Origin of the sequence: Nocardioides sp. NPDC087217 (genome assembly GCF_044744805.1) — a bacterium.
Classification (GTDB): Bacteria; Actinomycetota; Actinomycetes; order Propionibacteriales; family Nocardioidaceae; genus Nocardioides.
Genome location: NZ_JBIUZB010000008.1, coordinates 57,486 through 115,156 on the forward strand (window position 1 = coordinate 57,486; position 57,671 = coordinate 115,156).

Sequence of the window (57,671 nt, forward strand, 5' to 3'; positions counted from 1 at the left end):
TCGAAGATGTCGCTGTCGTTCTACGGCAAGCGCCCCGGGCCCGGCATGAAGCTGGAGAAGCTCTCCATGCAGTTCGCCACCCAGGAGACGAGCTCCTCGACCGGCGTCCTCGAGGCGTACGAACGCCTCATCCACGACGCCATGCGTGGCGACCACACGCTCTTCACCACCGCCGAGGGCATCGAGACGCTCTGGGAGATCTCCCAGCCGCTCCTCGACAACCCGCCGCCAGTGCGCCTCTACGCGCCCGGCTCCTGGGGTCCCAACTCGATCCACCAGCTGATCGCCCCCCACGCCTGGCGTCTCCCCTTCGAGCGCTCCTGGCGCGAGACGAAGAAGCACTAGCCGAGACGACCGGAGCGAGGCCGAGCGGCGAGCTTGCTCGTCCGTTCGCGCCGAGCGAGGGAGTAACCGCGCGAAGCGCGGAAACGGCGCGTACGTCGGCAGAGAAGGCACTCCGGTCGACCGAGTCGGCACGAGCGTGACGTGTCGGTCGACGCGGGTGACGTCTCGGTTATGGGGCGTTCGCGCTGAGCTGCTCGAGGAGGGCCTGGGCGGCGCGGTCCATGGCGTCGCCGTCGTAGGGCTCCAGGTCGACGGAGTTGAAGCTCTGGATCAGGGTGCCGTTCTGGACGAAGCCGGTGACGGCGTACGAGCTGACGCCCTGCTGCTTGACCAGCCGGGCGTCCTCAGCGCCCGCGATCGCGGGCTCGCTGACGTCCCCTGACTTCACGTCCATGGTCTTCCACGCCTCCGCGAGGGTGCCCTTGAAGGGCAGGTAGTTCAGCTCGTACGCTGTCCCGCCCGACTCCTCGGGAAGCAACGCGCAGCGGGGTGCTTTCGACGTGCCCTTCTCGACGCGGAGCTGGGCGCCGAGAGCCTTCTCCACGGGGGAGATGTCGAGCCCGTCGCACGGGTTGAACGTCTCCTTGGAGGCATGCTCCGGAGATGATGCGGAGGCGGAGGCCGACGGATCGGCGGGCTCCTCGGCTCCGCAGGCAGCGACGGAGAGCAGCGCCACCAGACTGGGCGCCAGGACGGCGTATCTCAATGCTTCAACCCTCAATTGTTCAGCACCGCCGTGGGCGGTTCGGTCGGCCGGGGAGAGGTCGAGCCGGGCAGGCGCATGGTCATCCGTGCGCCGCCGTGCGGCGAGCGGGCCGCGGAGACCGACCCGCCGGTACGCTCGGCGACCTGCCGGACGATGGCGAGGCCGAGCCCCGACCCAGGCATCGAGCGGGCCTCGGTGGAGCGGTAGAACCGGTCGAAGACGTACGGGATGTCGTCCTCGGCGATCCCCGGCCCCTCGTCGTCGACGTTGAGCACGCCGTCGCGGAGCGAGATGTGGACCGTGCCCGACTCCGGCGACCACTTGGCGGCATTGTCGAGCAGGTTGGTGACCGCGCGCTCCAACGAGCTGGCGTCGCCCATGACCCACCACGGCGTCATCTCCTCGGTGAAGGTCACCGACGGCGCGCGCAGACGCACCCGGGCGAGCGCCCGGTCCGCCACCTCGGAGAGGTCCACGGTCTCCAGCGTCGGCTCAGCCGGGGCATCGCGGGCCAGCTCGACGAGGTCGCCGATCAGGTTGGTGAGCTCCTCGATCTGGGCGCGGATGTCGCCCAGCAGCTCGGCCCGCTGCTCGCCGGAGATCGAGGCGTCTGCCTGGGTGAGGAGCTCGACGTTGGTGCGGAGCGAGGTCAGCGGCGTACGCAGCTCGTGCGAGGCGTCCGCCACCAGCTGTCGCTGCCGATCCCGGGACGCGGAGACGGCGGACAGCATCCGGTTGAACGACGTGGCCAGCCGCGCGATCTCGTCGTCGCCCTCGACCGGGAGCGGGGTGAGGTCCTCGGTCGTCGCGATCCGGTCGACCGACGCGGTCAGCCGCCTCACCGGCCGCAGCCCGCCTGCCGCCACCACCCAACCGGCGAACGCCGCGGCAACGACGCCGGCCGCGCCGAAGAAGAGCACCACGAGCCCGAGCCGCTTGTACATCGCCTGCTGTGGCTCCAGCGACTGCGCCAGCATCAGCGCGGAGTCGCTGTCCGGGATCGGCACGCTCACCACCCGGAACACACCGCTCTGGGTGTGGATCGTCCGGACTGCCTGCTTCGCATCGCCCTTCGCTACCGCCTCTTCAGGCTCCCCGGGCAGCGGGAACGTGCCAAATGTCGGCGACCAGTAGTTGTGTGCGTCGACGACCTCGGCGATCTGGATGTCGCCGGCGTTCAGCACCCAGGTCGGGAAGGCTGCACCTGTCCGGGTGTCCTGAATGGATGCGGTGTTCGCCGCGGCGACGCTGGCTCGCTTGAGCAGCGACTCGTCCATGTTGGCCTGCAGCTGGATGCGTACGACGAAGTAGAGCCCGATCGCGATCAGCGCGATCGAGCCGGCGACCGCGAGGGTCGTCAGCATGGTGACCCGGCCCGCCAGAGAGCCGCGGTAGCGCGAGCTGGTTGCCGGCGTGGTCACGGTGCTGCTCACGGCTCCTTCAGGACGTAGCCGATGCCGCGGACGGTGTGGATCAACCGGGCCTCACCCTCGGCCTCCGTCTTGCGCCGCAGATAGCCGACGTAGACCTCCAGCGAGTTGGCCGTCGTCGGGAAGTCGTAGCCCCACACCTCTTCGAGGATGAAGGACCGATCGAGTACGCGGCGGGGCCGGCGCAGGAACATCTCCAGGAGCGTGAACTCGGTGCGGGTGAGCTCGATCGCGCGCTCGCCCCGGGTCACCTCGCGGGTGGTGGTGTTCATGGTCAGGTCGGCGAAGTGCAGCGTCTCCTCGTCGTCCTCGCCGACCGGGGCCGCCCGGCGCAGCAGCGCGCGCAGCCGGGCCAGCAGCTCCTCGAGCGCGAACGGCTTGGTGAGGTAGTCGTCGGCCCCGGCGTCGAGGCCGTCGACCCGGTCGCCGACGGCGTCGCGGGCGGTCAGCACCAGGATCGGCACGTCGTTGCCGGCGGCGCGGAGGGCCTTGGTGGCCTCGATGCCGTCGAGGCGGGGCATCATCACGTCCATCACGACCACGTCGGGGTCGTGGTTGGCGATGCCGGCCAGCGCCTCGGCGCCGTCGCCGGCCAGGGCGACCACGTAGCCGTTGAACTCCAACGACCGGCGCAGCGACTCACGCACGGCCTTGTCGTCGTCGACGACCAGCACGTGCGGCTTGTCGCCGGTGCTGTCGCTCGGGGTGGCAGGGCTGTTCACACTCCTACCTTGCCACCCCTCGCTGAGTCACCGCTGAGAGGACGCTGGTGTTTCCGCTAGATCGGCCGGGATGCAGGAATACCCGGTTAACCGGGTATTCCTGCACTTCTCAGGCAATGCAACACCCGAGAAGTGCAGGAAACACCGGAGAAGTCAGGCGTTCTCCTTGCGGAACGTGGAGATGCCCCACCAGACCGCGAGACCGAACAGGGCGACGGTCCAGCCGAGGCCCCAGCCGATGTCGGCCATCCCGAGGTCACCGAAGAACGAGGCTCGCACCGCGTCGACGACGTGCTTGGTCGGGATGACGTCGGCCAGCGCCTCGAGCCACTGGGCACCGAAGCTCATCGGCAGGAAGATGCCCGAGAGCAGCAGGATCGGCATCAGCAGCATGTTGGTCACCGGCGCCATCACGTCCTCGCTCTTCACGAGCAGTGCGAACGCGTTGGAGGCGGCGGCTCCGGCGCCACCGATCATGACGGTGATCGCGATCCCGACGAGGATCCCCACCGGCCTGAAGTCCATGCCCATCACCAGGCCGAGAGCGACCAGGATGATCGCCTGCACCAGGATCTGCAGCAGGTCACGGTAGAGGCGGCCGAACAGCAGCGCGCCGCGCGAGGCCGGGGTGACCCGCTCCGCCTCGATGACGCCCTCGCGCCACTCGCCGATCAGCGAGAAGCCGGCGAACATGGCACCGAAGATGCCGAGCTGGACGAGCATGCCGGGGACGAACCAGTTGTAGGCGTTGCCGCCGAGCTCCTCGATGAGCGGCTCGAGCAGTGGGCCGAAGAGCACGAGGTAGAGGATCGGCTGCATCACGCCGATCAGCACCCAGGCCGGGTTGCGGAGGTTCATCCGCAGCTGGCGGTTGAAGACGACCATCGACTCCCGGAAGAAGCCGGACTTGAGGACGGGCTGCTGGAACTCGGTCATCACTTGGCCTCCTGGTTCTCTTCTTCGCCCTCAGGTGCACCTGCGTCGGCGTCGCGCAGCGATCGTCCGGTCAGCGTCAGGAAGACGTCGTCCAGGGTGGGGCGGGCGACCTCGATCGACTCGAGCGAGACGCCGTTGGACTCCAGGTCGCGCAGCAGGCCGGGGACGGCCTTCCCGGCCCGCGGCACTCGGCCGCTGACCAGTCGCTCGTCGACCTCGATGGTCTCCGAGATCGAGCTGAGCTTGTCGCGGGCGATCCCCACCTGCTCGTCAGTGGCGACCTCCAGGGAGACCAGGTCGCCGGAGACGGCGGCCTTGAGGTTCTCCGGGGTGTCGTTGGCGACGATGCGGCCCTGGTCGATGACCATGACCCGGTCGGCGAGGGTGTCGGCCTCGTCGAGGTAGTGGGTGGTCAGGAAGACCGTGGCCCCATGGTCCGTACGCAGCGAGGCGATGTGGTCCCACAGGTTGGCCCGCGCCTGCGGGTCGAGGCCGGTGGTCGGCTCGTCGAGGAAGACCAGCTTGGGGGCGTGGATCAGCGCCATCGCGATGTCGAGGCGGCGCTTCTGCCCGCCGGACATGTTGCGGGGCTTGCGGCGCCACAGCCCTTCGAGCTGAAGCCTCTCGAAGAGCGCCTGGCCGTGCGCGACCGCGTCCTTCTTGGACATCCCGTAGAGCATCCCGTGGTCGACGACCTCGTCACCGGCGTACGCACCCGAGAAGGTCGACCCGACCTGGGAGCAGTAGCCGATGCTCCGCCGGACGTCGACGGACTGCTTGGCCACGTCGAAGCCCGCCACCGTGGCGGTGCCTGCCGTGGGCTTGAGGAGGGTGGTGAGGATGCGCAGGGTGGTCGTCTTGCCGGCGCCGTTCGGGCCCAGGAAGCCGACCACCTCGCCCTCTTCGACGTCGAGGTCGACTCCGTCGACCGCGACGACTTCTTTCTTCTGCTTGCCATGGCCGGAGGCGAAGGTGTGCCTCAGGCCGCGTGCGTGAATCATGTGTCACTCCCTTATGCGTGCAAGTCCCAGACAAGCACGGACGACCGACGACAATCACCCGATTTACCCGGGTGTTCAAACTTGAATATCATGAGTGTTCAATTTTGATCTCGAGATGTCAAACCGATTCGTGCGAGACCTGCGTCGGCTCAGCCGCGCAGCATCTCCCGGTAGCGCTTCCGGTCGGCGTCCATCTGCCAACCCGGGTCGTCCTCGGCCGGCGTCCAGCCGGGAGCCTCGCCGGCGAAGGCGAGCTTGCCGCTGCGTACGTCGTCCAGGAGCTCCACCAGCCACGCCCGCTCGGAGCGGAGCTTGTCGAGCTGGAGGCGCAGCGCGGCACCGGTGTGGGGCGGCGCGACGTGGGTGTTGGCCCGGATCGCGGCGTCGAGCTCCTTGTCGGTGCGCTCCAGGGCCTGCAGCCGGACGCTCAGCTGCTGGATGACGGCGGGGCGCTCCAGCAGAGGCGCCAGCGAGAACGCGGCGTAGAAGGAGACGCCGTTGTAGACGTCGACGACCTGCAGCGAGCGGGTGATCAGGCGCTCCAGCTCGGCCCGGCCGCTGGCGCTGATCTCGTAGACCGCGACAGTACGGCCGTTGTCGACCAGATCGTGCCTGGTCAGGTGGCCCTTCTCGGTCAGCGAGCTCAGCGCGTGGTAGATCGAGCCCGGGTTGATGTTGGCCCACAGGTCGACCTGCCACGACATCAGCTCGCGCCGGATCTGGTAGCCGTTGACGGGCTCGAACAGCGCCACTGCTCCCAGCAGCAGCATCCGTGTGTCGTCTCCGGCCATGGGGAGATTCTAGGGGCGGCACGACCGGGCCTCAGCGGGACGTCAGCTGCCACAGGTGTCCGTCGGGGTCCGCGACGACCGCACGGTATTCACCCCACGGCGCCGACTCCGGCTCGATCATGCCGCGGCCGAGAGCCGTGGCGGCCGCATAGCGCGCGTCGACATCGTCGCGCGAGCCGAGCTCGATGGTGACCAGGCACTGCCTCGGGCCCTCCGGGAGGCTCGCCGCGTCCATCGGCTCGTCCGCGAGCTGGCCGGTGACCCACTTGAACCCGCCGGTGGGGATCATCATCACCTCGCAGGAGTCCGACAGCGTCGCACGAAGCGGTTCGGGGACCCCGTCGTCGGCGAGCTCGCCGGGAGTCTCGAGGCCGAGGCCGTCGCGCAGGAAGGCATGGGACCGCGGGCGGTCTCGGGTGGGCAGGGCGATCGTCGTACGCATCCGGAGCTCCTCAGTGACAGCAGTGGTCGGCGGTGGTGGCGGTGTCGGATCCGAGATCGTCGTCGCGTCCGGCGGCGAGCCGTGACCACTGCGCCGTCGGGCGACCGCTCACGCCGGCGCGGTGGTTGGTCGTCGGCGACTCCTCGCTGCGGAACTGGCTGCCGTCGATGCCGGTGCGCCGCGGCCAGCCCTCGGGTGAGTCCTCCCAGGTCTCCTGTCGTCCGTAGACGGTCATGTCCAGGATCCCGTACGACGCCGACATCGGCTCCACGCCACGACCGGTGGTGCGGTACGTCTCGAAGGCCCGGTCGCCGTCGCGCAGATAGCAGACCTTGCCGCCGAAGAACCCGCGGGCGTCGAGGACGTCCCACGACTCCTCGGGCACGGAGTACCACGGCATCTCCCACCCCATGAAGTCCCGGTAGCGCGAGCTCTCCGGGTAGGGCCCCTGGCAGAAGACCGCGTACGTCACCCCGCGCGAGTGCAGGTAGCCGAGCTCGCTCACGCCGCCGCTGAAGAACGTGCACCCCTCGCACTGGTCGGCGGCGGCATGGCCGGTGTGCCACATGTGGTAGCTCGCGAAGAGCTGCGTACGCCCCTCGAAGGCATCCAGCAGGCTCACCCGCCCGGCGCTGCCGACGAGCGGTGCGGCCGCGTCGACCTCGGTCATCGGGAGCCTTCGGCGGGCCGCGGCGAGGGCATCGCCCGCGCGGGTGTGCTCCTTCTCGCGGTCGAGGAGCGCGTCGCGCTCGTGCAGATAGGTCGTCCGGTCGACGACGGGTGGCAGTGGGGTCGTGGTCATAATGACTACGTTAAACATAGTTGATACTCTTGTGAAGAGAGTTTGGAGGATCGATGCCGAAGAAGCAGACGTACGCCGACCTGGGTGATGCCTGCGCGACCGCGCACGCCATGGACGTCATCGGTGACCGGTGGAGCATGGTGATCGCGCGCGAGCTGGTGCTCGGTCCGCGCCGGTTCGCCGACCTGGCCTCGGCCGTCGTCGGGATCACGCCCGCTGTGCTCACCTCCAGGCTGAAGGCGCTGCGGGACAGCGGCGTCGTCGAGCAGGCCCAGCTCGACGACCTCGGACGGACCCGCGTCTACCGGCTCACCGAGTGGGGTCAGGGGCTGGAGGACGTGATGCGGTCGCTCGGTCACTGGGCGCAGCGCTCACCCGGCTTCCCGGTGGCGGAGGGGAGCATGACCCCCGACGGGGTGATCGTGGCGATGCGCACCATGGCCCCCTACGCGACGATGGCCGACTGGGGCGACGGCCCCGTCCGGATCGCGATCGAGCTGCACGACGAGCGGCGTCCCGCCGCGGGCGTCCGCCGCTACCGGCTGCACTGGGACGAGGACCGTTTCGAGCTGACCGAAGGTGCGGACGAGGCGCCCGCGGTGACCGTCTCCGGCGACTCGTCGGCCTGGGCGGACGTCGTCTTCGCCGGGAGTCCGGTCGGCTCGATGGCCGTCGCAGGCGACCGGCGAGCGGTGGAGCGGGTGGCTGCTGCGTACGCCGCGATCGGGTAGCGCCCCGTCGGGTTCAGCATTTCGCCGGCGCGCCGGGACCTCTGGCACTGACGACCCGTAGTTCGGGCTCACTACGCTCGATGGGATCGAATGACTCGGAGAGGATCGACGTGACCCTGAACCTGACATACGGGGACCTGGGAGACGCGTGCGCGGCCGCGCACGCACTGGACCTGATCGGCGACCGGTGGAGCCTGATCGTGGTGCGCGAGCTGATGTTCGGACCGCGTACGGCACGTGATCTGGAGTCCTCCGTGATCGGGGTCAGCACCGACGAGCTCAAGGACCGGCTGCAGTTCCTCGAGCACGCCGGCGTGGTGGTCGAGACCGAGCTCGGCTACATCACCAAGACGACGGCCTACGCCCTCACCCCGTGGGGTCGCGAGCTCGAGACGATCCTCGGGGCGCTCGGACGTTGGGCCCACGGCTCGACCCGCTTCCCGATCATGTCCGCCGGGATGACGCCCAGCGGCGTGATGGTGGCGATGCGCACCATGGTGCCCGCCGGCAGCGCGACGACCCCCGAGCCGATCAGCGTCGCCTGGGAGCTGACCGACGCCCGCCGTCCGGACGCCGACCCGCAGCAGTTCCGGCTCGTGTGGAAGGGCAACCAGTTCGACCTCGCCGAGGGCACGCTCGAGGATGCCGACGTGACCATCGCGGGCGACTCGACGGCCTGGACCGGTGTCGTGTTCATGGGCTTTCCCGTGGACGCCGCGATCGCCGAGGCCGGGCTCAAGGTCGAGGGTGATCGGACCGCGCTGGACCGCGTGCTCGGGCTCTTCGCGAGCACGCTCGCCGAGGCCAGCTGAGGTACGTCGCTCGGCTCCGCCTCCGCTAGGAGGCGGGGTCGGCGCAGAAGGCGATCAGCTCGCCGCGGGCCTTGCCCTGCTCGATCAGCTGGCCGACGTCGAGCGGGACGTGCTTCAGCTCGCCGAGCGGGGAGCGGATGATGGCGCTCTGCCGGCGCCACGGCGCGATCGTCGGAGGAGCCACGCAGTGGTGCTGCTCGAGCATCGCGGCGAGCTCGGGCTGCTCCCTCTTCGCCAGCGACCGGGGCTCGGACGGCGTGGTGACGGCAACCAGACAGAAGGCCGCCAGCGCGGTCAGCGCGCATACCTTCATGGCGACGACGACCAGCGTCAGATGTCGCGGAGTGTCCGAGTGCACGTCCTTCACAACGACGGATGGGGCCGACGGTGACGGCTGCGCCGGGCGATATGACGAATGTCCCACCCGGACACCGGGAGCAGACCAGGACCAGAGTCGCTAGTGTCGCGTCATGCCTTCGCGTACGTCTTCCTGGTTCTCCTCGCCCGCCGAGGCCGTCACCCGTATGGGAGACGCCGGCTACCTCGCGGACGACTCGACCGCGCTGACGACCTACCTCGCGGGGGCGCTGGAGAAGCCGGTGCTCGTCGAAGGACCGGCCGGTGTGGGCAAGACCGAGCTGGCCAAGGCGATCACCCGCGCGACCGGGGCCGAGCTGGTCAGGCTGCAGTGCTACGAGGGCCTGGACGAGGCCCGGGCGCTGTACGAGTGGAACTACAAGAAGCAGCTGCTCCGCATCCAGGCCGCCAACGACGGCCAGGCGTGGGAGGAGACCCACGATGACATCTTCTCCGAAGAGTTCCTGCTGACCCGGCCGCTGCTGACCGCGATCCGCCGTGAGGAGCCGACGGTGCTGCTCATCGACGAGGTCGACAAGACCGACGTCGAGGTCGAGGGGCTGCTGCTCGAGGTGCTCTCCGACTTCCAGGTGACCATCCCCGAGCTCGGCACGATGGCCTCGACCCGCCGTCCGCTGGTCGTGCTCACCTCCAACGCCACCCGCGAGCTCTCCGAGGCTCTCAAGCGACGCTGCCTCTACCTCCACCTCGACTACCCCGACGCCGACCGGGAGCGCGAGATCGTGCTCTCCCAGGTGCCCGGTCTCGACGGCAAGGTGGCGCGTCAGCTCGTCTCCGTGGTCGGCCGGCTGCGCGAGCTGGAGCTCAAGAAGTCGCCCTCGATCGCCGAGTCGGTCGACTGGGCGCGCACCCTGATCGCGCTGGAGATCACCGACCTCTCCGACAAAGCCGTCTCCGACACCCTCGGTGTCGTCCTCAAGCACTCCTCCGACGTCGACCGTGCCGTCCGAGAGCTGCGGTTGAAGAGGTGACTCTTCTCGACCGGCACATCGAGTTCCTCGAAGCGCTTCGGGGAGCCGGGCTGCCGGTGTCGCTCTCCGAAGGCCTCGACGCGGTCACCGCCCTCGGCCTGATCGGCTGGAACGACCGGACCCAGGTCAAGGAGGCGTACGCCGCGACTCTGGTCAAGCGCGCCAACCAGCGAGCCACCTTCGACGGGCTCTTCGAGCTCTACTTTCCGCGGATGGTCGGCTCAGGGATGGACGCTGAGGCCGAGGCTGCCGGGGTGGCGAAGGACGGGCCCGAGGCGCTCTCCGAGTTCACCTCGCGGCTGAGCGAGGCGCTGGAGGCCGACGACGTCGAGATGCTCCGTCAGCTGGCCGCCGAGGCGGTGGCGCGCTTCGGCGCGATGCCCGGTCGCGGCCCCGGGCTGAGCTCGTGGTCGTCCTACACCGCGCTACGCCGCCTCTCCACCGACGAGCTCACCTCGCGGCTCATCGAGGGACTCCAGCAGGGCGGCTGGACCGAGGAGGAGGCGGCGCGCGTCGGGACCCGGCGCGTGGATCGGTTCAGCGGGCTCGTCGAGGCCGACGCCCGCCGCCGGATCGCGGAGGAGAAGGGCCCCGAGCAGATCGCCAAGATCGCGGTACGCCCCACCATCGAGAAGCTCGACTTCCTGCACGCGCGCCGGGCCGACCTGGAGGCGCTCCGACGCGAGATCTACCCGCTGGCGCGCCGGCTGGCGACCCGGCTCACCCAGGAGCATCACGCGCGCCGGCGAGGATCGGTGGATCTGCGGCGTACGCTCCGGTCCTCGATGTCCACCGGCGGCGTCCCCGTCGACCTGCGCTTCAGGCCCAAGCGGCCGCACCGCACCGAGCTGGTGATCCTGTGCGACGTGTCGGGCTCGGTGTCCAACTTCGCGACCTTCACGCTGATGCTCGTCTTCGCGCTGCGCGAGCAGTTCGGGAAGGTGCGGGCGTTCACCTTCGTCGACGAGATCCACGAGGTCACGTCCTACTTCAAGCCCGGCGCCGACCTGGTCGACACGATGACCGAGCTGACGAAGGCGACCGAGCACGCGGCCCGGATGGGGCGCACCAACTACGGCCGGGCGTTCTCCCTGTTCCAGGAGCGTCACGCAGACGCGCTCAACCCCAAGTCGTCGCTGCTGATCCTCGGCGACGCCCGGTCCAACTACTCCGACCTCGCCGTCGACTCGCTGCGCGCGATGGCCGAGGCGAGCAGGCACGCCCACTGGCTCAACCCCGAGGTCCGTACGCAGTGGGACACCGGTGACTCCGAGGCGACGCGCTACGGCTCGATCATCGAGATGCGGGAGTGCCGCAACCTCACCCAGCTCTCCGAGTTCGTCCACGACCTGGCCTGAGGCCGGGCGGGCTCACTGCAGCTTGAGGTCGAGCCCGTAGACGATCCGGTCGGCGACGCCGACGGAGTCGGTCACGCACACGACCCGGTCGTCGGCGAGGAACCGGCGCCGGTCGGAGAGGACCGGGGTGCCGTCGGGGATCTGCAGGTCGAAGGTCTCCTGCGGCGTCGGCATCCGCGACTCGATGTCCATCGCCACCGTGGTGACCTTCACGCCGACCGTGGCCAGCAGGTCCTTGATCGGCGGCTGCGGCCACTCGTCGGAGGGGGTGGCCAGCGGGGTGTCGATGACCAGCGGATAGGGAATGTAGGCCGTGGTGCGGTATTCGGCGGTGTCGTCACCGCTGATGTAGAAGGTGAAGGTGGTGCTGAGCAGCTCGCTCCGGGGATCGATCTCGAAGGCCGCTCCCAGTTTCTCGCCGGCCGCGATCACCTCGTAGCTGTGCTCGACCGCGAGGCCGTCGTCCGGGCCGCGCGGAGGCTGGTTGTAGGCCGCGTCCGGCTTCGCCGGGTGGCTCCGGTCGGTGATCAGCATGCTCATCAGGTCGTAGCGGGTCTTGGTGGCGTCGCGTACGAAGACACCACGGCCCTGCTCGCTGGTGATCAGGCCTTCGTTGCGCAGCACCGCCAGACCTCGCCGGATCGTGGCGCGGTCGTAGGGGAAGGTGTCCATCAGCTCGGGCTCGGTCGGTAGACGCTCGCCGGGCTGGTAGGTGCCGTCGTCGATCTGGGCCCGCAGATAGTCGGCCACGTGGAGGTATTTCGGCAGGCCGCGCGGACGGGGGTTACTCATGGGAGAACACGTTACTGAGGCGTACAGATCCCGAATAGCCGCATAGCCCCACCCTTTCCGCCTTGACCCGTTGCAATGAGTGGACATATGGTCGAACGCGTCTCGGGGCGTTGGGCGGCACGGCCCAGCTGTGACACCGGCGTCTCGAGGCACTCAACGACGAGAACCATCGACATTCCTTGGGGGGAATTCGTGTTCGTAGACGACAGACTCAGCATGGGGCCCAGCGAGAGGCCGCCGGTCCTGTCCAAGGACCCGCTGGTCTACCGGACCGACCGTGGGAGCTTCTGGCACCTTCGCTCGGGCAAGAGGAGCAACGGGTACGTCATGACCGTGTGTGGCCGGCGGCTGGGGACGTGGCACGTGCTGCCGCCACGCAGGCTCAGCAAGGTCGCGCCCAACCAGGTCTGCGTCGGGTGCCTGCGCAAGACGCCGATCGGTGAGGTGAAGCGCCCGAGCGGGTCAGGCGACCTCGAGCAGGCTGAGGTCGGTGAGCCACTCGACCGGCGCGACGTCATCGGTGTAGACCGTCCCGCCCCGGATGCCCGGCTCGAGCCGGGCGGCGGAGTCGGTGAGGGTGTCGGCGAGGTCGGCGGGCTGCGACTCGGCGGTGGCGGTGAGGTTGGCGGCCGGATCGGCTTCCGGATCGACGGTCGCGATCAGGTGGGTGTTGGTCGGGCCGGAGTCCGACCGCCACACGGCCTCGCCGAACGAGGTTCGCAGCGTTGCGGTGAGGACCTTCTCCAGCGCTGTCGAGCCCTCCGGGTGGGCTGAGTTCACGACGAGCACCCCGCCCGGGTTCAGGTGGGACTTCGCCAGCGCGAAGAACTCCTTCGTGGTCAGGTAGAACGGGATGTAGGGCTGGTGGTAGGCGTCGACCATGATCGCGTCGTACTTCCGGGTCTGCTTCTGCAGCCACGGGCGGGCGTCGGCGGTGTGGAGGTGGAGGTTCGGCTGGTCCTCGAGGTCGAAGAGCTTCTGGCCGACCTCGGTGATGTCCTCGTCGATCTCGACGGCGTCCACCCGGGTCTCGGGGGCGAAGTGACCGAACTGGCGCGCGGTCGTCCCGGCGGCCGAGCCCAGGATCGCCACCGACTTCGGGGCCTCCGCGCCGGCGTACGACAGCGAGAGCATCTCGTCCCAGTAGGCGCCGGTGAGCCACTCGCCCTTGTTGTAGACGGAGTGCACAGCGTGGCCCTCGTTGAGCTCGAGGTAGCGGCTGCCGTCGTCGTACTCGACCACGCGGGCGTACTGGTATTCCGTCTCCTTCTCCCAGATCACCTCGCCGCCGTTGCTGGTCAGCGTCTTGATCGAACCGGTCGGCAGGGCGATCAGGGCGAGGATCACCGCCGGCACGACCGCGGCCGGCAGTCGGCGCTTGACCAGGTGCGGGATCGCGCAGATCGCCATCAGGAGAGCGAAGATCAGGAACGTACGCCGCGTCCCGACGACCGGAATGAGGAGCAGCGAGGCGGCGAAGGTGCCGACCAGGGAGCCGACCGTCGAGATCGCGTAGAGGCGCCCGGCCGCGTGGCCGGCATCCTCGACGGCTTCGACGGTCAGCCGGACGGCGTAGGGGCTGACGATGCCGAGCAGGAAGAGCGGGATCGCGAGCAGCACGCCGACCCCGACCAGCGAGCCGGCGAACGTCGCGATGCTGAGCTGGTCGACCGCCTTGACCGCGAGCGGGAGGAACGGGTCGGCGATGAACGGCACCGCGGCCAGCAGGGCGGCGGCCACCAGCACGATCTTGGCCAAGCCGGAGGGGTGCGGGTTCCGGTCGGCGATCCGGCCGCCGACGGAGTAGCCGATCGCGAGCGCCACCAGCACCGTGGCGATCGTGTTGGCCCATACGATGGTCGAGTCGCCGAACCACGGAGCGAGCAGCCGAGCCGCGGCCATCTCAGACCCCAAGGTGCCGGCACCGACGGTGAAGACGAGAAGCTCAAGCGCACGCGCACGCAGTTTCATGGAGGTGAACCTATCCGGCTGCTCCAACGTCTGCACACGAGGCCGGTTCTGGCCCGCGTCGGGCCTTGATCCGGTCGAGCACCGCGGGCTGTCCGAGGAGAATGCCGCCGAGCACCAACGCCATCCCGAGCCCGCTGATCGGGGTGAGGTGTTCGCCCGCGAAGGCGAGTCCGATGAGGATCCCGGCGACCGGGTTGAGCAGGCCGACCAGCGACACCGCGGCGGCGGGAAGACGCCGGGCGCCGCGGAACCAGACCGCGTAGGCGACGACGGTGCCGACGATGCCGATGTAGGCGTAACCGCCGATCGCGGGCAGGTCGATCGGCGGGGGCGGGCCTTCGAGGAGGAGGGCCACCGGGGCGAGCGCGAGGCCACCCAGGACGAGCTGCCAGGCGGTGAAGGTGAGCAGTCCGACCGGCGGCTGCCAGACCTTGACGAGGATGAAGCCGGTGGAGAAGACGGCGACCGAGGCGAAGGCGGCCAGGACGCCGATCAGGTCGAGGCTCGCGCCGCCACGGAGCACCAGCAGGGCCACGCCGATGGCGCCGACGACGCCGGCCGCGAGCGATCCGGCCCGCGGCCGCTCTCCGGCGAAGGCCCAGGCCAGCAGCATCACCACGATCGGCGAGACCGCGGTCAGGGTGGCGGCGAGGCCGCCGGGAAGCCGGTAGGCGGCGACGAAGACGAGGGCGAAGAACGCCCCGAAGTTGAGCAGCCCGAGTGCTGCCGTACGCCACCACCAGGAGCCGTGGAGCAGGCCCGGCCGGAGCGCCAGGAGCAGCAGGCCGAAGGGAAGGGCCCGGACCACGGCGCCGAACAGCGGCCGGTCCGGCGGCAGGAACGTCGCGGTGACGAAGTAGCCCGACCCCCATGCCACCGGGGCGATCGCGGTCAGCGCGAGGGTTACGAATCTACTTTCCATGGAAGGAATAATGTCTTCCTCGTCAGATATATTCCACTGTCATGGCAGACCACGTCTCGACCGTGATGGCACAGTGGGAGCAGGAGCGCCCCGACCTCGACGTCGCCCCGCAGGCCGTCATCGCCCGGATGCACCGCCTCGCGCTGCGTCTCACCGACGAGCTCGTCAGCGTCTATGCCCAGCACGGACTGGGCGAGGGCGAGTTCGACGTCCTGGCGACGCTGAGACGGCAAGGCGCTCCGTACGCCCTGACTCCGAAGGAGCTCGGCGAGCAGACGATGGTCTCCTCGGGGGCGGTCACCAAGCGGGTCGACCGCTGCCTGGCTCAGGGCTGGGTCAGCCGGGACCGCCGGGACGAGGACGGTCGTGGGCGCCGGGTCGCGCTGACCGAGCGTGGGCGCGAGCTGATCGACGCGGCCTTCACCGACCACATCGCCAACGAGCACCGCCTGCTCGCCGTCTTCACCGCGGCCGAGCGGCGGTCGCTCGCCCGGCTGCTCGAGAAGTGGGCCGAGCAGACTGGGGCTTGAGGTTGCCCCAAGGGGAAGCACCAATCTGCTTCCACCGGTGACCTTCACCGGGGAGGATGGTGAACATGAGCGAGCGTCAGCGAGCGACCACAAGTCTCAGGCGACCGCTCTCGTATGTTGGCGCTTGCGCCACGGGAGCGGTCGCATGAGCGGGCTGGAAGGGCTGGTGAACATCGGCGACTTCGCCCGGGTGACCGGGCTGACGCCGAAGGCGCTGAGGCTGTACGACGACCTCGGTCTGCTGCTTCCTGCCGAGGTCGACGCGGTCTCCGGCTACCGTCGCTACGGGCCTGACCAGGTGGAACGCGCACGTCTGGTGGCTGCGCTGCGCCTGGTCGGGATGCCGCTGGCCCGGATCCGGGAGGTCGTCGACATGCCCGCCGCGCTCGCGGCGGTCGAGGTCGAGACCTACTGGCGCCAGGTCGAGGCCGACACGTCCACACGTCGCAGAATGGTCTCCGTCCTCGTCCACCGATTGAGGAGCGAGGCACGTCAGATGACTACTTCAACCGAGACCCTGAACGTCGAGTTCGGCGTCAGCTGCGAGACCGGAAGCCGGTCGAGCCAACAGGACGCCGTCCTGGTCACCCCCGAGCTTTTCGCCGTCGCCGACGGCACTGGTGAGCGCGACGATCTCGCCGGGGCGGCCCTGACGGCGTACGCCGCCGGCGGGCTGCGGTCGGCCATCCAGGAGGTGTTCGCGGAGGTGCCGAAGTCGGGCACCACCCTGACCGCCGTCGATCTGCACGGCTCGACCGCGCGGATCACCCACATCGGCGATGCCCGGGTCTTTCTGGTGCGGGACGGAGACGTACGCCAGGTGACCCACGACCACACGGTCGTCGCCGCCATGGTCGAGGCCGGCCAGCTGACCGCCGACGAGGCTCGCTCCCACGAGCACCGGGCGCTGCTCAACCGCGCTTTGGTTCCCGGCGTCGTCGCCGACGAGATCTCGCTCGAGCTGCTGCCCGGTGACCGGCTGGTGCTGACCACCGACGGCGTCCACTCCTATGTGGACGACCTGACTCCGCTGATCACCGCCGAGGCCGGCCCGCAGGCGATCGCCGACGCTGTGGCCGCCGCTGTCGTCGCCGCCGGAGAGCCGGACAACCACACCATCGTGGTCGCCGACCTGACCTGACTTCTCAGGTTCTCCCTGCACTTCTCTGGCAATGCAACGCCTGAGAAGTGCAGGGATACCCGGTTAACCGGGTATCCCGACCCCCGGGGCGCCCGCTCAGAACCAGCGCGACCACCAGCGCCGCCGCGCCGCCGGCGCCTCGTCCAGCTCGGCGGAAGCGGCGGCGAACGAGTCGCGCAAGGCAGGGTAGACGAGCTCGATCTCGGGGTGCTCGACGAGCGTCTGGGCGATCCGGCGGGTGAGCCGCTTGCCGACTGTGGCGATGTGGCGTACGACGGCGTCGACCTCGTCGTCGGTGAGCTGTTGCGGGTGGAAGGGCTTCGGCGGCTTCTCCCGCAGCAGCTCCCGCATGGGCTCGAGGGAGTCGATGTCGTACCTCAGCGCCAGAGCGTGCAGCTCGTCGTCGGCGATCTTCCGGAGCCGCTCGTGGTCGGCGGGAGGCACCAGCGTGTAGGTCGTCGGTCCGAGGGGGCAGGACTGCAGGTGGACGTCGAGGCGCTCCTGCAGCTGCGGCCCGAGCGGAAGGACGTTGAGCGCACGCTTGATCTCGAGCGCGTGCAGCGAGTAGGAGAGGTTGATCTGCCTCAAGGACATGTCGCCGAGCTCGGCGGTGTCGATGGCGGCGGTGTCGAGCAGGTCGGTGAGCAGGCTGCCGCCGACGAAGAGCTCGGGCAGGTAGGGCCGGAGGACGAGCCGGGAGCGCACCGCTTCGGAGCCGAGCGCGCTGTAGAGGTGCTGGTGACCCAGCCAGCCGCCGTACGCATCAGGCGCTGCCACGAACGGCTCGACGTGCCCGAGCCGCTTGACCCGCTGGTTGTAGTCGGACTCCAGGAAGGCGAGGGGATCGCGGACGTACAGGACGAACCGGGCCTGCGGCGGCAGCAGCTCGGCGATCCCGGGCAGCTCGGGGAGGAACGCCTCGGAGGAGAGCAGCAGCGTGTGGCATCCGCTGGCCTCGAACTGCTCGAGCGTCCTGGCGACCTCGTCGGGCGAGGCCACGAAGAGGTGGCCCGAGCGCTCCATGAGCGAGCCGGCGTTGCCGGCGCTGATGCCGTTCCTGTCGATGGTGTGCTGTGGGTAGAAGATGCCGGCCTTCGCGAGCTTCTCCGTGTTGGCATGGAAGAACGCCTGGACCGCGGACGTGCCCGTCTTGGGGAGGCCGGCATGGACGACGATGGACTTCACAAGGACCGATCAGGTAGGCGTCAGAGTGCCCTCCGCGATCGACTGGCCGTGTCCGAGGACAGGCGCGGTCGGGGATGGTGCCGAGGGCGACCTACACCGTATCGATTCACGTCATCGAGGCAAGCCCAGCAGCTCAGCCGAGGTATCCCAGACTGCGGATCCGCCCGATCTCGTCACGGAGCTCGCCGTGGGCGGCGTTGTCCGCAGCCCGCCCGCCGGCGATGTAGTGGCTCTCCTCTGCCGTGGTGCCGTCGTAGACGACCGTGAACCGGTGTCCGACACCCGCGTTGATGAGCCCGCCGAGGAGCGCGACCGGGTCGGAGCGGTCCTCCAGCGACAGCACCCGCGTGGTCTCCGGCACCCGCGGCGCTGCCGCGCCAGGAGCACCCACGGTGACCACCTGGTCCACGACGTACGCACCCCCGGCTGCCGCCGCGATCGCGGCCGCCGCGGTGCCTCCGGCCGCGGCGCCGACGAGCATCACGTGGGAGTCGGCCTCGACCGCGTCCTCGATGGTCCTCGACGCGGTGGCGATGTAGTCGGAGAGGTCACCGGAGACGAGCCGTAGGCGCCGGCTGCCGGCGTACGGACCCGGCAGATAGGCGATGTAGCGGCCCGGCGCCGTCTTCTGGACCGCGACACCGGTCTCGGTGGCCTCGAGGGTGCGGATCAGCTCCTCGATGCTGGCCGGGGTGGCGGCGGTGACGTCGCCGGCCGCGGTGTCCTCTTCTGTGGAGGCCAGCGCGCCACCGATGTCGCGCAGTGCGTGCCCGGCGTCGGTCGCGAACGCGTCGATCCCGGCGGCGCGCAGAGCGCCCGCAGTGGCCGCCCCGGCGTCGTCCCCACGCGGGAAGCCGGCGGTGAGCAGCGAGCGCAGCTCGAGCGACTCGAGAAGCCCGCCTCCGGTGGCGATGTGGTCCATCAGCTCGGGATGACCCTGGGCGAGCTCGCCGAGATAGGCGGTGACGCCCTCACGGTCGAGCGCATCGGTCTCGATCAGGCCGGCGGACAGCAGCGACCCACCGAGCTCGACCTCGGGGGCGAGGTAGTCGAGCGCGTTGGCCGCGATGGCGCCCAGCTTGCTGCGGGCAGCGGTCTGGAGCTCGTCAATCCAGCGGTAGGTCTGTACGGTTGCCCGCACCGAGAGCGCGTCGGCCTCGAGCGCCTGGCCCAGTCCGAGGACGCCACCCTTCTCGGAGGTCGCGGCCCGGATCTCCTCCTCGGCCGGCTCCCAGGTCTTCGCGGAGAGCCCGGCGGAGGAGGTGACGTCGTCGTCGGCCAGGATCGCAGTCCCGAGCTCGGCCCACTCGCGCAGCTGCGCGCCGGCATCGCCGATGGAGCCGGCCAGGCCGAGGATCTGCTCGTACTTGTCCTCCGGGCCCGCGGGCGGCGGCACCGAGTCGGGGGCGCCGTCCGGGAGCGGTCCCAGGCGGTTGATCGGATCGTTGGACGAAGAGCTCATCGAGCCACCTCCGCGAGAACAGGGGCAAGGTCTGCGGCGAGCTCGGACGGCTCCACACTGGTGATCAGCAGGGTCAGCTCTCCATCGAGCGACACCGTACGCATCGAACGCCAGCCGTCGTTGACCAGCGTCCAGGAGACCGTGCCGATCAGCGGGTTCTCCGGGTCGGCGGTGGTCGCGACGATGGCGCGCAGCCGGCCGTGGGCCTCGTTGGACAGCGCCTCGAGGGCCCGCGAGACGACCACGTCGCCCTCGGTCAGCACCGGCACCAGGTCGCCGCGCCCGGTGCGCAGCGCCTCGAAGACAGCGTCCGCGGTCGCGAACGGGACCTCCAGCTGCTCGGGCACGGCCGAGGCCAGCAGGGCGGTGTCACTCGGCAGCGTCGCGGTGCGGCCGAGCTCGGTCGACCAGGCCGCCGAGGGATACCAGGAGAGCTCGAAGACGAGCCCGTCCACAGTGGCCAGTGAGGCGGCTGCCTCACCCTTCTGCCGGTGCCAGGCGCGGCCACGGAGGCCGTCGACGACGACATCGAGGTCGATGACCACCTCCGGCGTCGCCAGCAGCCCCAACGCACCGGCGATCCCGGCGTCGAGGGTCCCGTCGGCATCGAGGAGATCGCGGCGCTGCAGCGAGGTACTGCCCTCGCCGAAGCCGGCGACGGCGCGGGCCAGGGCCTCGGCCTCGGCTGCTGAGCGGGTCTGCCCCAAGCGGGCGTCGAGACCGTCATCACGGTGCGTCGCGACCTCGAACGGGAGCGGGGCCCCGATGGTCTCGCAGGCATGGGTCAGCTCGGGCAGCGTCAGGCCGACGCGGCGGGGCACACCCGCCCACGGCTCTGTCGGCGCCGCCGGAGCGGGGCCCAGGTCGATCGTGGTCATCGGAAGGTGACCTCCAGCCAGTCCTTGTGGCCCGGCTCAGGGGCCTCGAATCCGTCGAGCTTGTCCTCGGCGAGCAGCGCCTCGGCGCGTGCCTCTGCCTCGGCGATCTGCTCCTTGAACAGGTCGACCTGATTGAGGTGCTTGGCCAGGGCGTCGGCTGCCCGATCATGCTTCTCGGCCGAGCTCCGCAGCGCGGTGGCACGCTCCTTCATCCGCCCACGGAGGGACTCGGCAGCCCGGCCGTGCCAAGGCACCGCCTCGGCCTGCACCACCAGCTTGTCGGCACTCGCGCGGATGTCGCCCGCCTGCTCTCGCAGACTGCTCACCCGACGACGGATCACGTCGCTGTCGCCGTACATATCCCTCCTCGGACAGGTCTCTGTGATGGTCCTACCCCGCTGGAGCGGTTCTAAACGTAAAATCGTGAACTTTCTCAAATTCACCCCGAACGCGCTATCGCAGAACGGTGGAGAGGCGGTCGAGGCCCTGTTCGATCTCGGCGGCGGAGCCGGCGAAGGAGAGACGTACGAAGCGGTGTCCGTCGACCGGGTCGAAGTCGACGCCGGGAGCCATCGCGACGCCCGTGCGGTCGAGGATCTGGTGGCACCAGGCCATGGTGTCGTCGGTCCAGCGGCTGACGTCGGCGTAGACGTAGAAGGCGCCGTCGGCCGGGGCCATCTCGGTGACACCGAGGGAGCGGAGGCCGTCGAGGAGCACCCCGCGGTTGGTCGCGTAGCGGGTCACGTGACCGTCGAGCTCGGCGTACGCGTCCGGGGTGAACGCCGCCACCGCGGCATGCTGGGCGAGGGTCGGCGGGCAGATGGTGAAGTTGCCGACCAGGACGTCGATCGCGCGCCGCAGGTGGGCGGGCGCGAGCAGCCAGCCGATGCGCCAGCCCGTCATCGAGAAGTACTTCGAGAACGAGCCGAACACGACCGCGTCGCGCGAGGTCTCCCAGGCGCTGCGGCCCCGGCTGCCGTCCCCGCCGTAGGTCAGCCCGTGGTAGATCTCGTCCGAGATCAGCTGGATCCCGGCCTCCTCGCAGTAGCGAGCCAGCGCGGCCAGCTCCTCGGGCAGCAGCATCGTGCCAGTCGGGTTGGCCGGACTGGCCACCACGAGCCCCTTCAGGCCGACGCGCTCGTGCAGCTCCCGCACCTGCTCCACGGTCGGCTGGAAGCGCTCGGCCGCACCGGTCGGGATCTCCACGACCTCGCACCCGAGTGCCGCGAGCACGTTGCGGTAGCAGGGATAGGACGGCCGGGCCATCGCCACCCGGTCCCCGGTGTCGAACGCCGCCAGGAACGACGCCAGGAAGCCGCCGCTCGCGCCGGTGGTCACGACGACGTCCTCGGGGGAGACGTCGATCCCGTGCCACGCCCGATGGTGCCCCGCGATCGCCTGGCGCAGCTCGAGGATCCCGGTCGCCGGCGTATAGCCCAGCGAGTCACCGCTCTGCAGCAGCCGCACCGCCTCGGCGCTGACCGCCTGCGGCGCTCCTGTGGAGGGCTGCCCCGAGGTGAGCGAGATGAGATCGCCGTACGTCCGCTGCCGCTGTGCCGCCCGCTCGAGCATGTCCATCACGTGAAAAGGAGGCACGTTCGCGCGTTGGGCGACAGTCAGACGGTCCATGGGAGCAAACATTAGGATGCAGGTCCAGAGGTCGGAGGGGGGCCCGGCACACATGAGTTTCGACGTCCACCAGTTCGACCTGTTCGTGCTGATCGGCTCGCTGGTCACGCTCCTGGCGATCCTCGCGGTGCGGATGTCGACGAAGGCGGGGCTCCCGTCGCTGCTGATCTACCTGCTGATGGGCGTCCTGCTCGGTGAGTCGGTGCTCGGGATCCGGTTCGACGACGCCGCGCTCGCGCACGCTGTCGGCTTCGGAGCGCTGGCGCTGATCCTGGCCGAAGGTGGTCTGACGACGTCGTGGAAGGACGTACGTCCCGCCTTCGGACTCGGGCTGATGCTGGCCACGGTCGGGGTGGTGATCTCGATCGGGATCGTCGCGGTGGGTGCGCACTACCTGCTCGGGCTCTCCTGGCAGCTGGCGTTCCTGCTGGGGGCGGTGACCTCGCCGACCGACGCGGCGGCGGTGTTCTCGGTGCTGCGGGTGGTGCCGCTGCCCAAGAGGCTGACCGGTGTCCTCGAGGCGGAGTCGGGGCTCAACGACGCCCCCACCGTGGTGATCGTGACGCTGATCGCCAGCGGGGCGATCGCTGAGCACCATCCGGTCGTCGTGGCCGGGATCGTGGTCGGCGAGCTGCTGCTGGGCATCGTGGTCGGCCTGCTCGTCGGGTTCGGTGGAGCGTGGCTTATGCGGAGGGCCGCGCTGCCCTCCGCCGGTCTCTATCCGCTGGCGGTGATGACGCTGGCCTTCCTGGCCTACGGCGGAGCGGCGTGGCTGCACGGGTCCGGCTTCGCGGCGATCTACGTGGCCGCACTCCTGCTCGGCAACTCCGAGCTTCCCCACCGCGGCGCCACCCGGTCCTTCGCCGAGGGGGTCGCCTGGCTGGCCCAGATCGGGCTCTTCGTGATGCTCGGGCTGCTGTTGTCCCCGGGACGTATCGACCTCCAGACGATCGGCCTCGCGCTCGCCGCCGGCCTGATCCTGACCTTCATCGCCCGGCCCACATCCGTGCTGGTCAGCACGGTGGTCTCCCGGATGACGTGGCGGGAGACCGTGTTCGTCTCCTGGGCCGGGTTGCGTGGCGCGGTGCCGGTCGTGCTCACCACCATCCCCCTGGCCGCGGGTGTCGAGGGCGCCGAGGACCTCTTCGACCTGGTCTTCGTGATGGTCGTCGTCTACACGCTGCTGACCGGCCCGACGCTGCCGTGGGTCGCCCGCGTGCTCGGGGTCGCTCGCCCCAACGACCCGCGCTCGCTCGACCTTGACGTCGCGCCGCTGGAGCAGATCGCGGCGGACCTGATCCAGCTCCGGGTCCCGCCCGAGTCGCGCCTGCACGGCGTCGAGGTCAGCGAGCTCCGGCTGCCCATGGGGTCGTCGGTGTCGCTGCTGATCCGCGACGGACGGACCCTGGTTCCGGAGGAGACCACGGTCCTCCGCGCCCGTGACGTCGTCCTGGTCGTCGTGCCCCGCCACCAGCGTGAGCTCGCGGAACGGCGCCTCGAGATGGTCAGCCGGAAGGGCCGGCTCGCGGGCTGGCTGCGCTGAGCGGAGGCGTACGCCTTATTCGACCGGAGGGCTGCAGATCGTGGCGTCGACCTTGGCGGTGACGGTCTTGTCGCCGCCGGTGACCTTGGGGAAATTTTCGCCGGTGACGACCACGATGCCCGGGATGTCGGACTTCTTCTCGACGATCTTCGCGTCGCCGAGCCAGCTCGCGACGAGCGCGGCTGAGGGAGCGTTCTTGTCGGGCGTCCACACCTCGACGGTCTTCAGCTTCGTGCCGCTGGGCGCATTGCCGGTGGATCCCTTGACGAAGCCCGCGTCGACGAGGTCCGTCATCGCCCGGGTGGCGAGCCCGGCGCGCGTGCTCGCGTTGAGCACGGTCACGACCACCTGCGACGGGTAGACCTCGGAGCCCTTCTTGACCGGCGCGTCCACGCACGGTCCGACATCGACCTTCTGCGGGAAGGGTGCGGTCATCGCGTTCCATCCCCAGGCGCCGGCCAGAGCCACCGCGGCCGCGAGCACGGCGAGGATGATGAACGTACGAAGTCCCGTGAGGGCCGAATCGAGCATGACGCCGAGCCTAACCGCTCGGAACGCCCTAACCGAGGCTGTGCACGCGGGCGTGCAGGACGTTGCGCTGCTGGAGCGCCGCGCGGAGGGCCCGGTGGAGCCCGTCCTCGAGATAGAGCTCGCCGTTCCACTCCACGACATGGGCGAAGAGGTCGCCGAAGAACGTCGAGTCCTCGTTGAGCAGAGCCACCAGCTGGAGGGTGTCCTTCGTGGTCACCAGCTCGTCGAGGCGGACCGTCCGAGGAGGCAGCGCAGCCCACCCCTTGGTCGTCAGACCATGGTCAGGGTAGGGGCGAGAATCGCCGACACGCTTGAAGATCACCCTCGTGACTGTATCGCCCCCCGACCAAATCCCAACATAGAGTCCTGGTCATGACGGATGCTGCTGCTCTCTCAGAAGCGGTCGGGCCCGGCTACCAATTCGAGGGTTCCGCCCTCGAGCTCGGGGGCCTGATGGCGGACGCTGAGACGTTGTTGGAGACGCCGATTCGCATTCCCCTGGGGATGCTGAACCGGCATGGGCTCGTCGCCGGGGCGACCGGCACGGGCAAGACGAAGACCCTGCAGCTGCTCGCCGAGCAGCTCTCCGCAGCCGGGGTCCCGGTGTTCGCAGCGGATATCAAGGGCGACCTCTCCGGTCTGTCCGCGCCGGGCGAGTCCAGCGAGAAGCTGACCGCACGGGCGGCATCCGTCGGGCAGGCGTGGCAGGCGCGCGGGTTCCCGGTCGAGTTCTTCGCGCTCGGCGGCGAGGGCACCGGCATCCCGGTCCGGGTCACGGTCGACGCCTTCGGCCCGACGCTCCTCTCCAAGGTCCTCGATCTCAACGAGACCCAGGAGTCCTCGCTCGGTCTCGTCTTCCACTACGCCGAGAAGGCCGGACTGAAGCTGGTCGGCCTCGACGACCTGCGGGCGGTGCTGCAGTGGCTGGTCTCCGACGAGGGCAAGGCCGATCTCAAGGGCCTGGGCGGCCTCTCGTCGGCGACGACAGGGGTGATCCTGCGTACGCTCATCGCCTTCGCCGACCAGGGCGCGGACGAGTTCTTCGGTGAGCCGGCCTTCGCGGTCACGGATTTCGTACGCAACGACGGGGACGCCGGCATCATCTCGCTGTTGGAGCTGCCCAACCTGCAGGACCGGCCGGCGATCTTCTCGACCTTCCTGATGTGGCTGCTCGCCGAGCTCTTCCGGGCGCTGCCCGAGGTCGGTGACGTCGACAAGCCCAAGCTGGTCTTCTTCTTCGACGAGGCGCACCTGCTCTTCAACGACGCCTCCGACGCGTTCCTCGACCAGATCACCAACACGGTCCGGCTGATCCGCTCCAAGGGTGTCGGGGTCTTCTTCGTCACCCAGAAGCCGACCGACGTCCCCGACGACGTGCTCGGCCAGCTCGGCTCGCGCATCCAGCACCAGCTGCGGGTCGCCACGCCCAACGACGCCAAGGCCCTCAAGGCCAGCGTCAACACCTACCCGACCTCCTCCTACGACGACCTCGGCGCGGTCATCCAGACGCTCGGCATCGGCGAGGCGATCGTGACCGTCATGAACGAGCGCGGCGCGCCGACGCCGGTCGCCTGGACGCGGCTGCGCGCCCCCGAGTCGCTGATGGCTCCTGCGGACGCCGCCGCGATGGAAGCCGCCGTCGCGGCGTCGCCGCTGGCGGCGAAGTACACCGCGTCCGTCGAGGTCGAGTCCGCCGTCGACCAGCTCAAGGCGAAGACGGATGCGGCAGCGGCCGCACGCGCGGCTGAGGCGGAGGAGAAGGCGGCCAAGAAGACTGCCCCGAAGAAGTCCTCCGGGTCCCGATCGCGGTCGCGTGACGACGACGACTCGATGATCGAGACGGTGGTGAAGTCGACCGCCTTCAAGCAGGCCGCGCGCACCGCCGCGAGGGAGCTCGTCAGGGGAATCTTCAAGCGCCGCTGAGGCTCCTCGGTATCTGATTGGCTCGAGCATGGGCAGACTCCTTATCGTCTGCTCATGCCCGACCTTCTCCTCCGGAACGTGCGTATCGTTCCGCTCTCACCCCAGGCGACCGTGCCTGCCGGGGTGGTTGACGTTCTCGTCGCCGACGGTGTCGTGTCGGCGGTCGGAGAAGGCCTGTCCCGACCGGAGGGTGTCGAGGCGTACGACGCCGGTGGGCGCTGGCTCGTGCCGGGTCTGTGGGACGCCCACACCCATCTCGGCCAGTGGACGCTGAAGGCCAGCAGGCTGGACCTGCACGGCACCCGTTCGCCTGCCGAGGCGCTGGCGCGGGTCGCCGCGGCCGCGCGCGAGGTCGGGCCGGGTGAGGCGATCGTCGGGATGGGGCACTCGGCCGGCACCTGGGACCGCTGGGGCACGGTCTCCGAGCTCGACTCGGTCACCGGTGGCATTCCCGCGATCCTGGTCAACCACGACTTCCATCACGCCTGGCTGAACACCGCCGCTCTCGACGCCGTGGACCTACCGCGCCGGGAGGACATGGTGCAGGAGACCGAGTGGTACGAGACGTACCCGCGGGTCGCGGAGCTCTTCGAGTCCAACGGGAGCACGCCGGCGGCCTTCCGTCGGATGCTGACCCGGACGGCCGCGCTCGGGGTGGTCGGGATGACCGACTTCGAGGTCGGCATCCGGCTCGACGACTGGCGCTCGCGGTGGACGGCCGGCTGCGACCTGCTGCGGATCCGGGTCGCGACGTACGCCGACCAGCTCGACGAGGCCATCGCCGAGGGGCTGCGTACGGGGGACCGGCTGCTCCCCGGCGAGGACCGGCTGGCGATGGGACCGCTCAAGATCATCAGCGACGGCTCGCTGGGCACGCGGACGGCGTGGTGCTGCGACCCGTACGCCGACGACCCCGACAGCTGCGGAGCGCCGAACCAGTCGCTGGACGAGCTGCAGGGACTCCTGGGGAAGGCGCACGCTGCCGGTCTCGAGGTGGCCACGCACGCGATCGGTGACCGGGCGGTGTCGGAGGCACTGGCGGCGTACGCGACGACGGGAGCGCGCGGAAGCATCGAGCACGCTCAGCTCGTACGTCGCGAGGATCTGCCGCTGATGGCTCGGCTCGGGATCACCGCATCGGTGCAGCCGGCGCACATCCTCGACGACCGCGAGATGACCGAGGACGTCTGGCCGGGGCGGGAGGACCGCTGCTTCGCGACCCGCTGGATGCTCGACGAAGGAGTGCGGGTTGCGCTCGGGTCGGATGCTCCGGTCGCGCCGCTCGATCCGTGGCTGGCCATCGCGGCCGCCGTCGGTCGCTCGCGGGACGGCAAGGAGCCGTGGCACCCGGAGCAGGCGCTCACCGTCCAGGAGGCGTTGGCGGCGTCGGTCGACGGTCAGCCCACGGTCGCTCCCGGGTCACGCGGCGACCTGGCCGTGCTCGACATCGACCCGCTCCGGGCCTCGGTCGGGGATCTCGCCGCGATCGCTCACGGTGGGGTCGTGCTGACCACGGTCGGCGGCCGGATCGTCCACCGCAGCTCCTAGCCGCACGCCCGGAAATGAGCGAAGGCCCGGCCGTCGTCGGCCAGGCCTTGCGCAACGGGATCTTCGATCCCCCGTTCAGCTGCTGGTCACGCGGACCAGCGCACCGAGTCGTCGACGAAGTCGGCGAACACGTGAACACCGCGCAGGTCCTGGCGCTCGTCCATGAGCTTCGTCAGGGCACTGGCGTGACGGAACTTGAGGCTGTGCTGCTTCGCAGCACCGTTGGCCTCAGGCTGGGTGGCGGTGAGTGTTTCCATCGAGGTCCCCCCTACAACGGATAGATGGTGTGCATCGTGATTTGTCCTGCTCATCAAGCATCCCGCCCGCACGTCGCAAGCAGGTTGTTTGAACGTTACAAGTCGGTTTCGGTAAAAGAAATGGCTGGCGATGCCTGTCGCGGTATCTGCCGAGCGATAGGGCCGAATCTCGCTAGACAAAGGGGACGGACGGTCAGTCGGCGGTGGATCTGAGCGTGTCGACGGCCTGGCGGGCCTGCTCGAGGAGCCGCAGCGCGGCGCTCGCGTCGGGAAGGTTCGGCTCCGGCGACCAGAGCTGGTCGGCATCGCTGATCGGATCGGCGCCGTCGATGATCGGGTCGAGGTCGGTCACCAGCGCTCCCTTCGACGGGTCGCCGGCGAGCGAGGCGCGGATCGCCTCGCCGTCGATCGGGGCCGCCGAGGCGATCAGGGTGGCATTGCCGAACCTCGCTCCCGCGAGCGCGGATCCCTGCACGATCATCGCGACATGCCCGAAGACCGTACGCAACGTCGCGAGCTCACGACGGGTGAAGAGCAGCTCGGGGCCGGCGACGGAGTTCAGCACGAGCCGACCCTCCTCGCGCAGCGCGTCGCGTGCCGCGGTCATGCACTCGAGCGAGGTGAACGCCGGCGGAATCCGGTTGCCGACGAAGATGTCGATGACGATGGCATCGTGCTCCGAACCCGGGTGAGCCTCGAGCCATGAGCGTGCCTCGGCGGTCGCCATGGTGATCCCCGGCGGAAGCGGGAACCGTGTCCTGGTCAGCTCGACCAGCGCGGGCTCGATCTCCACGACCGTCTGCGTGGTCGCGGGCCATCGGTGGGCGACCGCACGGGGAAGGGCGAGCAGCGCCCCACCCAGGTGGGCCACGCTGCGGGGTGCCTGTGCCCCGAGCGCAGCTAGCATCCACCGGATCGAGGCGAGCTTCGGCGGCTGCGCCGGGTCCTCCCCGAGGTGGGACTGAGCGACGCCGTCGATCTGGATCGCCCAGCCGTCCTCCTTGCGTACGAGATCGGCGGTGCTGCCGTCCGAGAAGACGATGCGCTCGAGGCTCGCTGATGGCCCGGAGGGTGTTGACATACGTCGATCCTGCCAGACACCATCGCGCCCGAGCCGGGACATTCCGGTAGCCTTCTGGCGTTGTTGGTCAGCGCCGAAAAATACTCGGACATCGGGCGTGAGGGAGTTCTTGCGGTGGAGATATGGGAGGTCGCCGAAAATGACGACCGGATCGAGGGTCTCACCGCCGACGGAAAGCCGGATCCGGCCTACGCTGCCTCGCTCGGTCTGAAGGACGCGCCACTGGGCCGCCGTGCGGTCGCGGCCGCCGTCGACATCGTCTGCTACCTGCTCCTGCAGGTCCCCTACCTGGTCTTCACGCTCCCGCTGCTGCTGAAGCTCGCCCAGGGCAAGTTCGGTTTCGCCCGGTTCCTGAGCCACCCCGACTTCATGCTGGCGGCGATCGCGGGCGGCGCCACCGTGCTGCTGAGCCTGATCTTCGTCATCGTCCAGATCGTCTTCCACGGCCGCCGCGGGGTCACGCTGGGCAAGTCCGTCGCCGGAATCCGCTCGATCAACGTCAAGACGCTCGAGCGGCCGGGCGTCGGCCGCGCCTTCCTCCGCGCGCTGGTGCTCTGGGGCTCCGGGATCATCCCGATCGCGCCGATCGTCTTCCTCGCCTCGCCGCTGTTCGACAAGGAGAAGCGGAGCCGGGGCTGGCACGACAAGGTCGCCGAGACCTGGATGGTCGACGTACGCGAGGGCCTCGACCCCTACGACGAGAAGCGGATGCGCATCGCCCGCAAGACGGTCGCGGCCGCGCCCGTCGCGCAGCGGAAGTCGCTGCCCTCACTCACCACCCCCAGCGACGACGACTCCGGCAGCTACCGGCCCTCGGGGCGGGTCAGCGCCGGCGTGCTCGGCGTCTCCCGCCCGAAGCCGAGGCACGACGAGGCGGGCGCCTCTCCTGGTGGCGCGCTCGCGACCCCGCCGTCGGGCCCCGTGGCCCCGAAGCCGGTGACCCCGACGATCCCGCCCTCGCGCGCGGTGACCCCCAACCAGAGCCAGGCGGTGCCCCCGCCGCCTCCGACGCCGACCCCCACGCCGTACCCGACTCCGGCTCCGACTCCGACGCCGGCTCCGACGCCTCACCCGACCCCCACGCCGTACCCGACCCCGGCTCCGACGCCGCACGTGACCCCGGCTCCGACGCCGCACCCGACCCCTCAGCCCACGTCCGGCGGTCAGCCTCCGCGCGAGCGGGGCATCATGCTCAAGGTCGACTCCGGCGAGCGGATCCCGGTGACCGGCCTGGTGCTCGTCGGCCGCGACCCGGCTCTGACGGAGAACACGCTGGGCGCGCGCACGGTCTCGATCATCGACGTGTCGGTCTCGAAGACCCACCTCTCGCTGCGCCCCAGTGGTGACGGCGTCGAGGTCACCGACCGCGGCTCGACCAACGGCACCGTGGTGATCCACGAGGGTGCCACCCGACGGCTGAACGCGTGGGAGCCGGTGCTGGCACCGGTCGGCGCGATGATCCGGTTCGGCGACCGCTCGGCCCTGGTGCGTCGCGGGTGACCGCCGCCCCACCGGCGGCATCTGGCTGCATTGACTTTTGGCACGTTGACGAGGGGAACGAAGGATGAAGGTCAAGCTCACTCTGCACCGGCCGGGTGTCGCGCCTGCGGATGTGATCGTCACCGCCGACTCCACGGCCACCGCTGGTGACGTCGCTCGGCACATCGCCGACGCGGACCCGGCGCGCTCCGTGATCGCCGGTGAGCAGGACATCTTGACCCTGGCCGTCGCCCCGCCGACCGCCGACCGGATGGAGCCGCTCGAGCCCGACGTACCCATCGGCGATGCGCCGATCGGGTCCGGGTTCGCGGCCGCGGTCGTCAACCTGGGCCCCGACAACGAGCAGACCGGCTCCCGGCGCAAGAGCGTCGGTGTGCTCCGGGCGATCGACGGTCCAGTGCGGGGCCAGGCGTTCCCGCTGACCACCGGCCACGCCTCGATCGGCCGCGGTCCCGAGAACGAGATCGTGCTCGCCGACCCGATGGTCTCCAAGCGTCACGCCCGCATCGAGGTGGACCGCTCGGTCGAGCTCGTCGACCTCAACTCGGCCAACGGCGTCGTCGTCGACGGCACCCAGGTCTCCCGCGTACGTCTGGCGCCGGACACGCCGGTCGTCATCGGTGGCACCACGCTGGTCATGCAGCTCTCGGCCGACTTCCTCTCCGCCGTCGAGGACCCGGTGCTCGAGCGCGGTGGCGGCCTGCTCTTCAACCGCAGCCCGCGGGTCGACGTCCGCTACCCCGGCACCGAGCACCCGCCGCCGTGGATGCCCACGGAGATGCAGAAGAAGCTGTTCCCGTGGTTCGTGCTGATCGCGCCGATCATCATGGCGCTCTCGATCTACGCGATGACCGGCCGTGCCCGCGCGCTGCTGCTGGTCGTGATGACCCCGATGATGGCGGTCGGCAACTACATCAACCAGCACCGCCAGGCCGGCGCGAAGCAGGACCACGAGATCGAGCTCTTCGAGCGGCAGTTCGAGAAGCTGGAAGAGGTCTTCTACCGCAGCAAGCCTGAGGAGGAGCTCGCTCGCAACGAGGAGGTCCCGGCGGTCGCCGAGGTCTTCGAGCAGGCGATGCAGCTCGGTCCGCGGCTGTGGACCCGGCGTCCCGAGCACTGGAACTTCCTGGCCGTACGTCTCGGCACCACTCGCGCGCTGTCGCGCAACTCGATCGCGGAGCGTGACACCCAGAACGGCCTGCCCGAGTTCATCGAGCGGATCGACCGTCTGAAGGAGCGCTACAAGTACGTCGACGACGTACCGCTCCTGGAGTCGCTCCCCGCGGTGGGCTCTGTCGGTGTCGCCGGCCCGGCCGGCCCGGCCGCCGACGCGATGCGCGGACTCGCGGTGCAGCTCTTCGGTCTGCACGCGCCCAACGAGGTCGTCACCGTCGCCTTCGCCGACCCGGACTGGGTCGAGGAGTTCGAGTGGCTCAAGTGGCTGCCGCACACCACCTCGGAGACCAACCGGTTCAAGGACATGCCGCTGGCCGACTCCGCGCCGACGGCCAACGCCCTGCTCAGCGCGCTGGAGGAATACATCATGCGCGCCGGCCGGACCGCTGAGCACCGCGGCCCGTTCCCCGAGAAGTGGAACCCGATGCAGTTCGGGACCGACGTCGCGCGGGCCGGGGAGGAGACCAACGCGCGGGTGCAGGTCTCCATCATCGTCTTCGTCACCAACGACGCTCCGGTCGACCGGGCCCGGCTGGTCCAGGTCCTCGAGCGCGGCGCCGATGTCGGCGTACACGCGGTCTTCATGTCCTCCACCGTCGAGGCCCTGCCGGCGGTGTGCCGCAGCTTCCTGGACGTGAGCAACGGCCTGGAGCGCGCCACCGTCGGGCTCGTCCGCAACGGCGACCTCTACGAGGGCGTGACCGTCGAGGGTGTCTCCAACGCCTACATGGACATGTTCGCCAAGCGGCTCGCGCCGGTCGTGGACGCCAGCACCGTCGTCCACGACTCCTCCGACCTCCCCAACTCGGTCGGCTTCCTGTCGCTGGTCGGCAACGAGGTCGCCGAGGACCCGCACTCCGTCGTGGAGCGCTGGCGTCAGAACAACTCGATCATCGACCGCTCCGACCGGCCGCGGCCGCGGCTGAAGAAGGCGGGCAACCTGCGCGCGATCATCGGCCAGGGAGCCTCGGACGCGATGACGCTGGACCTGCGTACGCAGGGCCCGCACGCCCTCGTCGGCGGCACCACCGGTGCCGGTAAGTCCGAGTTCCTGCAGGCGTGGGTGCTCGGGATCGCCTCGGCCCACTCGCCCGACCGGGTGACGTTCCTCTTCGTCGACTACAAGGGCGGCTCGGCCTTCGCAGACTGCATCGAGCTGCCGCACTGTGTCGGTCTGGTGACCGACCTGAGCCCGCACCTCGTACGCCGTGCGCTGACCAGCCTCAAGGCCGAGCTGCACTACCGCGAGCACCTGTTCAACCGGAAGAAGGCCAAGGACCTCCTCGAGCTGGAGAAGCGACAGGACCCTGAATGCCCGCCCGCGCTGGTGCTCGTCATCGACGAGTTCGCGGCATTGGCCGGTGAGGTGCCGGAGTTCGTCGACGGCGTCGTCGACATCGCCCAGCGAGGTCGTTCGCTGGGTATCCACCTGATCATGGCGACCCAGCGCCCGGCTGGTGTCATCAAGGACAACCTGCGGGCCAACACCAACCTCCGCGTCGCGCTGCGTATGGCCGACGAGACCGACTCCAAGGACGTCGTCGACGACCCGATCGCCGGGACCTTCCCGCCGTCCCTGCCGGGCCGTGGGATCGCGAAGACCGGACCGGGTCGCCTGACCCCGTTCCAGTCCGCGTACGCCGGTGGTTGGACGCGCAACGACGAGGTCGTCACCGCCGACGTGAAGGTGGCCGAGCTCAAGTTCGGTTCGATCACGGAGTGGGAGCCGGAGCGCCCGCCGGAGAGCGACTCGCACGACGAGGACCTCGGCCCGAACGACCAGAAGCGGATCGTGGCCAACCTGATCAAGGCCTCTGCCACCGCTGGTCTGATGACTCCGCGGCGGCCGTGGCTCGATGACCTGGCTTCCGTGGTCGACATGCGCGACCTGCCGCTGGAGGGTGACGGACAGATCCTGCTGGGTCTTGCCGACCTCCCGGAGCGCCAGCAGCAGAACGCGATCTACTTCGCTCCCGACCGCGACGGCTCTCTGCTCATCTTCGGCTCGTCCGGGTCGGGTAAGTCGACCCTGCTGAAGACGATCGCGACCGCCGCCGGCGCCCGTCCGGAGCTGGGCCGGGTCCAGGTCTACGGCCTCGACTTCGCCTCCGGCGCGCTGGGTGCGATCGAGCGTCTCCCGCACGTCGGCTCGATCATCGACGGCGACGACGCCGAGCGTCTGCAGCGGCTGATGCGCACGCTCGAGCGGGAGATGGACCGCCGCTCGGAGCTGTTCTCCAAGGCCGCGGCCGCCAACCTCACCGAATACCGTGAGATCGCCGACCAGTCGATGCCGCGCATCCTGCTCCTGATCGACAACTACCCCGAGTTCAAGAAGGAGTGGGAGATCGCCGCCGGTCGGGCGCCGTTCTACCAGTCCTTCATGCGGGTCCTCGGCGAGGGCCGCCCGCTCGGCATCCACGCGGTGATCACCGCCGACCGGTCCGGGTCCGTCCCGACGGCCGTCTTCGCGAACATCCCGCGCCGAGTCGTCATGCGGCTCTCCGACCCGAGCCAGTACGTCCTGGTCGGAGCACCCAAGGACGTACTCAACGAGCAGTCGGTGCCCGGCCGCGCCGTCGTCGACAAGGCCGAGGTGCAGCTCGCCGTTCTCGGTGGGACGACCAACGTCGCCGAGCAGACCAAGGCCCTCGACGAGCTGGTCTCGCAGCTGCGTGCCCTGGGTGTTCCCGAGGTCGGCGAGATCGGTGCCCTGCCGACGAAGATCTCCAGCCGGTCGCTTCCCGCGCAGGTCAACGGTCAGCCCGTCTTCGGTATCGCCGACGACACCCTGGCGCCGCGCGGCTTCGACCCGATCGGATCGTTCATCGTCACCGGCCCGCCGCAGTCGGGCAAGACCAACGTACTCAAGGCGCTCGTCGAGTCCATGGAACGCTTCGACCCCGAGGTGAAGCTGTTCCACCTCGGCAGCCGTCGTGCCATGCTCAGCGACTTCCGTCCCTGGGTACGCAGCGCCACCCGCCCCGACGACGAGAAGGCGCTCGTCACCGAGCTCGCCGAGATCGTCGCCGACGAGTCCTTCCCCGGCCGCATCATGATCGTCGCCGAGGACATGACCCACCTGGCCGACGGTCCCGCCGACCGCCCGATGCGCGCCCTGCTTCAGGCGATCAACAACTCCGACCACCTCTTCGTCGGCGACGCCGACGTCACTCGAGCCGGCGGCGGCTCGGGCGTCATGGGTGAGTGGAAGGCCGCTCGTCAGGGCATCGTGCTCAAGCCGGACACCTACGACGGCGACACGCTGTTCAAGGTTCCGTTCGGCAAGCTCAAGCGCACCGACTTCCCCGCGGGCCGTGGAATCTTCGTCCAGGCAGGTCGCACGGTGACCATGCAGATGCCTCTCGCGAGCGACGCCGAGGGCTCTGCATGAACGTCTGCATAAATCGGACAACGAAGCTGCTTTTACCCTTCACAACCGCGTGAAGGGTGGCCTACGGTGGCCAGCGGCGTTTGACGCCGCCATCTAATGAAATCGCGGGAGAGGGCAAAGATCGATGACTGATTTCGGGGCAACCTACGACGAGATGACCGGCACCGCCGACAAGCTCGACCAGGGCAAGGACACGATCGAATCGGCGCTGGACGAGTGCCAGGGTTACGTCGACGAGCTCGTTCAGGACGGGTTCAAGACCGAGAAGGCGTCGGGCAAGTTCCAGGACGGCTACACCGAGATGACCACCGGCCTCAAGGACGCCATCGCTGGCGTCGAGGACATGGCCCAGGCTCTGCGTGACATGGCGACCGCCATCCAGGACCTGGACTCGCAGCTCGCCGGCGGCTGAGCCGCAGCATTGGTCAACATGGTGGGCCGGCATCTATCGGCCCACCATTACCCGTCTCGGTCAGGGACTGCGGTGTCGACTCCCGCCGGGTGTGCTGCTGCCACCGCCTAAACCGGGATGAGCTGAAACTTTACTTTCGAAGATGTTTAGAACCGGCCGTAGCGGGTAGGACTACCGCGACGACGTTGATTGCCTGGATCTCGGACCACCACGCTCGGGATGACGGTGTCGGCTCGTCGGTTCACGCATCACGACAGTGTGATGCGTGAGTGATGGTGACGAACGGCGCCGCAATCGGGTGTCGTGTAATGAAAATTGCGGGAAAGGCAATGATCGATGAGTGACTTCGGGGCAACCTACGACGAGATGACCGGCACCGCCGACAAGCTCGACCAGGGCAAGGACACGATCGAGTCCGCGCTGGACGAGTGCCAGGGTTACGTCGACGAGCTCGTTCAGGACGGGTTCAAGACGGAGAAGGCGTCGGGCAAGTTCCAGGACGGCTACACCGAGATGACCACCGGCCTCAAGGACGCCATCGCTGGCGTCGAGGACATGGCCCAGGCTCTGCGTGACATGGCGACCGCCATCCAGGACCTGGACTCGCAGCTCGCCGGCGGCTGATTCACAAGTCTTGCCAGATGGTGGGCTGGCGTCTGCTGGCCCACCATCTCTCCATTTTCTCTCGATCACGCGCTGCGATGACCACACTCGACGGCGTGCTCAGTAACCACGTGAAAGGTGCACAGTCATGGCGGATATCTTGATCAAGATCTCTGAGCTCGAAAAGGTCAAGACGTCATTGGACTCGATCGTCGACGAGTTCGAGAACGCCACTGACAGCTCCGAGGATCTCGAGTCCGACATCGGCGATCCGTTCGACATGAGCGACCTGCGCGACAAGGCCTGTGACTTCGAGGAGCGCTGGGACGACAAGCGCAACGACCTCAAAGACAGCTTGAAGAAGGTCAGTGAGCACATCAAGGGCGTTATCGACGGGATCGAGCAGTGGGACAGCGAGACCGCCCTCCAGTTCGAGCCCAAGAAGAAATAGAACCCCAAGCCTTTAAACGCTCCTGACGGAAAGGACAACCCCCACATGTTCGGTGGCATGCAGGATTCCCCGAAGGGGCGCGAGATCAAGTCGGTCGAGGGTTCGCCCTCGGGGATCATCGCGCGAGGGTCCGCTATCGAGCGGCTCGGCAAGATGATGGATGCCTCCGCTGACACGCTGCGCGACATCAAGGAGAACACCTTCGCCGGCGGCGAGCAGCAGGGTAAGGCCATCGAGAAGCTCCAAGAGACCATCGGAGACTCCTACAAGGTCCTCGAAGAAGCGGCCGACCTCTACAAGCCTGTTGGTCCGGTGCTCGTCACCTACGGCGAGATGCTGGAGACCTACAAGCCGTTGATCGACCGCACCGCGGCCTCGTGCAGTGACCTCTGGGACATCTACGACGCCCTACCCGGTGACAAGGACGACAGCACGACCGAGGACGACGGCGGCTTCCTTGGCATCGGCGACACCGACAAAGAAGAGGCCGCCGACAACAAGGCCAAGAAGGAAGCCTACGAGAACTGGGAGAGCGAAGCCGAAGTCTTCGACACCTGGTACGACATATGGGAGGACGGCTTCGACGCAGCCGTCAGCGGGATCTCCGACGGCCTTTCCGGATCCATCGAGGACGGCTTCTGGGACAACTACGGAGACTTCATCGACGCGGTCTACGAGGTCCTGACCTGGGCCGCTCTGATCATCGCTGTGGTCGCGATCTTCTGCACCGGTTTCGGTGCGCTGGCAGCCATCCTCGCGCTCGCTGCCTTTGCGGTTTCCGCCATCAAGTTCGCCTGCGGGCAGCAGAGTCTCGGGCAGTTGGCCCTAGATGCCTTGGCCATCATTCCGATCGGGAAGCTGTCGAACCTTTCCAAGCTCGGCCATCTGGCCAACATGGCGAAGGGCAGCAAGATGACCGCTCTGTCCAGGACCTGGGGTGCCATGAGCAAGGGGCCGATCGGCGATCTGACCAAGGCAGCTCGACTCAAGGACGCCTTCAAGGTGAAGAGCGGCGCCGAGGTTCTCGAGGGCCTGATCGGTAAGCCCTTCAAGGCGTTCCGGACCGACAACCTGAAGATGTACATGGGCAACCTCGACGCCCTCAAGGGTGGTCTGGGAGCGTTCCGGGGCATGACGAAGATCGAGTTCGGGGTGGCCCGCTTCGGCGCGACGCTCGGCACCCTCGGCAATGCCGGGAAGCTCACGCAGGGGACGGATCACTTCGACCCCATCCCGATCGACATCCCTGAGATCAAGGTCCCGGGCATGCCTGCCTGGCTTGGTTTCTAGGTTCGGTTCAAGCGCAACAAACGTCTGAGGTGCAGAGTGGCGAAGTGGGCAGTAGAGCTGGTTGACGACCTGGATGTTCCGGGGTGGCTTCCTGTTCCTGAAGGGTTGACGCCTGCGGAGCGTGAACGGTGGGTCGACGAGACCTCTAGCATGTTCGATGAACTGGTCGGTACGCCGCGTTGGGATGGTGAGGCGACGACGATCGAAGACATCCGCGGGCTGCTGCAGATGGCCCTCGACGAGCGCGAGACCTCTGAGGCGTACGCCATGTTCCAGGTGTGGCCGGTCATGTCGGCTGCTGCGGTGATGTGCCACCTGCATGTGGTGGAGAGCGAGTCGGTCCCGGACATGTCTCAATGGGACGGCGTCGTGCACGCGGCCGAGGCTGATCACATCGGGCCTGGCGCCCAGCTGTCTTCGCGCAAGGAGCTGAACTTCGAGGGCGGGTCGGTCATCATCGAGTCGGTGAACTTCGCGTTCAGCGATGGTGAGGCTCTCCTGCTGCTCGGTGTGGACGAGTGCATTCCGCAGCTGACGACCTCGGTCGTTCGCGGACTGGTGGCGCTCAAGGACATACTTCGGATGGTCCGCGAGGACGGGAAGGTGTTCCAGTCGGTGCCTCTGCCCGGTGTGCCGGTGGACGAGTCTTGGCCGATCGCGACGGATGGGGCGACGCTGTGAACCTACGTGAGCAACTTGGCGTGCGTAAGACCGTGGACTTCGAGATCGACCTTCCGCGGGGCTGGGCTCGTTTCGACATCGATGGTGGCCACGATGAGCTCCTCAACGGGATGAAGAAGCGGTTCATGGAGGCTCACCGTCCCGATCTATTCGTCGAGGCGAAGGCCATGTTCGACAAGGCATTCGACGGGATGCGGAAGAACGATGTCTTCGCCTTCTTCGCGCCGGCAGGCGAGCAGCCGGACGAGGCCGTCGTCCTGCCGGCCTCGATCAATGCCTCGATCCGCACGGGCGAGCCCGGTCAGTCATTGGACAAGATGGCCCACAACGCCATCCAGAAGTACGGCGCGAAGCCGCTGTTCGGCGACCCGCGCACGTTGAGGTTCGAGCGGGAGCGGACGATCGACCTCGATGGTGAGCCGATCATCAACCACTCCCTGATCTACTTCACCCCGGTCCCCGGCACCCAACGGCGTAGGGCGCTGCAGCTGGTGGCAGCCTTCGCGCGTACGCCGGACGTCGGACCTGACGCACCCGCGCTGGTAGCGACCCGCGCGCTCCTCGACGCATGCGTCGCTACGCTTCGGTGGAACCGCGGCACCGCGTGAGCCGGAGACTGATTCCTATCGATTGTGGAGGGCCTGAACTTGCTGTCCTTTGACAAGGGCCCGTCGGCACGTGAGTGGGCACGGTCGGCCAACGTCGCCACCCCGGTCAAATGGGGTGACCTGGAGAAGCAGATCATCTCGGAGCGGCTCACCCCGAGCGGAGACGACGGGGGACCGAACTGGACCCTCGGCGTAATCATGGTTGCGATGATGATGGCGCTCGGGGCGTTCCTGCTGGCGCCGGCGCTCGCGGCCGGTCTGGTCGCATGGGCAACCACGACGGAGGATGCCTCCACCCAGGATGATCTGACGCTGATCGCGACCTTCCTGTTCATCATCTCCATCGTCGTCTCGGCGACCTGGCTCAGCATGTGGTGGCAGACGCGTTCCCGGTCGGCGATCGCGATCGTGTCCGGTCTGGTGGCGACCGTGTCGGTCGTGGTCACCTTCGTCGTTGGGAAGTCCTACGACGGCGATCTTCCCGGCGACTGGCTCGAGTGGTCGGCGTTGGCCGCCGGCGTGCTCAGTCTCGCTCTCACGATCCTCCAGTTCGTGTCGAAGTCGGAGCATCGTGCAGGAGTGCCGAAGAGCGATCGTGCGCAGCGGCGCTACAGTGCCGCGCGCGAGGAAGTTCTCGACGTGCTCAGCGAGCGCGGGGTCGTCGAACTGACCGCGGACCAGCGCCACCGGATGCAGCGAATGCGCGTCGGAACGTGGCACAAGTTCGATGCTCAGGGGCGCGTCTAACTTCACGGCTTTCATCCATCTAGGTAGCAAAGGGTTCACGTGGGATCGGAACGAGCGAGAAGTGCTGACCTCGACGTCACGCCAGAGGCGGCCTTCCAGGCTGCGCTCGGGTTTGCGCAGCACGAGAAGAAGTACGAGATCCGGGCCGTGCACAATGAGGGCCAGGCCCTGATCATCAGGCAGAAGACCAAGGCCCTGTCGTGGCCGAAGGTCATCATGCTTCGAGTCCATCAGAACGGGTCGGGGTCGTCGGTCAACGTCCTCGTCCAGAACATCCCGGGCGGACCGACCGCCCTGCTCGACGGTGTCTTCAACGGAAAGATCGCGGAGAAGTACCTCACCGGCATTCAGGGCACGTTGGACGGAACCGTCACCGCTCCGGCGACCGCAGTGACTTCCCACTACGTTCGTGACGACGGCTCCGAGTCTCCGTGGGATGACCCGGACGAACTCCCCGAGTTCTGAGGGCACCCAACACCGTCACTCGGGACGCGACATGTTGGCCTGTCGCGCGATCGATGTGCGGTTGCGTAGGTAAGGTGAGCGGCTGGTTCTGGTCGCCCTTATCCCGTGTTCTTGTGTGCCTTGCGGGATATCTCGGCCGGGTCGCGACGGTCTCATCGGTGACCCGGCGGATGCCGCTGGCGGGCGGGAACGAGAACTGTGTATGAAGACGACAACGAATCCGTTATTGCGCTTCACAAGTTTGTGAAGCGTGGCCTACGGTGACCAGCGGCTGCCCAATGGGGCACTGTGTAATGAAATCGCGGGAAAGGCAATGATCGATGAGTGACTTCGGGGCAACATACGACGAGATGACCGGCACCGCCGACAAGCTCGACCAGGGCAAGGACACGATCGAGTCCGCGCTGGACGAGTGCCAGGGCTACGTTGATGAACTGGTTCAGGACGGGTTCAAGACGGAGAAGGCGTCCGGTAAGTTCCAGGACGGCTACACCGAGATGACCACGGGTCTGAAGGACGCCATCGCTGGTGTCGAGGACATGGCCCAGGCTCTGCGTGACATGGCCACGGCGATTCAGGACCTGGACTCGCAGCTCGCCGGCGGCTGAGTCACAGCGTTGGTCAAGGTGGTGGGTCGGCATCTGCGGGCCCATCACCTATCCATCTCGGGCGTCGGTCAGGTGCAGCGGTGTGTCGACTCCCGCTGGTGCAAGGCTACGACCTCCTAGCGGGGCGAGCAGAACTTTACTTTCGAAGATGTTTAGAACTCGACGTAGCGGGTAGGACTACCGTGACGACGTCGATCGCCCTGATCTCGGACCCGTCCGCGATGGCGGCATCGGCTCGTCGGGCTTGCGCTTCACGACCGTGTGACGCGTGACTTATGGTGACGAACGGCCCCGCAAACGGGTGTCGTGCAATGGAAATTGCGGGAAAGGCAATGATCGATGAGTGACTTCGGGGCAACCTACGACGAGATGACCGGCACCGCCGACAAGCTCGACCAGGGCAAGGACACGATCGAGTCGGCGCTGGACGAGTGCCAGGGCTACGTGGACGAGCTGGTTCAGGACGGGTTCAAGACGGAGAAGGCGTCGGGCAAGTTCCAGGACGGCTACACCGAGATGACCACGGGTCTGAAGGACGCCATTGCTGGTGTCGAGGACATGGCTCAGGCTCTGCGTGACATGGCCACGGCGATCCAGGACCTGGACTCGCAGCTCGCCGGCGGCTGATCAACCTTGCGGCGGAGGCTACATCGGTTGGGCCTCCGCCGCTCTCACGTTTCCTTTTCTCGGCCCATGGCCGGTCTTTGCTAGACGTCCGAAAGGTGCAGCACCGTGCCAGATGTTGCGATTACGTTCTCTGACCTCGAGGCGGCGTCCTCGAGCTTGGGGACGATCATCGATGAGTTCGACAACGCCACCAGCAGATCTGAAGATCTCGAGGCTGATATCGGTGACCCGTTCGACAGGAGCGAGTTGCGCGATCAAGTGTGCGACTTCGAGGAGCGCTGGGATGACAAGCGCGACGAACTCAAAGAGAGTCTCGAAGGTGTGAAGAAGCACATCGATGACGTCGTGAGCGGATTCAAAGGCGGAGACAACGATATGGCCGTGGCATTCACGGCGAAAGAGTAGGGGTGGAACATGTTCGGTAGCATGCCGGATTCCCCGCGCGGCCGTGAGATCAAGAGTGTTGAGGGCTCTCCCTCAGGGGTCATCGCGCGCGGGCAAGACATCATCCGGGTCGGCGCGATGATGGAGGCCGCTTCGGACACGCTGCGAGGGATCAAGGAGAACACCTTGTCCAGCGGCGCGATGAGCGGCGAGGCGATCGCCAAGCTGCAGGAGACCATTGGCGACTCCTACAAGACTCTGGACGAGGCGGCCGAGCTCTACAAGCCAGTCGGGCCGGTGATCGTGAAGTACGGCGAAATGCTGGAGACGTACAAACCGCTGATCGACAACAGCGCCACTACCTGCTCCGACCTGTGGGATACGTATGACGCGCTCCCGGGAGACAAGGACGGCAGCCTCGAGCCAGAGGCCGACGGCGGCGTTCTGGGTATTGGCGGCCATGACGCGGATAGCCCGGAGGCCAAGCAAGAGGCCGAGGACAACCAGGCCAAGAAGCAGGCGTACGACGCGTGGGAGAACGCCGCCGAGCGATTCGACACGTGGTACGACGCGTGGGAGGACGGTTACGACGAGGCCGTCTCCGGAATCACCAACGGACTGTCCGGCAAGATCGAGGACGGCTTCTGGGAGGTGCTCGATGACATCGTCTCGGTCCTGGAGATCGTTGCGATGGTCGTCTTCGTGATCGGCCTGTTCGTTGCTGGGCCGTTCGCCGCTATCGCGCTCGCACTATCCGCCGCAATCCTCCTTGCGCGAGCGGTTCAGTTCTGCGCTGGCGAATGTACGGCCTTTGAATTGTTTACGGCAGCACTCGACGTCGTTCCCTTCGGAAAATTCGGCAAGATGGCCGATGGAATCGCGGAGTTGGGCGAGGGCGCTTCCAAGTTGTCTAAGTTCAGCACCGGACTCAAGTTTGCCAGCGGGCTCGATGACGCTGCACTCGGACGCAAAGCCCTCGGCGATGTCATGACCTCGATCCACGTGGGTCTGGACGTCAGTGACTTCGCCCGGATCGGCGAGAACGCCAACCTGTGGGCGGCGGCTGGAGAAGTCCACGGGGCGATGCTGAAGCACGGCTTCTCGTTTGCTGGTCACGTCAACACTGGCATAGATCTCGGGGGCGGGTCGCTCGTCGACGCCTTCAACTGAGTATCGGCCTCGTTCATCTCACTAGCAGAAGGAAATGATGGAAGCGGAGTGGCTTGCTGAAGGAGTGCTTCCCCAAAGCGGTTGGACTCGGGTACCGGGCGAAGGCATCGGTGAACCGGAGAAGTGGTTTCAGAGCGAGATCACACGCATCCGATCCTGGTGGGGCGAGGAAGCTTGGGGCCCTGGTGTCGAAGCGGCGATCCGTGACGCTCTAACGGATGCCGTAGCCAAAGCAGCCGAGCTCGGGACGTTGTCAGTGATGTTGCACTGGCCGCTCGACGTCCCCGTGCCCAGTCGGGTGCGCATAGTGCTGGCGGCGGGCGCTCCTCTGGACGCTTCGGGATGGCGTGATGCCGGATTCGACGTAGACGAGTACCCGGGTGCGGCCCTCGGCCCTGGCCTCAAGTGTGTTGCACTACGAGAAGAGACGATCAACGGAGCAGATCTCCAACTCTTCACGGCTGTATATGCGTTCGGCGACGAATCCGGAAGTGTCCTCGTGATTGCTGAGGCCGGCTCACAGGAGGTCTTCCAACTGACGATGGCTGGCCTTCCAGTGTTGCTCTCCACTTTGCGAATCACAGAGCCGAACGGGGAACAGTTCGCGGCAGATCCAATTCCAGCAGTTACGCGCAAGCCGACAGACGAATGGGAGAGCATCTCCAATGCCTAAACCTGCGGCTCCGAGCCCCATGGACTGGGCTGCTGTACAGATGGCGGGCACCGGATTCGACATCAACGAACTCAACAGAGTTGTCCGGGACTATGCCTACATCGAGCTGGAGTTGGCGGCCAGGGACCGACGACGCACCCCTGCCCAACGCTTGATCTCGAAGTTGATGACGTGGGTGGCGATCGTCGGACTCATCGTTCTTGGAGTTGCGGTCGCCGCCCTCGTCGGCGGGCGCGCCAGTGGCGGGGTGATCGCATTCCTCTACGTCGCATGTATCCTCGGCGCCTTCTCGGTCCTGTACTTCTACCTGCAGTGGCGTGCCATGCCGTATCGGCAGGCGGACCGGACGGTGTCGGCGTTCGGCATCATGGCGACGATCTTCGCCGTGGGGCTGATCATCGCGATTCTCGCGGCCAACATGGACAACTCGCTGTGGTGGCTCATGATGATTCCTGCGGTGGCTCTTGTGGCCGTCTCGGTCGGCACGATCGTCGGGCATCACCGATTCCGCTCCGAAACGAAGCCACCGGCGGTCGATCTCGACCAGCTCTCGCCCGAGAACGAGCAGGTCCTCCTGGAGAGTCGACACCGAGCGCTCCTCCGGTTGCGTGCGCGACGGGTTGTCTCTTATCCCGACTTCGAGGCCTACGACCAGGCGCCACTTCAGTCGGTTAGGAATGGTGGGGTGTGACCATGAGCGATCAGGGAGGGACGTCGTTGCGCGAGATGCTCGGAGCTGTCAAGGATCCGGACTTTGAGTTGAAGCTTCTTCCAGGTTGGGAGCGGCACAGCCCCGACGATGCGGGCAAGGAGAAGATGGACGCTGCTATGAAGCAGCGGTTCATGGCGGCCAACAGACCCGAGCTACACGCAACTCTCCGGTCGCAGTTGGATGAGGCGTACGCATTGATGCAGAAGCAGAATGTCGTCGCCTACTTCGCTCAAACCGGCGACATGGGCGACAGCAAGGCCTACTACCCTGCATCGATGCTTGCCGCGATCCGACGTTCGCAGGATGGTGGCGATCTCGGCGCCTACGTGGCGCAAGCGGTCCGCGACCACGGAGCGAAGCCCCTGTTCGGCGACAAGCGGTTCATCCGGTTCGAGCGTGAATCCACCCGTGTGCTCGAGGGCGGCAACATCGTGGTGACGTCGATCGTCTACATGACGCCGATACCGGGATCCATGCGTCGCCGTGGTTTACAGATCACGGCGAGCCTCGCCCGTCCAGAGGCGATGCCCGCGACCGATGAGAAGTTCATCGGGTGGAAGAACGGGCTCGACCTGTGCGTGTCCACGCTGCGGTGGTTGCCAGCTTGATCCCGCCACAATCGGCGGCCCGACCTGCGCGAACGGGGGTTGCCGGATGCCTCGGTGACTGCGTTCGCATGGTTAAGGACGTCGATCTGGGCCGCGCCGCCAGGCGCTCCACTTGCCCGAGGTCGAGGAGCCACACCCTATTCTGCGGCGTTCAGCGACGTCGGCGAGAGGTCGGGCCCGGCGATCGCTAGCCTGTCCGCGTCGTACCTATCTATTGATGACGGAGTGTGAGCGGTGGCTCGGGGAATCGCGGCGATGACGGTGGCTACGGCTGCCTTGGTCTCTGGTTGCAGTGTTGGTCTGCCGCCGAAGGACTTCGCGATCGAAGACGCGGTTGTGGCGTTTCGGGTGACGGAGGGCGGGGAGGACTCCAGCTACCTCGTGCTGGTCTCGCCGGAGGGGAAGACTCGGGCGATCGAGCTCGAGGAGGTCGAAGGTGCCGGGATCTCCTGGACGGAGCACGGGATCACGACGTCCGACACGGCGCACGACTACGTGATCGACGAGTCGGGGCTCACCGACAACAAGCGCACGAGCGACGACAAGTCCCTCGAGACGATGCACGAGTGGTACCGCGTGCAGGTCGGTGAGGGGACGTTGGTCGGGTTCAGCCCCGCGGATTCGTCCGAGGATCCGTTCGTGACCTACATCGACGGGGACAGCGGCAAGGCGACCACCCGGGTGTCGCCGTACGGTCAGACGACGACGGCCGCGGTGTGCGGCGAGCGTGTGTTCGCGCCGGGGAGGGGCACCAGCACCAAGGCCTTCGAGGAGAACAGCGAGTCGATCCCGGAGGACCAGTGGGACCTTGCGGCGTTGACCTCGGCCTATCCGCATGACGGTACGGACATCCTGAGCACCTTGGAGCCCACCAGCCCAGGCAGCACATCGCCCTGCGTCGACGGGATCGTCTACGAAGGGTGGGAGAACGACGACGACCAGCACTTCTTCCGCACCTGGACGACTGCGAAGGGGACGTCGGCGGACAAGGCTGCTGTGGACCACGAGATCGTCTATCCGGAGGACGCCTCCTCGCAGATCGGTGCACCCTCGGCGGTGACGGTCGCGGACGGCCAGCTCGTCTGGGTCGTCGAGAACACGATGTGGAGCGCCCCACTCCCGACCAGCGCGACGGCACCGGTCCAGGCGCGCGAGGTCGGTTGGGTGGAGGGATACATCGGGCTCGACGCGGAGGTGCTCACCTACTCCTCCAACGCCGCGTACACGATGACCAACGAGACCGACCTGCACAAGCGGTTCACCAAGCGCCGGAGCGACCGGGTGTGGACTGAGCTGACAGCGCTGAGCCTCGTACGCACGGACCTGGCGACCGGCAAGCCTTCCATCGCCTTGGAGATCGATGTGGAGGACGTCGACTTCCCGACCAAGGACGCTTCGGTGACAGCTCTGGCGGTCAATCCGGAGTGGGTGGCCGAGAACAGCTGACAGGCGAAGGCCAGGCGATGTCGTTGGGATCACCGCGACACGCCGAAGTAAAGAACGACCACCAGGGGCTCGGGTTGCCAGGGTGGCGCCATACCTCTCGATCTCGGGAACAGTCACTGTTGAAAGGAACTTCTCCATGCGCACTCGCACCACCGTCCGGACCTGTCGATCGGTCGCAGTCGGCCTCAGCCTCGGCCTCGCGCTCGCATTGACCGGGTGCGGCTCCGAGGCGACCGACTCCGACGCAGACACTGCGGCCGAGGTCGAGTCCAGCGCGCCGGCCTCCGAGTCTCCGTCCGCAGCACCAGCGGGTGAGGAGAAGGAGGTCAAGATCGGGAAGACGCTCAAGGACCCCGACATGGGCGACTCGATCGAGGTCATCTCCGCGGTCCGTGACTTCCCGTCGACGGAGGAGGCCGACCTGATCGCCGAGGGCGGAGAGGTCGTGCTGCTCCAGGTGAAGATCAAGCCCGGCACGGAGTACGGCGGTCGCATCTCGGACGGGAACTTCGAGATCTCGTGGGACAAGGGCGCCGACTTCGAGAGCGCCGACACCCGCCTGATGACCGAGGAGCTGACCGCCGCGAAGCGTACGCCGCTCGAGGACGTGCAGCGTCGCGACGGTGGCGAGCACACCGGCTGGATCGCCTTCCAGGTCGAGGAGAAGGCTGACACGTACCTCATCGAGTACGAGCGCGACGGCGCGAAGGTGATCGGCTCGGACAAGACCATCGCCGAGTTCACGGAGCAGGTGGAGATCCCCGCCTCGTGAGGTGATGTCGCCGCGGGAGCGGAGACCCGCCATGTCGATGGCAGGTCTCCGCTCAGGCTCGTTAGGATCTGGGCGTCCGTTGTCTCGGAGAGGGGACTTGAAGGTGCATCCTGGGGCACGTCGTCGAGCGGGACTCGTTTCCGTTGCCAGCCTGGCGCTTGTCGCCACCGCCTGTTCGGGTGACCTCCCCGCCTCGGTCGAGGAGGGTTCTGAGGTCGCCGTCGCGTGGATGGAGTCCTTGACGAGCACCAATCCGGCGAGCGCGGCGAGCGTGACCGACGGAAACCTCGACATCGCCTCGCTGACCCGCGGAGCCTTCGGCACCCTGGTCAACGACACCGTCGAGATGGACGAGACCTTCGGCAAGGTCACCATGGAGGGCGACAAGCAGGCCCGGGTGCGTTACGACCTGGCCGAGCCGACCTGGTCCGACGGGGTGCCGATCGACACCGCCGACCTCATGCTCGCCTGGGCCGCGACCTCGGGCTACTTCCGCACCCCGAAGGAGGGGAGCCCGGACGGCACGGTCGACTTCGGCGCGGTGCCGACCGGTCTGACCAAGAGCGCCTACATCCCCGAGGTCGACGAGGGCGCCCGCGCCATCGAGGTCCCGCTGGTGGTGCCTGTGGTCGACTGGCGTACGGCCCTGGACGTCGCCGTGCCGGCGCACGTCGTCGGCCAGAAGGCCCTGAAGATCGAGGACCCGATCGAGGCCAAGGAGGTCGTCGAGACCGCGATCGAGGAGTCCGACACCGCCAAGCTCACCAAGATCGCGGAGGCGTGGAACTCGTCCTTCACCATCGCCGAGAACGGCAAGGCGTCCGAGGAGGCGCTGCTCTCCAGCGGTCCCTACCGGATCTCGAAGATCTCGGCCGGCGAGGGCGGCCAGGAGGTCGACCTGGAGGCCAACCCGGAATACGCGGGTGAGGCCAGGCCGACCTACGAGCAGGTACGCCTCACCCCGGCCGGCTCCGACGCCCTGAACAGCCTGGGGGAGAAGGTCGACGTCGTCCAGGTCACCCCGACCAAGGCCAACCGGAAGCAGGTGCGTGACCTCGAGCGCCGCGACTACGCCGTCGAGAACGCCAACGACGGCACCATGTGGGCGCTGATCCTCCGCAGCGACCGGGGCCTGTTCAAGCGCAAGGACACGCGCACGGCGTATCTGCGGGCAGTGCCTCGCGGCGACATCGCCGAGGGCGGCGCGGGCGAGTGGGCCGAGGCGTACGAAGCCACCGATGTCGTGCTGTTCCCGCCGGGTGGCGAGGGCTACCAGATCGCGACCGAGGACTCCGGGTTCTCCACGAAGTTCAAGGCCTCCGAGGACGCGGCGGCCCCGCGCGGCGCCAAGGTGTGCATCTCCTACGACAAGTCGAGCGCGTTCGCCTCAGGTGCCTACGACACCATCTCGAACGTCGTGGACGACGAGGGCTGGGGCACCACCGACTGTGGGGTGTCCTCGGCCGACAAGGTGATCTCCGGCAACAAGTGGGACGCTGCGCTCGTCCGGATCCCGGTCCCGCAGACGCCGGAGGAGATCTCGGCGCAGTGGGGTAGCAAGGGCAGCCAGAACGCGACCGGCGGCGGCGACCGTGAGCGCGACCGCCTCATCAGCGAGCTGGCCCGCACCGCGGATCCCTACGAGGCTCGCGACGTACGCGTCCAGATCGAGAAGACGCTGGTCCGGGATTCGATCGTCGTGCCGATCGTGATGAACCCGACGGTGACGGTGATCGACAAGAAGGTCGACAGCGTACGTCCCCGCTCCGGGCAGGTCGCACCGCTCGTCTCGACGATCGTCGAATGGTCGCCGACCAAGAAGTAGGCGACTTTTAGCGCATTGGAGTGGTTGGGTTCCGCCACCCTTGAATAGGGTGCGGGCATGACGACGCTTCATCCCGGGGCAGTGTTCGGCCACTACCGCCTGGATCGCATTCTTGGTGAGGGTGGAATGGGCGTGGTCTATGACGCCTTCGACACCAAGCTCGAACGGCAGGTCGCCCTGAAGATGGTGCATGCCCACCTCGCCGACCGACAGTTCATCGACATGTTCATCCGCGAGGGGCAGACCCTGGCGCAGATCAGGTCGCCCCACATCATCGCGATCTACGACATCGGCGAGCAGCACGGCAGCCCGTTCATCGTCACCCAGTTCATCAAGGGCGGTGATGTGACCGGACTCGTACGCAGCAACGGGCCGTTGGCGCCGCACCTGGCGTGCCTGGTGAACGCCCAGGTGGCGGGGGCGCTTCACGACGCCCACCAGGCGGGGATCATCCACCAGGACGTCAAGCCGTCGAACGTCCTCGTCCGCAACCCCGCGAGCCCTCTGGACCCGTTCGCGTACCTGTGCGACTTCGGGATCGCGACCTCGTCTTCCGACTCGCCCGCCGGCGGGATCACCGGCACCTGGAACTACCTGGCGCCCGAGTACATCCGCGACGAGCGTGACGCGCAGGGCCGGCCGATCTCGCCGGAGCCGTCGCGAGACATCTACGCGGCGGGCTGCATGCTGTGGTTCACGCTGACCGGCAAGATCCCCTACTCGGGTGCGGCCGTGCAGGTGGCGATGGCGCACCAGAACGCACCGATCCCGCAGTTCGTCGGCACCGACGAGTGGACCAGGGAAGCCAACCGGATCCTGCAGCTCTCGATGGCGAAGGACCGCCGGAGCCGCTACCAGAGTGCGGCGGTCTTCAAGGACGACCTGCTGAAGCTGCGCGAGATCACCGCGCCCGCTCAGCTCGTGCCCGCGCCGTCGATGACCGACCCCAACCCGGCGCCGATCCTGGTCGCGGCCGTACGGGCGCCGTCCGAGAGCGAGGCCATCCTGATCGAGGAGGCCGCGCGGCCGTCCAGGATCACCCCGCTGCGGGTCGGTGCGGCGATGGTCGGGGTGGCCGCCCTCGGGGTCGGTGGTGCTCTGGCGATCACCCAGCCCTGGGTCGAGCACGGGCCCGAGCCCATCGTGCCGACCGTCAAGGGCGCTGCGTACGCGGATGTGAACGGCGACAAGTTCGGGGACGTGGTCACCAATGTCCAGAACCCCGACGGCAAGGGTGTCGACGTGGTCACCTGGAAGTCGGACGGCCGCACGCTGACCCCGTCGAAGGCTGTCACGTACGACGACCCCGCGCTTCCGGAGGACAACGACGGGAGCGAGGTGTTCCCGCTCTGCGCCGACTTCACCGGCGATGGGAAGAACTCGTTCATCACCTTCGTACGGAGCGAGAAGGGCTTCAACTTCCACGGTGATCTGGAGGGATCCCTCAAGGCTCCCGCAGGGGTCGTCGAGCAGGGCAAGAAGATGGCTGGGTCGACGTTCTACTACGACCTGGGCACCGACGATTTCGACGGTGATGGCGTAGCCGATCTGTTCATGGCGACGACCTTCGGCAACCCGGACCCTGACCTCGACAGGCAAGGTAGAACGGTCGGCGACGGCGCCATCTGGGTCTATCGCGGCACGGGATCAGGTTTCGCGGAGCCGACGCAGTTCGCGGCCTATCCGGCTGAGGACAGGGAGCAGGTCGTGGTGGGTGAGTTCACCGGCGACAAGTTGGCCGACCTCGTGGTGCTGAAGCGAGCTGCAGGTCAACCTGAGAACAAGACGCTCACGACCGGAACCTCGGAGCTGGACCTCTATCAGGGAGATGGAGCCACCGTTGCCGCGGCCAAGTCGTTCCCCTTCAAGCACCAGGGAATCAGCTCGTTCCTCGCTGGTGACGTCGACGGCGACGGCCTGGACGAGATCGTCGTCGGGGAGTCCGGCCGAGGCGAGGGCCAGACGATCACGATCGGGACCTTCAGCGATGACTTGGCCGAGTTCTCGATCGCCACGCGCGGAAAGCTCCCTAAGCCACGCAACACCCTCAAGACCGTCAGCAGGTATCCCGTGACACTGGCCGATGTGAACGGGGACGGGCGGTCCGACGTCATTGCGGCCTCCCAGGACACCAGCGACAGCCCCTACACGTTCTATGTGGCGTTGGCCTCGAAGGAGGGCACGTTCCCGGGCCACGAGCTGGCGACGTGGAAGAACTCGCCGGAAGACGTGCGCCGCTACAACCTCATGGGAGGAACTCTCGGATGAGCGATTCCACAGGAATCCCTGACAACAACCCTCGCGGGCCCGAGCCTTCCTTCGAGCGCCCGCCCGTCGACGACCCCGACAAGACCACGATCCGGCCGCGGATCGCTCGACCCAGCGGGCCGACGAGTACGCCGCCTCCGCCGCCCCCACCCCCGCCGACGCGGACGCCACCCCCGCCACCTCCGACGCCTCCGGCACCGACGCAGGCACCGACACTGGCGCCGACGCAGGTGCCGTCACAGGTGCCGTCACAGCCTGCGCCGCCTCCACCGCCCGCACAGCAGGACACCCCCGGGATGATCGGGCCCTACCGGCTCGAGCAGCAGGTGGCGTCCAACGACAGCGCGGTCGTCCACCGGGCGACCGACACCCGGCTCAACCGAGCGGTCGCCATCAAGGTGCTCCTCGGGCGGAGCGCCCGTGACCCCGAGTTCGTGTCCCGGTTCGACAAGCAGGCCACGTTGATGGCCAAGCTCGATTCGCCCCACATCCTGGGTGTCTACACCAACGGCCGGACCGGCGACGGTGCTCCGTACCTGGTCTCGCAGTATGCCGACGGCGGCGATCTCGGCTCACTGCTGAAGGCTCGTGGACGGCTCCCTGGCCCCATGGCCGCCGACATCTGCGCCCAGATCGCCGATGGCCTGGCGGCGATCCACTCGCCCGAGGTCGGGGTCGTGCACGGCGACGTGAAGCCGTCGAACATCCTGCTGCGTGACGGCAACAACCCGCCGTACGCCTATCTCTCGGACTTCGCGGCCGCGCGCGCCGACGACTCCGCGACGGCCCGGCCCGGTATTCATTCCGGCGCCTGGGACTATCTCGCGCCCGAGCGCGCGATGGGTGCACCGGCCAGCCCGGCGACCGATCTCTACTCGCTGGGCTGCCTGTTCTACGAGCTGGTCACCGGCGAGGTGCCCTTCACCGGGGCGAACGACGTCGAGACGGCGATGGCCCACAGCTCCCAGCCGATCCCCACGTTGCCCGGAAGGGACGACTTCACGCTTCAGGCCAACGACCTGCTCTCCGGCCAGGGCGGCCTGCTCACGAAGGACCCGGCCGGACGGTCCAGCGACGCGGTCCGCGTCCGGGACCGGTTCGCGGCCATGGCGGGGCGCCAGATGGGGTTCGCCTCCGGCGCCACGGTCACCCTCAAGCGCGCCAAGACCAAGTGGTGGGTTGCAGCCGGGGCGGCCGCGGCGGTCCTCGTCGCCGGTGGTGCCGCGCTCGGGATCACGCTCACGACCACGGAGAACACTCCGGCGAAGCCCAAACCGGCCGTACGCGGCGACATCACCGGAGACCGGTTGGGCGACCTGGTGCTCGGCGCGCCGTTCGGCGACATCAACTACAACTGGGACACCAACGCCGCGACTCTGTTCGCCTCGACGGGCAAGGCGTTCAAGACCGGCACCGGCAAGGGCCTCCGTTTCGGCAACCTGCTCGGTGACTTGGACGCCGATGGGCGGGTCGATGTGGTCCAGCTGTCCGGCGTCGGATCGACGTTCAACGTCGAGTCGAACTCCAAGAACCAACCGGACGGCTCCATCCAGGTGCCTGCTTCGGGCAAGCGTCTGGCCATGTTCTGTGCCGACTTCAACGGTGACGGCCGCGACGACATCGGCATGATCTCCGTCGGCAACGGAACCAAGCTGCCCGCGGACGACGCCGAGCTCGGAAAGCTCGAGGACCTGAAATTCCACGTCACGGTCATGCTGAGCAAGGCCGACAACACCTGGGCCAAGAGCGCCGACTGGTACACCGGTCCCTGGAAGGGCACCACGTTCGACGTCAACTTCGAGGTCGGTGACCTCGATGGCGACAAGCGGGCCGACATCGTCATGGGCGCCAGGGAAACCTCCCCCGCCGCGGCGGTCCTGCTGATGAGCCAGGGCTCGAAGCTCACCAAGACCGAGCTCGACCTGCCCGGGCCCGACGGCGACCGGTCCGCCGAGACGCCGATCTTCGCCGACGTCACCGGTGACGGGAAGGACGAGATGATCACCCAGGAGGTCGCGGATCAGAAGTGGGTCTTCCGCGTCTACTCCTACGACCCCGAGGGCAAGAAGTTCGTGCACGAGCCGGCGTGGGACATCGACGACCCGGTCAGGAACGACGACGCCCTCAGTGGGTCTCAGATCCCCGCGGCGGCCGACGTCAACGGCGACGGCCGCGACGACCTGGTCAACCCGCTGCGCGCCGGTGACGGGGACTACGAGTATCTCAACAAGGCGTCGGTGATGATCTCCGGCAAGGACGGGTTCACCGTCGAGACCTGGGAGATGCCTGGCGCCGACCAGTTCGAGACCCACCCCCCGTTGCGCAAGGCGTCCAACAACAACGGGACCGGGACTCTCTAGATCACGACTGCAGCGGCCCGCGACCTGGATCAGGTCGCGGGCCGCTGATTTCGGTCGGAGGGGCGAGCTACACCGAGGACTCGCTCCACGCCAGCTGGACGACCTCGATACCTCGGTCGCGGGTGACCAGACGACCTCGGCCCGGGCGCGTCGGGACCGGCTTCAGGTTGCCGACGAGCGGACCCTCGTCCGGGTTGCCGGAGAGCAGCAGGCCGGGCATGGCCAGATCGCGCATCGACTGGATGACGGACTCGTAGAGCGACCGCGAGGCTCCACCCGAGCGGCGGGCGATGATGACGTGCAGGCCGACGTCGCGGGCCTGGGCCATCAGCGGCTGCAGAGGAGCGACCGGCGAGCCCTGCTGGGTGGCGACCAGGTCGTAGTCGTCGACCAGCAAGAACAGGTCCGCACCCGTCCACCAGGATCGGTTGCGCAGCTGCTCGGGCGTGACGTCGGGGCCGGGGATCCGCTTCGACAGGTAGTCCGCCAGGTCGCTCAGCGCCGGCGTCGCCTGCGTCGCCGAGGTGAGGTAGCTGACCAGGTAGTCGTCCGGGATCTCGCCGAGCATCGAGCGCCGGTAGTCGACCACCGCGATCTGGGCTTCCTTCGGCGAATGCGTCCGCATGATCTCGCGGGCGATGTTGCGGAGCAGCGTCGACTTGCCGGACTGGCCGTCGCCGAAGACGAGCAGGTGGGGCTCGGTGTCGGGGTTGAGACCGACCGGAGCCAGCTCCTTCTCGTTGATCCCCAGGAGCAGTCGCTTGCCGGGCTTCTCCTCGGTGACCCCGGCCTGCTCGCGGATCCGCTCGATCGTGATCCTCTCCGGCAGCAGCCGCAGCTTCGGGCCGGCAGGACCCTGCCAGCCCGCGGAGATCCGGGAGATCAGGTCGTCGACGCCGTCACCCAGCGTCGCCGCCGAGCCGTCGCCGTCCATGCGGGGCAGGGCGCTGAGGAAGTGGAGCTTCTCCTTCACGATGCCTCGACCCGGGCGACCGGTCGGCACCAGGGCGGCGAGCTTGCGGTCCAGCTCGGAGTCCATCGGGTCGCCCAGACGGAGCTCCAGCTTGGTGCCGAAGACGTCGCGCATCGAGGAGCGGAACTCGGCCCAGCGACCGGCCGACGCGACGATGTGGACACCGAAGGTCAGCCCACGCGGAGCGATCTCCTGGATGGCGTACTCGAGGTCGTCGAAGTCGGCGCGCAGCGTGCCCCAGCCGTCGATGACGAGGAAGACGTCGCCCCAGCCGTCGTCGGCCTGGCCACGAGCGCGGCGGGTGCGGTAGGTCTCGATCGAGTCGATGCCCTGCGCCCGGAAGTAGGCCTCGCGGCGGTCGATGATGCCGGAGATCTCGGCCAGGACGCGGCGTACGACATCGGGCTCGGAACGGGTGCCGACACCGGAGACGTGCGGGAGCTTGGCCAGCGGTGCGAACGTGCCGCCACCGAAGTCGAGGACGAAGAACTGCACCTCCTGCGGCGTCATGGTCAACGACATCGACGTGACGATGGTGCGGAGCGTGGTCGACTTACCGGTGCGAGGGGCACCGATGACCGCGACGTGACCGGCGGCCCCGCGCAGGTCGACCGTGAGCGTGTCGCGCAGCTGCTCACGCGGCTTGTCGACGATGCCGAGCGGCACCACCAGCCCACCGAGCCGCTTCCAGGCCGGCGAGTGCAGACCGAGCTCGGGCGAGGTGGTCAGGTCGGGCATCAGCGTGTCGAGCGTGTCGGGGATATCGAGCGGCGGCAGCCAGACCTGGTGGGCCGGGGTGCCGTGGCCGGTCATCCGGTCGACGGCGATGTCGAGCATCGACTTCTCGACGCCGTCCGCGCCGACGACCGGGGTGGCCGGACGCTCCTCCTCCTCGACCGGCATCGCCAGCTGCTTCACCTCGGCGATCGAGAACGGGAAGATGCCCTGCAGCTTGCCGCCCTCGTCGCGGCGGATCCGCGACCCCGCGGCCGGCGGCCCCGAGACGTACGCCGCCCTGAACCGCTGCATGTTGGTCGGGTCGGGCTTCAGGTAACCGAGGCCGGGGACCGCCGGGAGCTCGTAGGCGTCCGGCACACCGAGCACGGTCCGCGACTCCTGCGCGGAGAACGTACGCAGGCCGACGCGGTAGGAGAGGTGGGAGTCGAGACCGCGCAGCCGGCCCTCCTCGAGACGCTGCGAGGCGAGCAGCAGGTGGATGCCGAGGGATCGGCCCAGACGACCGATCGCGACGAACAGGTCGATGAACTCGGGCTTGGCCGAGAGCATCTCGGAGAACTCGTCGACCACGATGAACAGCGACGGCAGCGGATCCATCGAGGGATCCTGCGTACGGGCCTTCTCGTAGTCCTTCAGTGAGGAGAAGTTGCCGGCCTCGCGCAGGAGCTCCTGGCGGCGGGTCATCTCACCGGAGAGCGCGTCCTGCATACGGTCGACGAGCGTGAGCTCGCCCTCGAGGTTGGTGATCACCGCGGAGACGTGCGGCATGCCCGCCATCCCGGCGAAGGTCGCACCACCCTTGAAGTCGACCAGCACCAGGTTGAGGACCTCCGGCGGGTGGGTGAGCACCAGACCGAGGACCAGGGTGCGGAGGAACTCCGACTTACCGGAACCGGTCGCGCCGATGACGAGGCCGTGCGGCCCCATTCCCTGCTGGGCCGACTCCTTGATGTCCATGTAGATCTGCTGGCCGGCCTCGCCGACGCCGACCGGCACACGCAGCCGGTCGCGGTTGGCGCGGGGACGCCAGGCGACGTCCGGGTCGAAGGAGCGTACGTCGCCCAGACCGAGCAGCGCCATGTAGTCCTTCGGCGCCGCGATCTCGGTGTCCTGCGGGGTCTCGGCAGCGGCGTCGGAGCCCTCCGGAGCCACGGTGTAGAGCGCGGTGAGACGGCGGGCGTAGGCCTCGGCGTCGGCCATGCTCATCTGGTCCACCCGCAGACGGACCGGGTCCATGCGTACGCGCACCTGGTAGCCGGAGACCGTGTTGTTCTCGTCGGGCTCCTCGTCGTCGATCAGGAACCGCACCCGGCTGGAGTCGAACAGCTCGTCCCAGTGGGTCGGCAGGTCGATGACGGTGACGCCCTGGATGCCGTCGTCCGGAAGCACGTGGTTGCCCGGCGGGACGGAGCCGCCGTCGACGATGACCACGACCTGCGGCGAAGGGATCCGGTCGTCGGTGCCCCAGCGGGCGCGCTCGCCGACCTCGGTCGGAAGCAGGGCGGCGAGGTCGTTGATGTTGGTGACCACCATGCGGCGCGGCCCCACGGCGTCGACCTCGCGGCCGCTCTGTGCGTGCGGGAGCCACTTGACCCAGTCCCACTCGGCCAGGTTGCGCTCGGAGGTGAGTACGGCGACGACCAGCTGCTCCGGCGAGTGGAAGGCCGTCATCCCGCAGATCAGAGCGCGCGCGAGCGCCCGGGCCTGGTCCTCGTTGCCGCAGATCTCCATCTTGTCGAAGCCGCGCAGGTTGGTCGCGGCCGGCAGGTCGGGCTGGACCCGGTGGACGGTCAGCAGCCGGTGCAGCGCGCTCGCCGAGGCCGGGTCGACCTGGTCGATCGGGGTCTGCTGGGGCGGCACCAGAGTGAGGGCCAGGGGCTGGTGCGCGACGCCGTAGCGGACGTCGAGATAGCGCTTGTGGGTGTTCGAGCGCTCCCAGAGCCGGCTGCGCTCCTCGGCGATCGCCGGCAGCGACGACGGCGCCGGATAGTGCCAGGTGAGCGCCTTGCGCTGCTGCTCACCGGCCCTGCGCGCCGACTGCCGGACGCCGGCCAGGTAGCGCAGGTAGTCCGTACGCTGCCCACCGACCTGCTTCTGCTTCTGCTTACGCTGCCGGTCGATCTGCACGAAGATGAAGCCGAGCGTCGCGAAGAGGAACATGCCGGCGGCGATGTAGCGCTGGATCGGCGGAGACCCGCCCGCGCCCGACTGCATCGTCGCGATGAGCACGATCGACCCGAGGCCACCGAGCATGGGGATGGCGTTCATCAGGATGCCCCCGACGCCCTCGCCCTCTTCGATAGCCGGCGGAGCATTCAGAGCCAGCTCCCCTTCGGGGACCTCCGGCTCCTCGGTGCGGGTA

General features: G+C 68.1%; 54 protein-coding genes (2 of these 54 cut by a window edge). 32 read left to right on the forward strand and 22 right to left on the reverse strand.

Annotation, left to right across the window (positions count from 1 at the left end; all coding sequences use genetic code 11):
* On the forward strand, positions 1-345 hold the 3' portion of the coding sequence (gene zwf / locus ACIO3S_RS26215; protein ID WP_160025843.1) for a glucose-6-phosphate dehydrogenase. Its footprint begins 1,113 nt before the window's first position; only the last 345 of its 1,458 coding nucleotides appear in the window; its start codon lies beyond the left edge, outside the window; it ends in the stop codon at positions 343-345.
* 169 nt (positions 346-514) lie between these two features.
* On the opposite strand, the gene ACIO3S_RS26220 is transcribed toward zwf, so the two are convergent.
* The 8 genes from ACIO3S_RS26220 to ACIO3S_RS26255 all read right to left on the reverse strand — a co-directional run bounded on the left by ACIO3S_RS26220 (position 515) and on the right by ACIO3S_RS26255 (position 7,175).
* Positions 515-1,051, reverse strand: a complete 537-nt coding sequence (locus ACIO3S_RS26220) for a hypothetical protein (protein ID WP_400468935.1) — start codon at positions 1,049-1,051, stop codon at positions 515-517.
* Positions 1,052-1,062: 11 nt separating this feature from the next.
* Positions 1,063-2,484 carry a sensor histidine kinase gene (locus ACIO3S_RS26225; RefSeq protein WP_400468937.1) on the reverse strand — a complete coding sequence of 474 codons (1,422 nt, stop codon included), beginning with the start codon at positions 2,482-2,484 and terminating at the stop codon, positions 1,063-1,065.
* Positions 2,481-3,155 carry a response regulator transcription factor gene (locus tag ACIO3S_RS26230; protein ID WP_160029253.1) on the reverse strand — a complete coding sequence of 225 codons (675 nt, stop codon included), beginning with the start codon at positions 3,153-3,155 and terminating at the stop codon, positions 2,481-2,483. Before ACIO3S_RS26230 ends, ACIO3S_RS26225 begins: the two co-directional genes overlap by 4 nt.
* A 201-nt stretch (positions 3,156-3,356) precedes the next feature.
* Positions 3,357-4,139 (reverse strand): ABC transporter permease, encoded by a 783-nt coding sequence (locus tag ACIO3S_RS26235; protein WP_350719258.1) that lies wholly within the window; start codon positions 4,137-4,139, stop codon positions 3,357-3,359.
* Complete coding sequence (locus tag ACIO3S_RS26240) at positions 4,139-5,140, reverse strand: ATP-binding cassette domain-containing protein (protein ID WP_400468939.1); 1,002 nt, start codon at positions 5,138-5,140, stop codon at positions 4,139-4,141. Before ACIO3S_RS26240 ends, ACIO3S_RS26235 begins: the two co-directional genes overlap by 1 nt.
* A 149-nt stretch (positions 5,141-5,289) precedes the next feature.
* A complete protein-coding gene (locus tag ACIO3S_RS26245) occupies positions 5,290-5,931 on the reverse strand; it encodes a PadR family transcriptional regulator (protein WP_350719256.1) in 642 nt (213 codons plus the stop codon).
* A 31-nt stretch (positions 5,932-5,962) separates the two neighbouring features.
* Positions 5,963-6,373, reverse strand: coding sequence for a VOC family protein (locus ACIO3S_RS26250; RefSeq protein WP_400468942.1), 411 nt, complete (start codon positions 6,371-6,373; stop codon positions 5,963-5,965).
* A 10-nt stretch (positions 6,374-6,383) separates the two neighbouring features.
* On the reverse strand, positions 6,384-7,175 hold the full coding sequence (locus ACIO3S_RS26255; RefSeq protein ID WP_400468943.1) for a DUF899 family protein: 792 nt from the start codon (positions 7,173-7,175) through the stop codon (positions 6,384-6,386).
* Between the two features lie 53 nt (positions 7,176-7,228).
* Between ACIO3S_RS26255 and ACIO3S_RS26260 the strand changes: the two genes are divergently transcribed.
* Complete coding sequence (locus ACIO3S_RS26260; RefSeq protein ID WP_400468945.1) at positions 7,229-7,906, forward strand: winged helix-turn-helix transcriptional regulator; 678 nt, start codon at positions 7,229-7,231, stop codon at positions 7,904-7,906.
* A 110-nt stretch (positions 7,907-8,016) separates the two neighbouring features.
* On the forward strand, positions 8,017-8,718 hold the full coding sequence (locus tag ACIO3S_RS26265; RefSeq protein ID WP_400468946.1) for a winged helix-turn-helix transcriptional regulator: 702 nt from the start codon (positions 8,017-8,019) through the stop codon (positions 8,716-8,718).
* 25 nt (positions 8,719-8,743) lie between these two features.
* Here ACIO3S_RS26265 and ACIO3S_RS26270 read toward each other — a convergent pair whose 3' ends face one another.
* Complete coding sequence (locus ACIO3S_RS26270) at positions 8,744-9,076, reverse strand: hypothetical protein (RefSeq protein WP_400468948.1); 333 nt, start codon at positions 9,074-9,076, stop codon at positions 8,744-8,746.
* Between the two features lie 112 nt (positions 9,077-9,188).
* Between ACIO3S_RS26270 and ACIO3S_RS26275 the strand changes: the two genes are divergently transcribed.
* Positions 9,189-10,067, forward strand: a complete 879-nt coding sequence (locus ACIO3S_RS26275; protein ID WP_400468950.1) for an AAA family ATPase — start codon at positions 9,189-9,191, stop codon at positions 10,065-10,067.
* A complete protein-coding gene (locus ACIO3S_RS26280; protein WP_400468952.1) occupies positions 10,064-11,425 on the forward strand; it encodes a VWA domain-containing protein in 1,362 nt (453 codons plus the stop codon). The genes ACIO3S_RS26275 and ACIO3S_RS26280 overlap by 4 nt, the downstream gene beginning before the upstream one ends.
* Before the next feature lie 12 nt (positions 11,426-11,437).
* On the opposite strand, the gene ACIO3S_RS26285 is transcribed toward ACIO3S_RS26280, so the two are convergent.
* The 3 genes from ACIO3S_RS26285 to ACIO3S_RS26295 form a co-directional block, all read right to left on the reverse strand.
* Complete coding sequence (locus ACIO3S_RS26285) at positions 11,438-12,217, reverse strand: GntR family transcriptional regulator (RefSeq protein WP_400468954.1); 780 nt, start codon at positions 12,215-12,217, stop codon at positions 11,438-11,440.
* A gap of 462 nt (positions 12,218-12,679) precedes the next feature.
* Positions 12,680-14,188 carry a fused MFS/spermidine synthase gene (locus ACIO3S_RS26290; RefSeq protein ID WP_350843398.1) on the reverse strand — a complete coding sequence of 503 codons (1,509 nt, stop codon included), beginning with the start codon at positions 14,186-14,188 and terminating at the stop codon, positions 12,680-12,682.
* Between the two features lie 10 nt (positions 14,189-14,198).
* A complete protein-coding gene (locus ACIO3S_RS26295; protein WP_400468957.1) occupies positions 14,199-15,110 on the reverse strand; it encodes a DMT family transporter in 912 nt (303 codons plus the stop codon).
* A gap of 41 nt (positions 15,111-15,151) precedes the next feature.
* Between ACIO3S_RS26295 and ACIO3S_RS26300 the strand changes: the two genes are divergently transcribed.
* Both ACIO3S_RS26300 and ACIO3S_RS26305 read left to right on the forward strand, forming a co-directional pair.
* Positions 15,152-15,640 carry a MarR family winged helix-turn-helix transcriptional regulator gene (locus tag ACIO3S_RS26300; RefSeq protein ID WP_400468959.1) on the forward strand — a complete coding sequence of 163 codons (489 nt, stop codon included), beginning with the start codon at positions 15,152-15,154 and terminating at the stop codon, positions 15,638-15,640.
* A 145-nt stretch (positions 15,641-15,785) separates the two neighbouring features.
* Entirely contained in the window at positions 15,786-16,781 is a 996-nt protein-coding gene (locus tag ACIO3S_RS26305) for a MerR family transcriptional regulator (RefSeq protein ID WP_400468961.1), read from the forward strand.
* A 96-nt stretch (positions 16,782-16,877) separates the two neighbouring features.
* Here the strand turns inward: ACIO3S_RS26305 and ACIO3S_RS26310 are convergent, their stop codons facing one another.
* From ACIO3S_RS26310 to ACIO3S_RS26330, 5 genes are all read right to left on the reverse strand, one after another.
* Positions 16,878-17,966 carry a hypothetical protein gene (locus ACIO3S_RS26310; RefSeq protein ID WP_400468963.1) on the reverse strand — a complete coding sequence of 363 codons (1,089 nt, stop codon included), beginning with the start codon at positions 17,964-17,966 and terminating at the stop codon, positions 16,878-16,880.
* A gap of 133 nt (positions 17,967-18,099) precedes the next feature.
* Positions 18,100-19,428, reverse strand: a complete 1,329-nt coding sequence (locus tag ACIO3S_RS26315; RefSeq protein ID WP_400468965.1) for a hypothetical protein — start codon at positions 19,426-19,428, stop codon at positions 18,100-18,102.
* Entirely contained in the window at positions 19,425-20,306 is an 882-nt protein-coding gene (locus tag ACIO3S_RS26320) for a hypothetical protein (protein ID WP_350719234.1), read from the reverse strand. The genes ACIO3S_RS26315 and ACIO3S_RS26320 overlap by 4 nt, the downstream gene beginning before the upstream one ends.
* Complete coding sequence (locus tag ACIO3S_RS26325) at positions 20,303-20,665, reverse strand: hypothetical protein (protein ID WP_160025825.1); 363 nt, start codon at positions 20,663-20,665, stop codon at positions 20,303-20,305. The genes ACIO3S_RS26320 and ACIO3S_RS26325 overlap by 4 nt, the downstream gene beginning before the upstream one ends.
* A gap of 94 nt (positions 20,666-20,759) precedes the next feature.
* Positions 20,760-21,935, reverse strand: a complete 1,176-nt coding sequence (locus ACIO3S_RS26330; protein ID WP_400468967.1) for a pyridoxal phosphate-dependent aminotransferase — start codon at positions 21,933-21,935, stop codon at positions 20,760-20,762.
* A gap of 52 nt (positions 21,936-21,987) precedes the next feature.
* Between ACIO3S_RS26330 and ACIO3S_RS26335 the strand changes: the two genes are divergently transcribed.
* Positions 21,988-23,478 (forward strand): potassium/proton antiporter, encoded by a 1,491-nt coding sequence (locus ACIO3S_RS26335; protein ID WP_400468969.1) that lies wholly within the window; start codon positions 21,988-21,990, stop codon positions 23,476-23,478.
* A 15-nt stretch (positions 23,479-23,493) separates the two neighbouring features.
* On the opposite strand, the gene ACIO3S_RS26340 is transcribed toward ACIO3S_RS26335, so the two are convergent.
* Positions 23,494-24,009, reverse strand: coding sequence for a LytR C-terminal domain-containing protein (locus tag ACIO3S_RS26340; protein ID WP_400468971.1), 516 nt, complete (start codon positions 24,007-24,009; stop codon positions 23,494-23,496).
* Between the two features lie 28 nt (positions 24,010-24,037).
* Positions 24,038-24,331: a type II toxin-antitoxin system VapB family antitoxin gene (locus ACIO3S_RS26345; protein ID WP_045551249.1), complete on the reverse strand. Its 294-nt coding sequence runs from the start codon at positions 24,329-24,331 to the stop codon at positions 24,038-24,040.
* Between the two features lie 50 nt (positions 24,332-24,381).
* Here ACIO3S_RS26345 and ACIO3S_RS26350 point away from each other — a divergent pair, with 50 nt between their 5' ends.
* Both ACIO3S_RS26350 and ACIO3S_RS26355 read left to right on the forward strand, forming a co-directional pair.
* Entirely contained in the window at positions 24,382-25,932 is a 1,551-nt protein-coding gene (locus ACIO3S_RS26350) for a helicase HerA-like domain-containing protein (RefSeq protein ID WP_400468973.1), read from the forward strand.
* A 54-nt stretch (positions 25,933-25,986) separates the two neighbouring features.
* Entirely contained in the window at positions 25,987-27,480 is a 1,494-nt protein-coding gene (locus ACIO3S_RS26355; RefSeq protein ID WP_400468975.1) for an amidohydrolase, read from the forward strand.
* An 86-nt stretch (positions 27,481-27,566) separates the two neighbouring features.
* On the opposite strand, the gene ACIO3S_RS26360 is transcribed toward ACIO3S_RS26355, so the two are convergent.
* Positions 27,567-27,737: a hypothetical protein gene (locus ACIO3S_RS26360; RefSeq protein WP_201451161.1), complete on the reverse strand. Its 171-nt coding sequence runs from the start codon at positions 27,735-27,737 to the stop codon at positions 27,567-27,569.
* Between the two features lie 193 nt (positions 27,738-27,930).
* Positions 27,931-28,818, reverse strand: coding sequence for a spermidine synthase (locus ACIO3S_RS26365; protein WP_400468977.1), 888 nt, complete (start codon positions 28,816-28,818; stop codon positions 27,931-27,933).
* A 114-nt stretch (positions 28,819-28,932) separates the two neighbouring features.
* On the opposite strand from ACIO3S_RS26365, the gene ACIO3S_RS26370 reads away from it, so the two are divergent.
* The 22 genes from ACIO3S_RS26370 (at position 28,933) to ACIO3S_RS26475 (ending at position 53,598) form a co-directional block, all read left to right on the forward strand.
* Complete coding sequence (locus ACIO3S_RS26370; RefSeq protein WP_400468979.1) at positions 28,933-30,318, forward strand: RDD family protein; 1,386 nt, start codon at positions 28,933-28,935, stop codon at positions 30,316-30,318.
* A 64-nt stretch (positions 30,319-30,382) separates the two neighbouring features.
* Positions 30,383-34,888, forward strand: coding sequence for an FtsK/SpoIIIE domain-containing protein (locus tag ACIO3S_RS26375; RefSeq protein WP_400468981.1), 4,506 nt, complete (start codon positions 30,383-30,385; stop codon positions 34,886-34,888).
* A gap of 124 nt (positions 34,889-35,012) precedes the next feature.
* On the forward strand, positions 35,013-35,300 hold the full coding sequence (locus ACIO3S_RS26380) for a WXG100 family type VII secretion target (RefSeq protein ID WP_008356184.1): 288 nt from the start codon (positions 35,013-35,015) through the stop codon (positions 35,298-35,300).
* 336 nt (positions 35,301-35,636) lie between these two features.
* Complete coding sequence (locus tag ACIO3S_RS26385; RefSeq protein WP_008356172.1) at positions 35,637-35,924, forward strand: WXG100 family type VII secretion target; 288 nt, start codon at positions 35,637-35,639, stop codon at positions 35,922-35,924.
* A gap of 127 nt (positions 35,925-36,051) precedes the next feature.
* Positions 36,052-36,354 (forward strand): flagellar protein FlgN, encoded by a 303-nt coding sequence (locus ACIO3S_RS26390; RefSeq protein WP_091043302.1) that lies wholly within the window; start codon positions 36,052-36,054, stop codon positions 36,352-36,354.
* A gap of 57 nt (positions 36,355-36,411) precedes the next feature.
* Entirely contained in the window at positions 36,412-37,644 is a 1,233-nt protein-coding gene (locus ACIO3S_RS26395) for a hypothetical protein (protein ID WP_400468984.1), read from the forward strand.
* Positions 37,645-37,794: 150 nt separating this feature from the next.
* Positions 37,795-38,325 carry a hypothetical protein gene (locus ACIO3S_RS26400; protein WP_400468986.1) on the forward strand — a complete coding sequence of 177 codons (531 nt, stop codon included), beginning with the start codon at positions 37,795-37,797 and terminating at the stop codon, positions 38,323-38,325.
* 20 nt (positions 38,326-38,345) lie between these two features.
* Positions 38,346-38,933 carry a protein TPRXL gene (locus tag ACIO3S_RS26405; RefSeq protein WP_400468988.1) on the forward strand — a complete coding sequence of 196 codons (588 nt, stop codon included), beginning with the start codon at positions 38,346-38,348 and terminating at the stop codon, positions 38,931-38,933.
* A 39-nt stretch (positions 38,934-38,972) separates the two neighbouring features.
* Positions 38,973-39,680, forward strand: a complete 708-nt coding sequence (locus tag ACIO3S_RS26410) for a hypothetical protein (RefSeq protein WP_400468990.1) — start codon at positions 38,973-38,975, stop codon at positions 39,678-39,680.
* Positions 39,681-39,719: 39 nt separating this feature from the next.
* Entirely contained in the window at positions 39,720-40,145 is a 426-nt protein-coding gene (locus ACIO3S_RS26415; protein WP_160025812.1) for a hypothetical protein, read from the forward strand.
* Between the two features lie 320 nt (positions 40,146-40,465).
* On the forward strand, positions 40,466-40,753 hold the full coding sequence (locus ACIO3S_RS26420; RefSeq protein WP_008356172.1) for a WXG100 family type VII secretion target: 288 nt from the start codon (positions 40,466-40,468) through the stop codon (positions 40,751-40,753).
* A 339-nt stretch (positions 40,754-41,092) separates the two neighbouring features.
* Entirely contained in the window at positions 41,093-41,380 is a 288-nt protein-coding gene (locus ACIO3S_RS26425) for a WXG100 family type VII secretion target (protein ID WP_008356172.1), read from the forward strand.
* 105 nt (positions 41,381-41,485) lie between these two features.
* Positions 41,486-41,785, forward strand: coding sequence for a flagellar protein FlgN (locus ACIO3S_RS26430; protein WP_400468992.1), 300 nt, complete (start codon positions 41,486-41,488; stop codon positions 41,783-41,785).
* Positions 41,786-41,794: 9 nt separating this feature from the next.
* A complete protein-coding gene (locus ACIO3S_RS26435) occupies positions 41,795-42,934 on the forward strand; it encodes a hypothetical protein (protein WP_400468994.1) in 1,140 nt (379 codons plus the stop codon).
* A gap of 37 nt (positions 42,935-42,971) precedes the next feature.
* Entirely contained in the window at positions 42,972-43,607 is a 636-nt protein-coding gene (locus tag ACIO3S_RS26440) for a hypothetical protein (protein ID WP_400468996.1), read from the forward strand.
* A 19-nt stretch (positions 43,608-43,626) separates the two neighbouring features.
* The gene (locus ACIO3S_RS26445; RefSeq protein WP_400468997.1) at positions 43,627-44,298 is read left to right on the forward strand and encodes a hypothetical protein; all 672 of its coding nucleotides are present in this window, start codon (positions 43,627-43,629) and stop codon (positions 44,296-44,298) included.
* 2 nt (positions 44,299-44,300) lie between these two features.
* Entirely contained in the window at positions 44,301-44,927 is a 627-nt protein-coding gene (locus ACIO3S_RS26450; protein ID WP_091044284.1) for a protein TPRXL, read from the forward strand.
* Between the two features lie 348 nt (positions 44,928-45,275).
* The gene (locus ACIO3S_RS26455; RefSeq protein WP_400468998.1) at positions 45,276-46,373 is read left to right on the forward strand and encodes a hypothetical protein; all 1,098 of its coding nucleotides are present in this window, start codon (positions 45,276-45,278) and stop codon (positions 46,371-46,373) included.
* Between the two features lie 136 nt (positions 46,374-46,509).
* Positions 46,510-47,145: a transcriptional regulator gene (locus ACIO3S_RS26460; protein ID WP_400468999.1), complete on the forward strand. Its 636-nt coding sequence runs from the start codon at positions 46,510-46,512 to the stop codon at positions 47,143-47,145.
* Between the two features lie 238 nt (positions 47,146-47,383).
* Positions 47,384-48,970, forward strand: a complete 1,587-nt coding sequence (locus tag ACIO3S_RS26465; RefSeq protein WP_400469001.1) for an ABC transporter substrate-binding protein — start codon at positions 47,384-47,386, stop codon at positions 48,968-48,970.
* Positions 48,971-49,027: 57 nt separating this feature from the next.
* Positions 49,028-51,238, forward strand: a complete 2,211-nt coding sequence (locus ACIO3S_RS26470; protein ID WP_400469002.1) for a protein kinase — start codon at positions 49,028-49,030, stop codon at positions 51,236-51,238.
* A 242-nt stretch (positions 51,239-51,480) separates the two neighbouring features.
* A complete protein-coding gene (locus ACIO3S_RS26475) occupies positions 51,481-53,598 on the forward strand; it encodes a protein kinase (RefSeq protein ID WP_400469003.1) in 2,118 nt (705 codons plus the stop codon).
* Between the two features lie 67 nt (positions 53,599-53,665).
* On the opposite strand, the gene eccCa is transcribed toward ACIO3S_RS26475, so the two are convergent.
* Positions 53,666-57,671, reverse strand: partial view of a type VII secretion protein EccCa gene (gene eccCa, locus ACIO3S_RS26480; RefSeq protein ID WP_400469004.1) — the 3' portion only. It continues 26 nt past the right edge of the window; 4,006 of the gene's 4,032 nt are visible here — the last part of the coding sequence; its start codon lies off the right edge, out of view; it ends in the stop codon at positions 53,666-53,668.

Coding starts and splice junctions, on each gene's coding strand:
- ACIO3S_RS26235 (WP_350719258.1), bottom strand. CDS start 4,139: ATGACCGAGTTCCAGCAGCCCGTCCTCAAGTCCGGCTTCTTCCGGGAG.
- ACIO3S_RS26240 (WP_400468939.1), bottom strand. CDS start 5,140: ATGATTCACGCACGCGGCCTGAGGCACACCTTCGCCTCCGGCCATGGC.
- ACIO3S_RS26245 (WP_350719256.1), bottom strand. CDS start 5,931: ATGGCCGGAGACGACACACGGATGCTGCTGCTGGGAGCAGTGGCGCTG.
- ACIO3S_RS26250 (WP_400468942.1), bottom strand. CDS start 6,373: ATGCGTACGACGATCGCCCTGCCCACCCGAGACCGCCCGCGGTCCCAT.
- ACIO3S_RS26255 (WP_400468943.1), bottom strand. CDS start 7,175: ATGACCACGACCCCACTGCCACCCGTCGTCGACCGGACGACCTATCTG.
- ACIO3S_RS26260 (WP_400468945.1), top strand. CDS start 7,229: ATGCCGAAGAAGCAGACGTACGCCGACCTGGGTGATGCCTGCGCGACC.
- ACIO3S_RS26275 (WP_400468950.1), top strand. CDS start 9,189: ATGCCTTCGCGTACGTCTTCCTGGTTCTCCTCGCCCGCCGAGGCCGTC.
- ACIO3S_RS26285 (WP_400468954.1), bottom strand. CDS start 12,217: ATGAGTAACCCCCGTCCGCGCGGCCTGCCGAAATACCTCCACGTGGCC.
- ACIO3S_RS26290 (WP_350843398.1), bottom strand. CDS start 14,188: ATGAAACTGCGTGCGCGTGCGCTTGAGCTTCTCGTCTTCACCGTCGGT.
- ACIO3S_RS26295 (WP_400468957.1), bottom strand. CDS start 15,110: ATGGAAAGTAGATTCGTAACCCTCGCGCTGACCGCGATCGCCCCGGTG.
- ACIO3S_RS26300 (WP_400468959.1), top strand. CDS start 15,152: ATGGCAGACCACGTCTCGACCGTGATGGCACAGTGGGAGCAGGAGCGC.
- ACIO3S_RS26305 (WP_400468961.1), top strand. CDS start 15,786: ATGAGCGGGCTGGAAGGGCTGGTGAACATCGGCGACTTCGCCCGGGTG.
- ACIO3S_RS26315 (WP_400468965.1), bottom strand. CDS start 19,428: ATGAGCTCTTCGTCCAACGATCCGATCAACCGCCTGGGACCGCTCCCG.
- ACIO3S_RS26320 (WP_350719234.1), bottom strand. CDS start 20,306: ATGACCACGATCGACCTGGGCCCCGCTCCGGCGGCGCCGACAGAGCCG.
- ACIO3S_RS26325 (WP_160025825.1), bottom strand. CDS start 20,665: ATGTACGGCGACAGCGACGTGATCCGTCGTCGGGTGAGCAGTCTGCGA.
- ACIO3S_RS26330 (WP_400468967.1), bottom strand. CDS start 21,935: ATGGACCGTCTGACTGTCGCCCAACGCGCGAACGTGCCTCCTTTTCAC.
- ACIO3S_RS26335 (WP_400468969.1), top strand. CDS start 21,988: ATGAGTTTCGACGTCCACCAGTTCGACCTGTTCGTGCTGATCGGCTCG.
- ACIO3S_RS26340 (WP_400468971.1), bottom strand. CDS start 24,009: ATGCTCGATTCGGCCCTCACGGGACTTCGTACGTTCATCATCCTCGCC.
- ACIO3S_RS26350 (WP_400468973.1), top strand. CDS start 24,382: ATGACGGATGCTGCTGCTCTCTCAGAAGCGGTCGGGCCCGGCTACCAA.
- ACIO3S_RS26355 (WP_400468975.1), top strand. CDS start 25,987: ATGCCCGACCTTCTCCTCCGGAACGTGCGTATCGTTCCGCTCTCACCC.
- ACIO3S_RS26360 (WP_201451161.1), bottom strand. CDS start 27,737: ATGGAAACACTCACCGCCACCCAGCCTGAGGCCAACGGTGCTGCGAAG.
- ACIO3S_RS26365 (WP_400468977.1), bottom strand. CDS start 28,818: ATGTCAACACCCTCCGGGCCATCAGCGAGCCTCGAGCGCATCGTCTTC.
- ACIO3S_RS26375 (WP_400468981.1), top strand. CDS start 30,383: ATGAAGGTCAAGCTCACTCTGCACCGGCCGGGTGTCGCGCCTGCGGAT.
- ACIO3S_RS26380 (WP_008356184.1), top strand. CDS start 35,013: ATGACTGATTTCGGGGCAACCTACGACGAGATGACCGGCACCGCCGAC.
- ACIO3S_RS26385 (WP_008356172.1), top strand. CDS start 35,637: ATGAGTGACTTCGGGGCAACCTACGACGAGATGACCGGCACCGCCGAC.
- ACIO3S_RS26390 (WP_091043302.1), top strand. CDS start 36,052: ATGGCGGATATCTTGATCAAGATCTCTGAGCTCGAAAAGGTCAAGACG.
- ACIO3S_RS26395 (WP_400468984.1), top strand. CDS start 36,412: ATGCAGGATTCCCCGAAGGGGCGCGAGATCAAGTCGGTCGAGGGTTCG.
- ACIO3S_RS26400 (WP_400468986.1), top strand. CDS start 37,795: ATGTTCGATGAACTGGTCGGTACGCCGCGTTGGGATGGTGAGGCGACG.
- ACIO3S_RS26420 (WP_008356172.1), top strand. CDS start 40,466: ATGAGTGACTTCGGGGCAACATACGACGAGATGACCGGCACCGCCGAC.
- ACIO3S_RS26425 (WP_008356172.1), top strand. CDS start 41,093: ATGAGTGACTTCGGGGCAACCTACGACGAGATGACCGGCACCGCCGAC.
- ACIO3S_RS26435 (WP_400468994.1), top strand. CDS start 41,795: ATGTTCGGTAGCATGCCGGATTCCCCGCGCGGCCGTGAGATCAAGAGT.
- ACIO3S_RS26440 (WP_400468996.1), top strand. CDS start 42,972: ATGGAAGCGGAGTGGCTTGCTGAAGGAGTGCTTCCCCAAAGCGGTTGG.
- ACIO3S_RS26445 (WP_400468997.1), top strand. CDS start 43,627: ATGGACTGGGCTGCTGTACAGATGGCGGGCACCGGATTCGACATCAAC.
- ACIO3S_RS26450 (WP_091044284.1), top strand. CDS start 44,301: ATGAGCGATCAGGGAGGGACGTCGTTGCGCGAGATGCTCGGAGCTGTC.
- ACIO3S_RS26460 (WP_400468999.1), top strand. CDS start 46,510: ATGCGCACTCGCACCACCGTCCGGACCTGTCGATCGGTCGCAGTCGGC.
- ACIO3S_RS26470 (WP_400469002.1), top strand. CDS start 49,028: ATGACGACGCTTCATCCCGGGGCAGTGTTCGGCCACTACCGCCTGGAT.